Here is a 40,834-nt window from a genome sequence, read left to right as displayed (position 1 = left end):
CGGCGCACCAGCGCCGGCCCTTTCCGATTCGAGAGGCTTCCCATGTTGAGCAAATCCCTGATCGCGGCCGCACTGTTCGCGGCCGCACCGGCGTTCGCCGCGACCTATACCTTCCAGCAGGGCGCCGGCGGCTACGACGGCACGATGGACGTGACGCTGTACAGCAGCGACCCCGATGCAAGCAGCGGCTACGAGCAGGAAGTGAGCATCGACGCGTCGGACAACGGTTCGCCGAACCACGTACTGCTGCGCTTCGACAATCTGTTCGGCAGCGCCGCCAACCAGATCAAGACCGGCGAAACCGTGGTGTCGGCCACGCTGACGCTGCAGATCACCAGCGCCGGCAGCGGCATCCGCTTCTACGACATGCTGAGCGACTGGAACTCGGCATCGGCCACCTGGAACACGATGGGCGACGGCATCCAGACCGACGGACTGGAAGCGGCCATGCTGCCCTTCCTGACCGTCGGCGCGGACAGCGGCGATGCCAACATCGAATCCGGCACGCTGGTGCTGGACTTCACCGATGCGCTGCGCCGCATGCAGGACGGCGGCGTGCCGGGCTACGGCTGGGCGCTGCTGCCCTTCATGCCGAACGGCACCAATGGCGTCGACTTCTACAGCGCCGAGGGCTTCATGGTCAGCGATCGTCCGCTGCTGACGGTCGAGGTCGCGCCGGTGCCGGAACCGGAGACCTACGCGCTGCTGCTGGCCGGGCTGGGCCTGATCGGTCTGCGCGCCCGTCGCCGCGGCTGAAACGAGCGGGGCTGACGTAGAGAGAACGCGGGGCTCACGGGCCCCGCGTTTTTCTATTTCAGCGCACCGACGTCGCGCAGGAAGGCATCGACCTGCCGCGTGTAGTCGCCGGGCAGGCCCAGCTGTTCGTTGATGTCGCCGTGCGAAAGATTGAGCGGCAGCTCGTCGATGCGGCCGCCGGTTTCGCGCACCCGCTGGGCGAACACCTTCACCTGGTCGCAGGCCTGGCGGCGCCGGCTTGAGCACACCGCCAGCCACGGCGCGGTCGGCGCGGCGAGCTGGTGCAGCGGCGAGGTCGCGGGCCAGAAGGCGGGGTCCTTGCCGAAAGCGTCGTCGAACAGGCCGGCATGGCGTTCCTTCATCAGGCGTTCGACGTCGAGCGCACCGCTGTCGAGCAGCACGCTAACCAGCCATCTCAGATCGCCACGTGGCGCGGCGGCCAGCAAGGCCACCAGATGCGCACCGGCCGAATGCCCCATCAGCACGAAGCGCGACGGATCGCCGCCCCAGGAGGGCGCCAGCGATTGCGCCCTGGCCAGTGCGGCCGCTACGTCGTCGCGCTGTGTCAGCACGTCGGCGTCGGGCAGCATGCGGTAATTGACCGACACGACGATGACGCCAGCCGGCAGCCAGTGCGCCAGCTTGTTGCCGATCAGCCGGCCGTGCGCCTTGTCGCCGCGACGCCAGCCACCGCCGTGCACGAGGAAGAGCACCGGCGCGTCGCGGGCGCCGTCGGGAATGTAGACGTCCATGCGCTGGTCGGCATGCTCGCCGTAGGCGATATTGCGTTGCGCGCGGCTGCCGGCGGGCAGGCGGACCTCGGCTCCGCTGTCGGCGCGCCGCTCCGCCAAACGCTCGCGCAGCGGCCCCGCCTGCGCGTCGAAGATGCACAGCAGTGCGGCCGCAGCAAGACCCACGGCGCTCATCCTCTTCATGTCGCTCTCCTGTTGCCGGGCCGGACGCGCCCCGTCCAGGTAGACGCGGGTCGGCGGCCCGCCTTACGCCGCCGCGTCAACGCAAGGCGTAGTCGGCGACGATGCCGGCGAACACCGCGGCGCCCAGCCAGTTGTTGTGCAGGAAGGCGCGGAAGCAGCGCGCGCGGTCGCGGTCGCGGATCAGCGTCCAGTGATAGACGGCGATGCCGGCCGCAATCGCCAGCCCGACGTAGTAGGGCCCGCGCAGCCCTTCGAGCCGGCCGTAGAGCGCCAGCAGCGCCAGCGTGATCGCATAGCAGGCCATCACTGCCGCGACGTCGAAGCGGCCAAAGGTGATGGCCGAGGTGCGGATGCCGATCTTCAGATCGTCCTCGCGATCGACCATTGCGTACTCGGTGTCGTAGGCGACCGCCCAGAACACATTCGCCGCCAGCAGCAGCCAGGCTTCCATCGGCACCGTGTACAGCTGCGCCGCATAGGCCATCGGGATACCAAAGCCGAAAGCAATGCCGAGATAGGCCTGCGGAATGGCGAAGAAGCGCTTGGTGAAGGGGTAGCTGGCGGCCAGGAAGAGCGCGGCGAAGGACAGCAGGATGACCAGCCGGTGCAGCGGCAGGATGAGGATGAAGGCGAACAGCGCCAGCCCGGCCGCCAGCAGCAGCGCCTCGCGCGTGCCGACCTCGCCAGTGGCCAGCGGGCGGTTCTTCGTGCGCTCGACGTGACCATCGAAATTGCGGTCGGCATAGTCGTTGATGACGCAGCCGGCGCTGCGCATCAGCACCGTGCCGAGCATGAATATCCAGACGATGAAGGCGGACGGTTTGCCGCCGCCGGACACCCACAGTGCCCACAGTGTGGGCCAGGCGAGCAGCAGGATGCCGATCGGCTTGTCCAGCCGCATCAGGCGTTCCCAGGCATTCAGGCGGGCAAGCAGGTTCATGGCGCGAGTTCCGAAATGGCCGGCAGGAAAACTTCGGTCACCAGCAGCGGCCGGCCCCTGCGTACGAACAGCGAACGGCGCGCCCACAGCGGGCCGCTCACCGCGATGCCTTCGGCCAGCACACGCCGGTACAGCGGGTGGCGGGCGTCGAGCCGTCGCGCGGCCAACGGCGAGCGGGCGATGCGCGCATCGGCGAACAGCAGCGCGCCGAGCGGCCGCGTGCCGACGCCGGCGAACATGTGCCAGACGCCGCGCACATCACGCATGTTGACCACGCTGTGCGCGAACACCACTGGCACGCCGTCGGCGTGCAGCAGCACCTCGCGCGACAGCGCCGGCGCCCGGCCGCTGCCGAGCAGACAGGCCTCGTCGGCCGCCAGCGCGGCGCGACCGGTGCGCAGCGGCTGCACCGCGAAGTGCCGGCAGCGCGCCCTGATGCGTGAGGTCAGCGAATGAGGATCGGTCAGCCAGCCGCGCAGTGCCGCCGGCATGAATAGCGCCGGCGAACGCCACGCGTCGCCGGCTCGATGAAAGGACATTTATTGCGACGCAGTCTTCGGGCCCGGCCTGCATGATAGCCGCGGCAGGCTGCGCCGGCGCGTCAGGCGATCTGCAGCGGACCGTGGTCGTCGCAGTGATCGCCGTGCGGATGGTGCAGATGACCGTCGACCAGGTAATCGACGTGGTCGCCGTGCGGCACCGCTTCGTGGCCGCAGCCGGGCCCATGCACATGACCTGCGCCATGGCCGGCACAGTGATGCTGCGGTGTGCAGCCGTCCGGGTTGGCAGCGCTGACGGCGATCACGTGCTCGTCGACATGGTCGCCATGCACGTGATGCAGGTGGCCGTCATGCAGGAAATCGACGTGGCCTTCGTGGCGCACCGCGGTGTGACCGCATTGCGGGCCGTGCTGGTGCTCGTGATGGGCGTGCTGGGTGCAACGGGTCATCGGCGCTCTCCGGTCGGTGGGTGCATCCGCACTATAGACAGGAAATGACGCCTCGACCGCCTCGGGCGTCACACCTTGCGGTCGTCCTTGCCGGCCGCCGGTGTATCGTCGATGGTCTGCGCGCGGTCGTCGTCCATCAACATGCGGTGCGCCGGCCCTTCGAGGTCGTCGAACTGGCCGCTGCGCGCCGACCAGATGAACACAGCGCCGATGCCCAGCGCGATCAGTACCGACATCGGCACCAGCAACCACAGGATGTCCATCAGTTCCGCTCCTTTGCCCGCCGCTGCAGACGCAGTGCGTTGAGCACCACCATCAGCGAACTGAGCGACATGCCGATGCCGGCCATCCACGGCGTGATCCAGCCCAGCATCGCCGGCGGGATTGCCAGCAGATTGTAGGCAAAGGCCCAGCGCAGGTTCTGCCGCACGATGGCCAGCGTGGCCTGGGCGGTGTCGAGCCCGCGGATGAGCGCGTCGAAACGTTCGGACAGCAGCACCAGATCGCCCTGGGCGCGCGCCAGCTCGGTGCCGCCGCCCATCGCGACCGACACCTGGGCCTGCGCCAGCACCGGCGCGTCATTGACGCCGTCGCCCAGCATGGCGACGACGGCACCGCGCTGCTGCAACGCTTCTATATAGGCGCGCTTGCCCTCCGGCGTCATCCGCGCGTGTGCGTCGGCGATGCCCAGTTCCTGCGCCAGCGCCTCGACCGGTGCGTGTGCGTCGCCCGACAGCAGGCTGACCGCGATGCCGCGCTCGCGCAGGTGCGCCAGCAATTCGGGTGCCCCGGATCGCACGGCATCGCTGAGATCGAAGCGCGCCAGCAGACCGCGTTCGTCGCCCAGCCACACCGGCGTCGCGATGCCCGACGGCGAGTCCGGAAGCGGCGCCCCGGACAGCGCGCAAACGTAGTCCGCGCTGCCCAGCCGCAGACGGCGGCCGGCAATGACGCCCTGCACGCCCTGTCCGGTCACCGCCGACAGCTCGTCGACGGCCGGTCGCACCTGCTCACCGGCCGCGGCGCGCAGCGCACGCGCGATCGGGTGAGTGGACGGCCCTTCCAGCGCCGCGGCCAGCGCGGTGGCCTGCATGGCGTCGATGTCGCCCATCAGTTCGACCGTCTGCAAGGCCATGACGCCGGTGGTGAGCGTGCCGGTCTTGTCGAACACGACGTGGGTGACGCGCGCCAGCGTTTCGATCGCGTGCGCGCGGGTCACCAGCAGTCCGCTGCGCGACAGCACGCCGGTGCCGACGGTCAGCGCCGCCGGTGTGGCCAGCGACAGCGCGCACGGGCAACTGACGACCAGCACCGCGACGAAGACGGAAAGCGCCTGCGACGGGTCCAGCCACAGCCAGACGCCGGCGGTCAGCACGGCCAGCACGATGAGCGCCTTGACGAAATGAACGGCGATGCGATCGGCGAACTGCACCACCTCGGGCCGGCTGGCCGAAGCACGGCCGATCAGCCGGCGGATCGCCGCCAGCCGCGTCGCCTCGCCGACCTGCTCCACCGCCAGCACCACCGGCGAGCCGATGTTTACGCTGCCGCCGACCACGCGGTCGCCGGGGCCGCGGCCCTGCGGTTTCGACTCGCCGGTGAGCAGGCTTTCATCGACCTCGCTGCGGCCATCGACCAGACGGCCGTCGGCCGGAAACACCTCGCCGGCGGCGACCACGACGTGGTCGCCCGCCAGCAGTCGCGCCACCGGCACCGCCTCGGTCGCCGTTCCCGGCCACGCGGTGAAACGGTGCGCCAGCGCCGGCATCACGCGCGCCAGTTCCTCGACGCCGCGCACCGCACGCTGGCGCGCCAGCATTTCGAGATAGCGCCCGCCCAGCAACAGGAACACGAACATCGTGACCGAATCGAAATACACCTCACCCGAATGCGTCACCGTTGCCCACAGGCTGGCGATGAAGGCGGCGCCGATGCCGAGCGCGACCGGCAGGTCCATACCGACGCGCTTCGCCGCCAGATCGCGCAGCGCGCGCGAGAAGAAGGGGGCGGCCGAGTAGCACACGACGGGGGCCGTCAGCACCAGACTGGCCCAGCGCATCAGCGCGGCGATGCTGCCCGGCAGTTCGGCGTCGCCGGCGGTGTATTCCGGCCACGCGTACATCATCACCTGCATCATGCCCAGCCCGGCCACCGCCAGGCGCCACAGCGCGTCGCGTCGCTCGCTGCGGGCGACCGACTCGGCGTGTGCGCGGTCGTTCGGCCACGCTTCGTAGCCGATCTCGGTCACCGCCCGCAGGATGGCCGACAGCTGCACCCGGGCCGGGTCCCAGACGACGCGCGCACGGCGCGTCGCGTAATTGATTTCGAGCACCAGCACACCTGGCAGGCGGCCGACGTGCTGCTCGTTCAGCCACACGCAGGCGGCACAGCGTATGCCCTCGATGATGAGCAGCGCCTCGCGCGCGTCGGCGCAGTCCGCGTGGGCGACGGTGCGGACGAAATCGGCCTGCACTTCCGGCAGGTCGTATACCGCCAGGTCACGCGCACCGCCGTCGGGTGCCGCTTCGGGCAAGGCGTCGCGGTGGGCGTAGAAAGCGTCCAGACCGCCGCCGGAGATGGCTTCGGCGACCGCCGCACAGCCGGCGCAGCACATCGGCCTGTCCTCACCGGCGACGCGGACGCGGTAGCGCACCGGGCCGTCGACCGGCAGCCCGCAGTGATAACAGGCCGTCGTCGCAGCGGCCGCATCCGGGCTCAGGTTCAGCGGTGATTCCGGCGCGTTCATCACGGGGACAGGGTTCGAATCATGGGCTCACATTCTAGGCGGCTGCGCACCGGCCGCCCATGACGTGAGTCAAGCGCGCGCCGGCACGCCATTTCAGGGTTTTCACGCCGGGCAACCGGACGAAAGCTTGACCTGGGACATTGCGAAGACGCTTACCTTGGACTACGTCTAAATTTTCAGGCGGCAACGCCGGCTGCCTGCTTACGGTCACTTTTTTCCTGCCTTCGCCCCGACGAGGAAGACCACGGATGAAAAGAGAAGCGTTCGAACAACCGGCCGCCGCGCCCGCGCCGGCCCCCTCGCCGCGCCTGCGGCTGCTGACCAGCCTGCTCGCCGACGCCGGCATCACGCTCGACGGCGAAGCGCCCTGCGACCTGCAGATGCACCACCCTCGCCTGCCCGAGCGCGTGTTCGCATACGGCAGCCTCGGTCTGGGCGAAGCCTATATGGATGGCGACTGGGACGCCGGCCGGCTCGACGAATTCTTCGCCCGCCTGCTGCGCGCCCGGCTGGACACGCGGGTCAAGCCGGCATCGCTGCTGATGCACGCCTTCAGCGCCCGCCTGCTGAACCGGCAGACGCCGCGTCGCGCCTGGCAGGTCGGCGAACGCCACTACGACCTCGGCAACGATTTCTACGCGGCGATGCTGGACCCGCGCATGACCTACACCTGCGGCTACTGGCAGGACGCCGCCGACCTCGCGTCGGCGCAGGAGGCCAAGCTCGAACTGATCTGCCGGAAGCTGGACCTGCGCCCCGGCATGCACCTGCTGGACATCGGTTGCGGCTGGGGCAGCCTGCTCGGCTACGCCGCCGAGCACCACGGCGTGCGCGGCACCGGCGTCACCGTATCGCGCGAACAGGCCGAGTGGGCACAGCAACGCTACGCCGGACTGCCGGTCGAGTTCCGGCTGCAGGACTATCGCGAACTCAACGGCAGCGAAACCTTCGACCGGGTAGCCAGCGTCGGCATGTTCGAGCACGTCGGCCGGCGCAACTTCCGCACCTTCATGCAGGTGGTGCGGCGCGCACTGGCGCCTGACGGGCTGGCGCTGCTGCATACGATAGGCAAGAACACGCGGCGCGGCGTCACGGACCCCTGGATAGACCGCTACATCTTCCCCAACGGCGAGCTGCCGTCGATCGGCCAGATCGGCGACGCGGTCGATGATGTATTCGTGGTGGAGGACCTGCACAACTTCGGCGCCGACTACGACCGCACGCTGATGGCCTGGCACGCGAACTTCGAAGCCGCCTGGCCGCAGTTCGCCGAGCGCCTCGGCGAACGCTTCCGCCGCATGTGGCGCTACTACCTGCTGTCCTGCGCCGGCGCTTTCCGCGCGCGCGACATCCAGCTGTGGCAGTGGGTGCTGTCGCCGAGAGGCGTGGCAGGCGGCTACCGCAGCGTGCGCTGAATGCCGCCGGCCGCTTACAGCGACGCCAGCCGCGACTTGGCCATCGGCGGATTCTTTGCCAGATAGCGGCGGATGCCACGCAGGATGGCGTCGGCCAGCTTGTCCTGGTAGGCGTCGTCGGTCAGCCGCTTCTCTTCTTCCGGGTTGGAAATGAAGGCGGTCTCGACCAGGATGGACGGGATGTCCGGCGCCTTCAGCACGGCGAAACCGGCCTGCTCGACATGCGGCTTGTGCAGCGTGTTCACACCGCCCAGTTCGCCCAGCACGGCGCGGCCCAGCTTCATCGAATCGTTCATCGTCGCCGTCTGCGACAGGTCGAGCAGCGTGCGCGCGAGATAGGGGTCCTTGACGTCGAGATTGACGCCGCCGATCAGGTCGGCCGAGTTCTCGCGCTGCGCCAGCCAGCGCGCGGCCGAACTGGTGGCGCCACGGTCGGACAGCACGAACACCGAACTGCCGCGCGCGTCCGGCCGCACGAAGGCGTCGGCGTGGATGGACACGAACAGGTCGGCGCGCACGCGGCGCGCCTTGGCGACGCGCGTGCCCAGCGGCACGAAGAAATCGGCGTCGCGCGTCAGCACCGCGCGCATCGTCGGGTCGGCGTCTATCTTCTTCTGCAGGCGCTGTGCCACTTCCAGCGTCACGTTCTTCTCGTAGCTGCCGCCACGGCCAACCGCACCGGGGTCTTCGCCGCCATGGCCGGGGTCGAGCACGATGGTGACGAGGCGACTCACGTCGACCTCCGTCTTCTTGCTGCCCGCATCGCGCGACGCGGTCTGATTCGCTGGTTCGGGTGCCGGCTCGGCCGCCTGCGACTGTGCAGGCGCGTCGGGCTGGTCGGGTGCGACGTCGCCCTGGTACTGGATGTCGCCCTGACGCGCGAGCTGCATCAGCGGGTCGATGGGCTGCGACGGATAGATGTCCATCACCAGCCGGTGACCGTACTGACCGACCGGCGCCAGCGTGAATACCTGCGGCTTCACCTCGGTCTTCAGCTCCATCACCAGCCGCACCACGCCCGGCTTGTTGCGGCCGGCGCGGATGAGCTTGATGTAGGGATCGGTATCGGAAATCTTGCCCGGCAGGCTGCCGAGCACGTTGTTCAGCTCCACGCCCTCGATGTCGATCACCAGGCGTTCCGGGTTCTGCACGGTGAAGTGCGCGAACTTCAGCGCGTCGCGGGATTCCAGCGTGATGCGGGTATATTCCAGCGACGGCCAGACGCGGACGGCCAGCAGCGAGGTGGCGGCAGCGCGCCCGACCGGGCTCACCGACAGCAGCAGCGCAGCGCCGGAAAACCCGAGAAAATCGCGCCGGCTCAGGTCGCGGGCGGAAGTCCTTCCGCGGCGACGGACAAACGGCTTAAACATGCCCGACCTCCTTCGCTGCCGGCGGACAGCCGCGCACGGCGCGCTTCGCCGACCACGGCGAGCGCGATGCGCAGATCGGGCTGCGGCAGATGCGCGCCCGCCTTGTCCGGCCATTCGACCAGACAGACGCCCGCGCTTTCGCCGGTTTGCCCGAAGTATTCGTCCAGACCTGCTTCGATGAATTCATCCGGATGCGTGAAGCGATAAAAATCAAAGTGATACAACGGGAAGTTTAAGCTAGAAATAGCATACGATTCAAGCAAAGTGAAGGTCGGACTTTTTACCTTTCCCGTATGGCCCAGTGCCCTGAGCAGCCCGCGCACCAGCGTGGTCTTGCCGGCGCCCAGGTCGCCGTCCAGAAACACGCACAGGCCGGGCGCCAGCGCGCGCGCCAGTCGCGCGCCCAGCGCCTCGGTGGCGGCGGTGTCGGCGAGGTCCATCGTCAGGGTCGAATCATTCATGGCGGTCTGCGTGAAATCGGATTGGCCGCCATTATCCGCCCGGGTGGCGGCGCAATGAGTGGCGCGCTGCCCTGCAGCCCAGACGAGCTGGTGGCACGCATCCGCGATTGGGGGCGCGAACTGGGCTTTGCGTCGATCGGCATTTCCGGTGTCGATCTGGGCGAGGCGGAAACCCGGCTGCTTGACTGGCTGGCCGCCGGCCGCCACGGCGAACTGGACTACATGGAACGTCACGGCGCAATGCGTGCCCGCCCGGCCGAACTGGTGCCCGGCACGCTGTCGGTCATCAGCGCGCGCATGCCTTACTGGCCGGACGACGCCGAGGACGCGCAGGGCGTGCTGGACGATGGCGACCTCGGCTACGTGTCGCGTTACGCGCTCGGCCGCGATTACCACAAGGTGCTGCGCAACCGGCTGCAGAAGCTGGCGGAACGCATCGCGGGGGTGGTCGGCCCGTTCGGCCACCGTGCATTCACCGATTCCGCGCCGGTGCTCGAAGTGGAGATCGCCCGGCGCGCCGCGCTGGGCTGGCGCGGCAAGCACACGCTGCTGATCCACCGCGACGCCGGCTCGATGTTCTTTCTCGGCGAACTGTTTACCACGCTGCCGCTGCCGCCGGACGCGCCCCAGGCCGACCACTGCGGCACCTGCACCCGCTGCATCGACGTCTGCCCGACCGGCGCCATCGTCGCGCCCTACCAGCTGGACGCGCGGCTGTGCGTGTCCTACCTGACGATAGAACTGGATGGCCCGATCCCCGAACCACTGCGTCCCTTGATCGGCAACCGCATCTACGGCTGCGACGACTGCCAGCTGGTGTGCCCGTGGAACCGCCACGCGGTCAAGGCGGTCGAGCCCGACTTCGCGGTGCGCAACGGCCTGGACCGGGCTTCGCTGAGCGAGCTGTTCGCCTGGTCGGAGGACGAATTCAACCGCCGCCTCGAAGGCAGCGCGATCCGGCGCATCGGCCACGAACGCTGGCTGCGCAATATCGCAGTCGCGCTCGGCAACGCGCCGTCCTCCGCCGCCCACATCGCCGCGCTGCAGGCGCGCGCCGACCACGCCTCACCGGTCGTGCGCGAACACGTCGCCTGGGCGCTGGCCCGACAACATTCTCCGGACACACCGACATGACCGACCGCCTGAACGATCTCGAAGCCCGCATCGCGCTGATGGACGACATGCTGGACGCGCTGAACCGCACCGTGTTCGAGCAGCAGCGCGCGATCGAGTCACTGCAGCTGCAGCTCAAGCACGTCTATGCGCAGGTGCAGGGCATGCAGCCGGCCGAGCGCGCCGACGCGCAGCAGGACATTCCGCCGCACTACTGAGTCCGCCTGCTACGTCGCCCTGGACAGCGCGACCAGCGTCCACCGCTGCACCGCCCACGCGAGCAGATCCTCACGGCCCGAGGCCACAACGTCGGTTGGCGGCGGGTGGCGCAGAAAGGCGAGCGCCTCCGCCAGGTCGGTCAGCGCGTCGGCCGGTTCCAGCGCCGGCGCGCGTGTCTGCTTGGACAGCTTTTCGCCCTGCGCATCGAGCACCACCGGCACGTGTGCGTAGCGCGGCTGCGTCAGGCCGAGCGCGCGCTGCACCAGGATCTGCCGCGGCGTCGAGGTGAGCAGATCGGCGCCGCGCACGATGTCGGTCACGCCCTGGTCGGCGTCGTCCACCACCACCGCCAGCTGATAGGCGCAGTAGCCGTCGGCGCGCCACAGCACGAAATCGCCGGAATCCGCCGCGACGTCGATGGCGACGCGACCGCACAGCGCGTCGTCGAAGGCGACCTCGCCGACCGGCACGCGCAGCCGCCAGGCGCGCGGCAGCACATCGGCGCGGTCACGGCAGGTGCCGGGGTATCGCCGTGCGCCATCGGAAGCCAGCGGCTGCGACTCCAGATCACGGCGGGTGCAGGCGCAGCCATAGGCATCGCCCTGCGCCACCAGACGCTCCAGCGCGGCGCGGTACAGCGCGGTACGCCGGCTCTGCCACACGACCTCGCCGTCCCAGTGCAGGCCCAGCGCGTCGAGCTGGCGCAGGACGGTGTCGGCAGCCTCGGGCGAACAGCGCGGCTCGTCCACGTCCTCGATGCGCAACAGCCAGCGGCCGCCGACGGCGCGCGCGTCCAGCCAGCTGGCCAGCGCCGCCACCAGCGAACCCTTGTGCAGCGGACCGGTCGGACTGGGTGCAAAACGGCCGACATACAGCCGGTGCTCGGCTACCATGCCGGCTCGCCCCCGAGCGATTCACACCCAAGGACCCCCATGGCCACCATCGAACTTACCGAAGACAGCTTCAACAGCACGGTCGAGAACAACCCTTTCGTCATCATCGATTTCTGGGCCCCCTGGTGCGGCCCCTGCCGCAATTTTGCCCCGGTCTATGAAGCGGCGTCGGAAAAGTATCCGGACATCGTGTTCGCCAAGGTGAATACCGAAGAGGAACAGGGCATCGCCGCCGCCTTCGGCATCCGCTCGATTCCGACCCTGATGGTGTTCCGCGACCAGATCGTGCTGTACGGACAGCCGGGTGCGCTGCCCGCCGGTCAGTTCGAACAGCTGATCGAACAGGCCAAGGCGCTGGACATGGACAAGGTGCGCGCCGAAGTGGCCGCCCAGCAGAGCGACGGCGCGACTTCCTGATCGCGGCGGGTTGCCGGCGGAGCCGCCGGCTCAGCGATAGCCTTCTTCAGCCAGCACGCGCCGCACCACCGGCCGCTCGCGCATGCGCCGGTAGAACGCGAGACAGCGTGGCGGCAGCGGCAGGCCGATGCGGTCGGCCCAGAAGGTGACGTAGAACAGCGCCGCGTCGGCGACCGTCAGGTCGTCGCCGAACAGCCGGCCGTCGTCGTCAATGCGCGCATCGATCAGTGTGAAGGCCTCGTCCACCAGGGCCCGGCCCTGCGCCTTGACCGCCTCCAGCCACTGCGCCTCCGTCCCCTCGTGATCGCCCGCCGGCAGGTAGCGCTCGGGCGTGAAGATGCGGGTGTAGCCGGCGCCATGCACGGTGCCCACGGCACAGGTCATCAGATCGACGGCGCGCGCGGCGTCGAACGGCGACGCCGGCAGCAGCCGTGCGCGCGGGAACTGCCAGGCCAGCCACAGTGCGATGGACTGGAATTCGGTCAGCGCCGGGTCTTCGTCGATCTGCAGCGCCGGAATCGTGCCCTTCGGATTGATCGCCAGATACTCCGGGCGACGGTGATCGCCGGCAGGCAGGTTCACGACATACGCCTCGAACGGCAGCTCCAGATGTTCGAGCAGGATATGGATGCCGGTCGAGCATGAACCCGGCGTCATGTGGAAGCGCAATCGCATGGTCTGCCTCTGTCGGTGTGTGGCCGGCGTGCACCGCGCACGCCGCATTTCTCAAGTACCGCAAAGCAAGATGCATGCAGCGCATGCACGGATCTTGCTGAGCGACCCTCATCCGCCGGCCAGCGCGGATGCATAAGCCCGCTCGCCCGTCTGAATGTGGACTTTGGCGTACGCGGCTGTCCTCATTGTCGCGTTCGCGCCGGCCGTACCTGCCGCCCGCGAAGGACATCCGATGAGCACCGACACCGCACTCGCACCGCACAACCGACTGGCCGGTGAATCGTCCCCCTATCTGCAGCAGCACGCTGGCGATCCGGTGCACTGGTTTCCGTGGTGCGAGGCCGCCTTCGCCGAGGCGCGCCGGCTCGACTGCCCCATCCTGCTGTCGGTCGGCTACGCCTCCTGTCACTGGTGCCACGTGATGGCGCGAGAATCCTTTGCCGATCCGGCCACGGCTGCCGCAGTTAACGAGGGCTTCGTCGCCATCAAGGTGGACCGTGAGGAGCGACCGGACATCGACGGTCTCTACCAGCAGGCGCTGCAGCTGCTGCGTCGCGGCAACGGCGGCTGGCCGCTCACCGTCTTCCTGTCGCCGCAGGGCGTGCCCTTCTACGGCGGCACCTATTTCCCGCGCGAGGCGTCCGGTGGGCAGAGTGCGCTGCGCGACGTCCTGGCGTCGGTCAGCACCGTGTGGACCGAAAGGCGCGCCGATCTGGCGCGCCAGGACGAAGCGCTGATTGCGGCGCTGAGCGCCGCCCTGCCGCAGCCGACCGGCGCGCCGCTGGACCCGTCGGTGCAGGAGGAGGCGATACAGCAGCTGGCGGTGGCCTTCGACGCCCGGCACGGCGGCTTCGGCGGCGCGCCGAAGTTTCCGCATCCGACCGACCTCGACTTCCTGCTGCAGCTGGACAGCGACATCGGCACGCCGTCGCCGCGCGCGATGGCGCTGGAATCATTGCGTCACATCGCCGAGGGCGGTCTGTTCGATCAGCTCGGCGGCGGCTTCTTCCGCTACAGCGTCGACCCGGCCTGGCACATCCCGCACTTCGAGAAGATGCTGTGCGACAGCGCCATGCTGCTGCCGCTCTTCGCTGACGCCTGGAAGGCGACCGGCGACGGGCTGTTCCGGCGCGCAGCCGAAATGACGGTCGACTGGGCCATGCGAGAAATGCGCAGCGACGACGGACTGTTCTGCAGCGCGCAGGCGGCGGACGACGCTGCGGGTCGGGAAGGCGGCGTCTATGTGTGGGAGAACGCGGCACTACGTGAAGTGCTCTCGCCGGTCGAATGGGATCTGTGCGCCGCGCACTGGGGTCTGATCGACCCGCCCGGCTTCGAAGGAAAGTCTTGGCATCTGCGCGTCGCGCGCAGCGCCGAAAAGCTGGCCGACACCTTCGATCAACCGCTGGCGGCGGTGCAGGCGGTGATCGACGGCGCCCGGGGCCGCCTGCTGAACAGACGCGACGACCGTGAGCGCGCTGCGCGCGACAGCAAGACACCGACCGCCTGGAACGCGCTCATGGTGAAAGCTCTCGCGCATGCCGGCGCCGTATTCGGCCGCAGCGACTGGCTGGAGGCCGCGCGCACGAGCTTCGACGCGCTGCGCGCGGCACGCTGGCGCGACGACGTGGGCGGCGCCGACCGCCTGCAGTCGCTGCCCGGCATCGACGGCTTTCTCGACGACCACGCCTTCCTGCTGGATGCCGCACTGACGCTGCACGAAGCGATGCCGCACGACGGCGACCTCGCCTTCGCCACACAGCTGGCCGAGGTGATGCTGCTGCGTTTCGAAGACGACGACAGGGGCGGTTTCTTCTTCACCGCCCACGATGCGCTGCCGCTGTTCCACCGCAGCAAACCCGCGCTCGACGCCGCCACGCCCGGTGGCAACGGCGTCGCCGCGCTGGCCTTGATCAGGCTGGCACGGCGTACCGGCAACACGCGCTACGTGAACGCGGCCGAACGCTGCGTGCGCCTGTTCGCCGCCACCGTGCGGGCCGACCCGGCCAGCCATACCCGCCTGCTCATGGCCGCGCGCTGGCTGGACGAGGGACGTTGAGCGACGGCGCGGGCGCGTCGCTCACGCACCCTGCTGCCGGCGGTAACGGATGCGCATGATGGGCACCCAGTTGCCGGCGGCGTCCTCCATGTGCGAAGACAGCGTGCGTTCGTCCGGACCTACGACCTCTATCGTGTCACGGTAGCGCGCGGTGCCGCTGCCCGAGAAGGCCGGCCCTTCGCTGTACAGGGACAGCACGCGGCCGGCTGCGTCCAGTTCGCCCTCGTACTGCCACAGCGTCGTCATCATCGACCCTGCCCAGTTGCCGACGAAGCGGCCTCCGTTTCCGCGTGCGGGGTCGAAGCCCAGGGTCATCAGGGTGTAGGCCGCGCTGCCGTCCGGCATGTCACCGCGCCCCTCGAACAGCACCCACAGTTCGCCGAGCGCGCGCACCGTTTCGCTACCGCTCCAGCACGCGTCGTCCGCGGCCCCGTCGGCCACCGGTTCGCTCACTCCGCGCCATTCGCCCTCGAACTGCCTCAGCCATCGATGCTGATCCTGCGGCTCTGTATTCATCATGTTCCGACCCTCCTGTCTGTCGTGACGCTCATGCCCGTGATGCGGGTACACGAGGTAGACGGACCAGACCCGGAAGATTCGACAGTGGACGAAAAAAAGCCCCGGCGACCACGGGTCGCCAGGGCTTTTGCCAGAACGGCACTGCGCTCAGACGTTGAACAGGAAGTTCAGCACGTCGCCGTCCTTGACCACGTATTCCTTGCCTTCGGCGCGCATCTTGCCGGCTTCCTTCGCGCCCTGTTCGCCCTTGAAGGCGATGAAGTCGTCGAAGGCGATGGTCTGGGCGCGGATGAAACCGCGCTCGAAGTCGGTGTGGATGACGCCTGCCGCCTGCGGTGCGGTATCGCCCTTGTGGATGGTCCAAGCGCGCACTTCCTTCACGCCGGCGGTGAAGTAGGTCTGCAGGCCCAGCAGGTCGTAGCCGGCGCGGATGAGGCGGTTCAGGCCCGGCTCTTCGAGGCCGAGGTCGGCCAGGAAAGCCTTCTTGTCCTCGTCGTCGAGGTCGGCCAGTTCGGCTTCGATCTTCGCGCACACGGCCACCACCGGCGCGCCTTCCTTTCCCGCGAATTCACGCAGGCGGTCGAGATAGGGATTGTTCTCGAAACCGTCCTCGAGCACGTTGCCGACATACATGGCCGGCTTGATCGTCAGCAGGCACATCGGTTTGACGATGGCCTTGTCGTCGTCCGACAGGTTCAGCGTGCGCGCCGGCTTGCCTTCGTTCAGGTGCGGCAGCAGCTTTTCCAGCACGGCGACCAGCTTGGCGGCTTCCTTGTCGCCGGCGCGCGCCTTCTTGGTGTCGCGCGCGATGGTGCGCTCGACGGCGGCGAGGTCGGCCAGCGCCAGTTCGGTCACGATGGTTTCGATGTCGGCGATCGGGTCGACGCGGCCATTCACGTGCACCACGTTCTCGTCGTCGAAGCAGCGCACGACGTTCACGATGGCGTCGGTTTCACGGATGTTGGCGAGGAACTGGTTGCCCAGGCCTTCGCCCTTGCTGGCGCCAGCGACCAGACCGGCGATGTCGACGAATTCGACGATGGCCGGCTGTATCTTCTGCGGCTTCACGATTTCGGAAAGCTGCGCCAGACGCGGGTCCGGCACCTCGACGATGCCGACGTTGGGCTCGATCGTGCAGAACGGGTAGTTCTCGGCGGCGATACCGGCCTTGGTGAGCGCATTGAAAAGCGTGGACTTGCCGACGTTGGGCAGGCCGACGATGCCGCATTTGAGGCTCATGTCTGGATTCCTTGATTAGGCACTCTTGGGCGCCTTGCCGGCGCCGGGCTTCGCATTGAGCAGGGTGGACACACGCGTCCAGTCGCCGGCGGCAATCATCGGCCAGGCGTCGAGCGCGCGCTCGATGGCGGCGTCGATGTCGCGCTGTTCCTCGATGCGCGGACGGTTCAGTACATAGTCGGCCACTTCCGACCCCGGCGCCAGCTGACGCGGATGTCCGATGCCGATGCGCAGCCGCCAGTAGTCGTGCGTGGCCAGATGGGCGCTGATGTCTTTCAGTCCGTTGTGACCGCCGAGGCCACCGCCGAATTTCAGGCGCAGTTCGCCCGGCTGGATGTCGAGCTCATCGTGCACCACCAGTATTTCAGCCGGTGCGATGCGGAAGAAGCGGGCGAGCGCGCCGACCGACTGGCCGGAGCGGTTCATGAAGGTCTGCGGCAGCAGTATCGTGATGCCATCGGCACGCGACGAACCGGTGAAGCCGTTGAATCGCGCTTCACGGTTGAGCGTAACGCCCAGCTTGCGTGCCAGCCCCTCACAAAACCAAAACCCGGCGTTGTGCCGGGTTTCGGAATAGTCCGGACCGGGGTTGCCCAGTCCGACGACGAGCCGGGGCACGGCTTTGGAACCGTTCCCGGACATCGCCTGTGCTTACTTCTCTTCGCCGCCTTCGGCCGCGGCTTCGTCAGCCTTGGCGCCGCGCGGCAGCGTCAGCGTGACGATCACCGGGTCGGTGCCGTGGGTCAGCGCCTCGACGCCGGCCGGCAGCTTGATCTGCGACACGTGGATCGACTGGCCGACCGACAGGCCGGACAGGTCGACTTCGATGAATTCCGGCAGCTGGCTCGGCAGGCACTGCACGTCCAGTTCGTTCATCACGTGCGACACGATGCCACCCTGCAGCTTGACGCCCGGGGCCGCGTCGGCATTGACGAAGTGGAACGGCACCTTGGTGTGCAGCTTGTGCGTGGCATCGACGCGCTGGAAGTCGACGTGCAGCACCTGCAGCTTGTAGGCGTGCATCTGGGTGTCGCGCAGCAGCACGGTTTCCTTCGTGCCTTCGACGTTCAGCGTCAGCACGGATGCATGGAAAGCTTCCTTGCGCAGGGCGTGGAAGATTTCGTTGTGGTCGAGCGTGATCGGCGTGGCGGGCTTGTCGCCGCCGTAGATGATGGCCGGGACCTGGTCGGCGCGACGCAGGCGGCGGCTCGCTCCGGTGCCCTGCGCATCGCGCTTCTTGACGTTCATTTCGATGGACATGATGACTCCTGGTGGATGAAGGGTCGCCCGCGACCAGGCGACCCGGGGTGTCCCGCTTCAATTACTCCATGAAGAGGGACGAAACGGATTCCTCGTTGCTGATTCGCAGCAGGGTTTCGGCCAGCAGTTCGGCGATGGACACGACACGGATGCGGCCGCAGGCCTGGGCGGCCGGCGACAGCGGGATGGTGTCGGTCACGACCAGCTGGTCGAGGTCGGAATTCTGGATGCGATTGACGGCCTCGCCGGACAGCACGGCGTGGGTACAGTAGGCGAGCACGCGGGCGGCGCCGTGTTCCTTCAGCGCCTGCGCCGCCTTGCACAGCGTGCCGGCGGTGTCGACCATGTCGTCCATGATGACGCAGGTGCGGCCGGTGACGTCGCCGATGATGTTCATCACTTCCGACACGTTCGCCTTCGGGCGACGCTTGTCGATGATGGCCAGGTCGCATTCGAGGCGCTTGGCGAATGCGCGCGCGCGCACCACACCGCCGACGTCGGGCGAAACGGCCATCAGGTTCGGATATTCCTGCTTCCAGATGTCACCGAGCAGGATGGGCGTGGCGTAGATGTTGTCGACCGGGATGTCGAAGAAGCCCTGGATCTGGTCGGCGTGGAGGTCCACCGTCAGCAGGCGCTGCACGCCCACGGCCTGCAGCATGTTGGCCACCACCTTGGCGGTGATCGGCACGCGCGCGCTGCGCGGGCGGCGATCCTGGCGGGCGTAGCCGAAATAGGGCATCGCCGCGGTGATGCGGCCGGCCGAGGCGCGCTTCAGCGCATCGACCAGGATGACCAGTTCCATCAGGCTGTCGTTGGTCGGCGCACAGGTCGATTGCAGCACGAACACGTCCTTGCCGCGGACGTTCTCGAGGATTTCGACGTTGACTTCGCCGTCGGAGAAACGGCCCACCTGCGCGCGGCCGAGCGACATGTTGAGCCGCTTGGCAACATCCGCCGCCAGTTTGGGGTTGGCGTTGCCGGTAAAGATCATCAGGCTGTCGTAAGCCATGCTGCCTCGCGAAACTCGGTGATTGCTGAATTGAAACCGGGAGAACCGGTCCTGCTCTTTCCAGGCGGATGACCGGTTTCAACCCGTCGGCATGCCTGCTGCCCTGAAAACACATCGGGCAGGCCCGCACTCCCTGCGGGCCCGCCCGATCAAATTTGGCTGAGGAGGAAGGATTCGAACCTTCGAATGCCGGAATCAAAATCCGGTGCCTTGACCAACTTGGCGACTCCCCAAACTCTGCATCGACCGCGTCGCGCTCTTGCGCCACACGGTGTCAAACCTGTGCAGACATCCGGTACAGCGGGTGCTCGTCCAGCCCCTGTGCAACGAATCCCTGCCAGCCCGCCGGCCACGATGCCGACGACGCCTTCATCAAATCCTGTGCTGCCTGCAGATCGGCGCATTGTACAAACACGCACGCGCCCGAACCGCTCATTCTTACCGCGCCGCGCCCGGCCAGTGCCGCCAGCATGTCGATGGCCTGTCTGACTTCCGGGTACAGCCTCGCTGCGACCGGCTCAAGATCGTTGCGCCCGAAAAGCGCCGCCGAATCGGCCGCTGCAGCAAAGTCCGCTATTGTGCAAGCTTCGGTATTTCGTGTCAATTCCGGGTCGGCAAAAATCCGTGGCGTCGGTACCGACACGCCCGGCGCCACCACCAGATAGGCCGCCGGCGGCAGTTCGAGCGGCTGCAGCACCTCGCCGACGCCTTCGGCAAACGCGGCGCGACCGAACACGAACACCGGCACATCGGCGCCCAGCCGCAACCCCAGCGCCTGCAGCCGCGCGCGCGGCAGATCCAGTTCCCACAGTCGGTTCAACGCGAGCAGCACGGTCGCAGCGTCAGAACTGCCGCCGCCGACGCCACCGCCCATCGGCAGACGCTTGTCCAGTTCGATGTCGACGCCACGCCGGCAGCCCGTCTCCGCCTGCAGCAGGCGGGCGGCACGCACACACAGGTCGTCGGCCTCGGGCACGCCGGGCAGCGGGTTGACGCGCCTCACCTCGCCATCGTCCCGCGGAGAAAAGCGCAGGCGGTCGCCGAAATCGACGAAGCGGAAGGCGGTCTGCAGCAGATGGTAGCCATCCGCGCGGCGGCCGGCCACGTGCAGGAACAGATTGATCTTGGCCGGCGCGTCGAGCCAGACCTGCCAGTCGATACGCGCAGTCACGGCAACGGGTACCAGGCGTCGATACGCAGACGGAAGCTGTGTTCGCCGTCGCTGGCGTCGATCTGCCGCGGCAGCGCATCCGGGCCGTCGCCGTCGTACTCGGTGAATTCGACCCGCCACGACTGTTCGGTCAGCACGGCGACACGCCCGGCTGCGTCACGCGCGCGCACGTCGGCGCTCCCCGGCCGACCGGTCACCCAGTAGGCGGCCCGCGACAGCGGCAGTTCGGCGCCGAACACCGCACGCGACAATTCGTCGAGCGTCGCCGCTTCGGTGACGCGCTGGCGCTCGTCGATCAGGCGCACGCCCTGCGCGTCGCGCACCAGCTGCGCCAGCACCTTGCCGAGCGGTCCGTTGATCTGCAGTTCGTCACGATCCTTCGCGTGCTGCCAGTCCAGCGCCGCCGAGGCGGTCTGTTCGGGCCCTTTGACAACGAAGCGCCCGCTCAGCGAAAAAGCGGGATTGGCCGCGTCACGCGCACGCTCGCGCAGCGCGAGCACCTGCGGATCGTCGACAGCCGGCGGCGGCAGGGCAGCACAACCGGCCAGCGCCAGCGCGCCGGCACACAGCAGCACCCGCATCACGGAATGTAGCGCTTGATGGTCGATTCCAGCGCGGCGTTGTCCGGGTGCTGTGCAGCAACCGTGCGCCACAGCTTCTCGGCGTCCTCGCGACGACCGAGCAGCCACTGCACTTCGCCGAGGTGAGCGGCGATTTCCGGATCGGGGCGGATCGCGAAAGCGCGCTCCAGATAGGTCAAGGCGCCGTTCAGATCGCCGCGCCGGAACAGCACCCAACCCATGCTGTCGAGAATGAAGGGGTCATCCGGCGCCAGTTCAAGCCCCTTGGCGATCAGCGCCTGCGCCTCGTCGAGGCGGATGTTGCGATCGGCGAGCGAATAGCCGAGCGCGTTATACGCATGGGCATGATCCGGTTTCACCTCGATCACCCGGCGCAGCCGCTGTTCGGCGACCTCGATGCGGTTCTGCCGCTCGGCGATCATCGCCGTCTCATACAGCAGTTCCGCATTGTCGGGCTGCGCCACCAGCGCCTCCTCGAGTACGGCGTAACCTTCTTCGACCCGGTTCGCATCGCGCAGCAGCTGGAATTCCATCAGCGCCGAACGCGCCTTGTCGCCGCCCGGCCGTGCGGCCAGATCGCGCAGGTGAGCGCGCGCTTCGTCGAGTCGCCCGGTGCGGCTGAGCAGCAGAACGTAACGCCCCTGCGCGCCGAGGTAGTGATCGCCCTGCCCGACCTGGCGATACCAGTCGAGCGCTTCGTCCGGCTGCTTCAGCTCCTCGGCCAGCTGCCCGAGATAGAGCTTGATCAGGTTCATGTCCTGATAGCGCAGCGTCAGCAGCCGCTTGAAATAGGTCTGCGCGCCGGCGTAGTCCTGCATCTGCATCGCCAGCACACCGACCGCGAACACGACGTCCGGATTGTTCGGCGCACCGCCGAGGATGTTCTCGAACTGCTTACGCGCCTCGGGGAAATTGCGTTCGGCCACCAACGAACGTGCATATTGCAGCCGCACGTCGCGCGCCTGCGGATACTTCTTCAGGTAGTCACCCATCAGCCGGGTTGCCGCGTGCGGATCACTTTCGGCTGTGGCCTGCGCCTTCAGCAGCAGGCCGGGCTCCCATTCCGGGCGCATGTCGTGGGCCTTGGTCGCATCGGCCAGCGCACGCTTCGGCTCGCGCGCCTGCATCGCCGCCTGCGAGCGCGCGAACCACGCTTCCGGGTACTGCAGATAGGGCTCGGTCAGGCGATCGACCATGGCCAGCACCTCGGCCTTGTCCGACAGGCGCCCCAGCACACGGTTTAGCCGCAGCAGGCTTTCGCCGATCTGGTTGCCCTCCTGCGCGAGCAGGCTGGCGAGTTGCGGTTCGAGTTCCTGCGGCCGGTTCGCATTGACCAGCAGACCGGTCAGCATCTGCCGCGCCTGTACCGATTCGGGATCGAGTTCCAGCCAGAGCTGGGTGGCCTGCAGCGCGATGTCGTTCTGCCGGCTGAAGGCAGATATTTCGGCCGCGCGTTTGGCGATGCGGGGGTCGCGGGTCGACTGCGCCAGATCCATATAGGCGGATGCCGACAGACCCAGTTCGCCGCGCTGTGCCGCCACCTCGCCGAGCAGCAGCTGATAGGTGATCTGGCGCGTCAGTTCGATTTCGGGCAGCTGCGGTGCGCGTGGCGGCGCGGCCTCTGCCGGAGACTCGGTCGGCGCAGCCGCCACCGGCGGCCTCTTGGCGGTCTGCGCGCAGGCGCCGAGCACGAGAGGAAGAAGGACAGCGAGCAGGAGGGGTCGGGTCGTCATGGGCATGATCGCCAGTGGCCAGGGTGATTTCGCAACGGACTGAAGCGCTTACGGCCTTTGAGTGTGACGGCTAGAATTCGTTGCAGCGCCCCCGGCGCACCGCCCTATGCGGCGCCAATGCCGGAAACGGCTCCGATCTTATTCCAAAACACGTCCCCGCCGCCGTGCCGCGGCTCACCTTTCCGATGCCCGAACTGCCCGAAGTCGAAGTGACACGCCGTGGCATTGCCGCGCCCTTGACCGGGCGCGTGGCGACCGCGGTCACCCTCCGCAATGCGCGACTGCGCTGGCCGGTACCCGCCGACCTGCCCGCCACGCTGCCCGGCCAGACGCTGCGCGACATCGACCGGCGTGCCAAATACCTGCTGCTGCGCTTCGACCGCGGCACGCTCATCCTGCACCTCGGCATGTCCGGCAGTCTGCGCGTGCTCGACCGCGACGTGCCGGCGGGCACGCACGACCATGTCGACATCGTCTTCGGCGACCGCGTGCTGCGGCTGCGCGACCCACGCCGCTTCGGCGCCGTGCTGTGGCACGAGGGTGCCGACGCGACCCACCCGCTGCTCGCCGGCCTCGGTCCCGAACCGCTGGGCGAGGACTTCAGCGCCGCCGGGCTGCACGCCGCACTGACGCGGCGGCAGTGCGCAATCAAGCTGGCCATCATGGACAGCGCGGTGGTGGTCGGCGTCGGCAACATCTACGCCTCGGAAAGCCTGTTCCGCGCACGCCTGCGTCCGGGCATGGCAGCCCGCCGCCTGACCCGGCCACAGTGCGCGCGCCTGCACGACGAGATCCGCGCCACGCTGCGCGACGCGCTCGACGCCGGCGGCAGCACGCTGCGCGACTTCATGCATGCCGACGGCGAACCCGGCTATTTCCAGCAGTCCTATTTCGTCTACGGACGGGATGGCCAGCCCTGCCGCGTATGCGGCACGGCGGTGCGCAACCGCCGAATGGGCGGACGTTCGACCTTCTTCTGCCCGACCTGCCAGCGATAGCGCGCAGCGCCTGTGCTAGATTGACATTTGCGTGGAGGAGACGGCGATGGGCATGCAGGAGGAATTGTCGGCATATGGCGCCTGGCGTACGCGGGTCGAACAGACCATCGTGCGTCTGCGCGGCTGGCTGTTCGAAAGCAACCTGAACGACAGCCACAACGATCTGTGCATCGAACAGCTGCTGCAGAAGCTGCGCGACGACCGCCTGGTCGTGGCCTTCGTCGCCGAGTTCTCGCGCGGCAAGTCCGAACTGATCAATGCCATCTTCTTCGGCGACCAGGGCGCGCGCGTGCTGCCGTCCAGCTCGGGCCGCACCACGATGTGCCCGACCGAACTGATGTACGACGGGTCTCGCCCGGCCTGCATAGACTTGCTGCCGATCGACACCCGGCGTGGCACCACCACGGTGTCCGACCTGAAATCACAACCCGGCGCCTGGAAGCGCATCGAACTCGACACCACCTCGACGGCCGCGATGCAGCAGGCGCTCGGACGCGTCAGCGAACAGCGCAAGGTGGCCATCGGCGAAGCTGAAGCACTGGGCTTCCGCATCGACCTGAGCGGCGAAAACGGCCTGCAGCCCGATTCGCAGGGCATGGTCGAGGTGCCGGCGTGGCGCCACGCCATCATCAATCTGCCGCACCCGCTGCTGCGCCAGGGGCTGGTCATCCTCGACACGCCGGGTCTGAACGCGATCGGCGCCGAACCCGAGCTGACGCTGTCGCTGCTGCCGTCGGCGCACGCCGTGCTGTTCGTGCTCGGCATGGACACCGGCGTCACGCAGAGCGATCTCGGCGTCTGGAAGACGCACGTGACCGCGGCCGGTGGCTCGCGACAGGGCCGTATCGCCGTGCTGAACAAGATGGACAGCCTGTGGGATGGTCTGCGCACTGAAACCCAGATCGAATCGGAAATCAGCCGGCAGATCGCCTCCTGTGCGGCCACGCTGGACATCCCGGAGTCGCGCGTGTTTCCGGTGTCGGCGCAGAAGGGGCTGCTTGCCCGCATCCAGCATGACGGCGCGCTGCTTGCGCGCAGCCGTCTGCCGCAGCTCGAACGCGCACTGGTCGAGGATCTGCTGCCGGCCAAGCGCGACATCGTCGGCGCCGCCGTCGACAAGGACGCACGCGAGCTGATCGCCCGCACGCGCGAAGTGCTGGCCGGCCGCCGGCGCAGCATCGACGACCAGCTGGCCGAATTTTCCGACCTGCGCGGCAAGAACCGGGGCGTCATCCAGTACATGCTGAAGCGGGTGCGGGCGGAAAAGGAGGAATTCGAACGCGGCCTCGAACGCTTCTATGCCACGCGCAACGTGTTCTCGTCGCAGACCAACGTGCTGTTCGCCCACCTCGGCATGGACGCGCTGCGCGCGCGCACCAACCACACGCGCGAACAGATGGAGGCAGCCAACTTCTCGCTGCAGCTGCGCGACGCGATGAACGCCTTCTTCGACGACGTGCGCGACAGCCTGACGCGCTCGGCCGCCAGCGTGGATGAAATCTTCCGCATGATGGAAGCGATGTACCAGCGCTTCTCGACCGAGCACGACCTGCGTCTGGGCGTGCCGGTGCCGTTCTCGGTCCATCGTTACGAGAAGGACATCACCCGGCTCGAAAAGGCCTTCCACCAGCAGTTCAACACCTGGCTGAACATGCTCACCACCGAAAAGCGCCAGCTCACGCAGCGCTTCTTCGAAACCGTCGCCGTGCAGGTGCGCAAGCACATGGAAGTGGTGAACCGCGACGTCGAGCACTGGCTGCGCGCCATCATGGCGCCGCTCGAGAACCAGGTGCGCGAACACCAGAAGCAGCTCAAGCGCAGGCTCGAAAGCGTTAAGCGCATCCACGAGGCGACCGACACGCTGGAAGAGCGGATCGAGGAACTGCGCCAGAACGGCGCGGCGATCGATCAGCAGCTGGAGGAACTGGCGCGTCTCGACAGCGCGCTCGATTCGGCGCTCAAGGCGCCGGTACTGCGGGTCATCTCGGCCGCGGCGGCCTGAGCACGCCGGGGCCGGCGAGCGTCAGGCCTTGGCGGTGAGGTGGTTGTACTTCTCCAGCAGCTGTTCGCGGGTTTCCTTGTGGTTCGGATCCAGCGGAATACAGTCGACCGGGCAGACCTGCTGGCACTGCGGCTCGTCGAAATGGCCGACGCACTCGGTGCACTTGGACGGATCGATCACATAGATTTCCGGTCCCTGCGAAATCGCCCCGTTCGGGCATTCCGGCTCGCACACATCGCAGTTGATGCATTCGTCGGTGATTATCAAAGACACTTCATTTGCCTCCACGCATTGCTTCAACCTTGTCGCTTATCCGCGCCAGCACCGACGGCTGCACGAACTTGCTGACGTCACCGCCCAGCGAGGCGATTTCCCGGACCATCGTGGCCGAAATGAACATGTATTGATCGGCCGGCGTCAGGAACACTGTTTCGACGTCCGGACGCAGCGCCCGGTTCATGCCGGCCATCTGAAATTCATACTCGAAGTCGGACACCGCGCGCAGGCCACGCACGATGATCCGCGCCTTGCACTCGCTCAGGAAGTCCATCAGCAGGCAGGAAAACCCGCGCACCTCGACGTTAGGATAGGCCGCGAGTATTTCGCGCGCCATGTCGACCCGTTCTTCGGTAGTGAAGAACGGCCGTTTGGAACGGCTTTCGGCGACGCCGACGATGACGCGGTCGAACATCGCCGCTGCGCGCCGCACAAGGTCTTCGTGGCCGCGCGTAATCGGGTCGAAAGTGCCCGGATAGACCGCAATGGTGCCGTTCATGATCGTTCCAGCAGCTGGTAATGGACTTGCCCCGCCCGCCCCTCGCGCGTCGCCCGGTAATCGCCGAGCGCCGGCACCGGCTGCTCGGCCTCGCAGTAGATCACCGCGTCGTCGGTCAGCAGATGCGGCAGGTGCGGTACCACGCGATCAAGCAGACCCTTGCCGTAAGGCGGGTCGAGAAAGAGTACATCGAAGCGCCGCGGTGGCTGGGCGGCGAATTCTAGCGCATCGCCCCTGACCAGCCTGACCTGCGGCGCCGGCAGCAGTTCGACCGCTTCGCGAAGCTTGCCGAAGGCGCGGGCATCGCGCTCGACCAGCGTGACCGAGGCGGCGCCGCGGGACGCGGCCTCGAAGCCGAGCACGCCGGTGCCGGCAAAGAGATCGAGGCAATGCAGCCCGTTCAGGTCCTGGCCCAGCCAGTTGAACAGGCGCTCGCGCACCGAATCCGGAGTGGGGCGCAGCCCCGGCACCGCCGCGACCGGAAGGAGGCGGCTGCGCCACTGGCCGCCGATGATGCGTATGCGGGACATGGCCGCGATTCTACCTGCGCGCCCGCATGCACTTGTGGCGGCTTGTTTCGTGGTGCCGGGCGCCGCCGGCAGCGACCAACCCTCAGTCGCCGGCGACGATGACCCGCACCATGTGGTCGGCGGACAGGCGGCGCTGGAAAGCCTCCTTCACCTGTGCCGCCGTCACCGCCTCGACCCGCTCCTGGAATTTGCTGAGCCAGTCCAGCGGCAGGCCGTAGAAACCGATGGTCGCGAGGCTGTCGAGCAGCTTGCGGTTGCTGTCCAGGCGCAACGAGAAGCCATCGACCAGATTGCGCTTCGCCGCCTTCAGCTCGTCGGTGGTCGGACCGTTGGCGATGAAGGACGCCAGCGTTTCATCGACCACCTTCAGCGCGTCCGCCGCCTGGGCGCGCTGCGTCTGCAGACCGATCTGGAACGGGCCGGGCTGGCGCTGCGGGCTGAAGTAGCTGTAGACGCTGTAGGCGTAACCGCGCTTCTCGCGCACCTCCTTGGTCAGTCGCGACACGAAGCCACCACCGCCGAGGATGTAGTTGCCGACCTGCAGCGGGAAGAAGTCCGGGTCGCCGCGGCGGGTCACCGGCTGACCGACGAAGATGTGGCTCTGGTTGGCCGGATGCGCGATGCGTTCGGTCGCCGCCTTGGGCATCGTCACGTCGGCGATCGGCGGCAGCGGCTCGCCGGCCGGCAGGTCGCCGGTCAGCTGCAGCGCGATCGCTTCCGCCTGTTCGCGCGTCACGTCGCCGACGATGGACACCACCGCCCGCGAGGCGACGTAATGGCGGCGGTAGTGCGCCAGCACATCGTCGCGGGTGATCGCGGCAATCGACTCGACGGTGGCGCTGCGGCCGTAGGGGTGGTCGCCGTAGAGCGCTTTCGCGAAGCGCTTGGCGCCGATCTGGTCCGGCTTGGTGTCGGCTTCGCGCAGGCTGGCGATGGCGCGCGCCTTCTCGCGTTCGAGCACGGTGGCCGGGAATTCGGGTGCGGTCAGCACGGTGCGCATCAGCGCCAGCGCGCCCTCGCGCTCGCGCGCACTGGCCAGCGTGCGCAGCGACAGGCCGGCGCGGTCGTTGTCGGCCGAGCCGGACAGGCGCGCCCCCAGATCACTGAGCTTTTCGGCCAGCGCGTCCTCGTCCAGCCCGCCGGCGCCCGAATCGAGCAGGCCGTGGGTCATGCCCGCCAGACCGCTGCGGCCCTCGGGATCGCGCGCCGAGCCGGCATCGAAATCGACCTGCACGTCGAGTATCGGCAGCACATGGCTTTCGACGAAATAGACGCGCACGCCGTTGGCGGCGGTCCAGTGCTGGATATCGACATTGGCGAGCGCCGGTGTTGCGAACGCCAGCACGGATACTGCGCGCAGCAGCGCGCTGCGAAGGAATCGGATCATCGGCATCACCTGCAGGAAATCGTTGTGCGTGCGCATCAATGACGCAGACCGGCCGGCTTGGCGCGCGGCTTCGCGTCCGGATCGAGCGGCTGCGGATCGAGTACGGCGACGGTCAGCGTGTCGTCGCCAAAATACTTGCGCGCAACCGCCTGCACCTCGTCGGCGGTGACCGAACGCAACTTTTCCAGCATGCGGTCGGCGTCCTGCCAGCGGTAGCCGGACGCTTCCAGCCGCCCGATCTCCATCGCCTGCACGTAGGTGGAATCGAGCTTGTAGATCTGCGAAGCGACGGTCAGCGTCTTGATGCGCTCGAGTTCGGCTGCCGACACGCCTTCGTCGGCGATGCGCTTTACTTCTGCCCGCAGCGCGGTCTCCAGTTCCGCCACCGTGTGCCCCTTGGCTGGCGTCCCGCCGAGCATGAAGGTGACCTCGCCGCGCGCGGTCGAGTCGTAATAGGCACCCACCTCGACGGCGATCTGACTGCTGCGCACCAGTGCGCGTGGCAGGCGCGACGCCGCGTGGCCGTCGAGAATGCCGGCCAGCACCTCCAGCGCATAGGGCTCGCGGTCGTTCTCTACGTCGCTCAGCTTCGGCACCTTCCAGGCCAGCGCCAACTGCGGCAGTTCGGCCGGCGCCTTGACGACGATGCGGCGCTCACCGGTCTGCGGCGGCTCGGAGGTGACCTTGCGTACCGGCTGTGCCACCGGCTTCATGTGTCCGTAGTGCTTCTTCACCAGTTCGAACACCTTCTTGTGATCGACGTCGCCGACCACCACCACGTAGGCATTGTTCGGCGCGTACCATCGGCGGTACCAGTCGCGCGCGTCGTCCGGACGCATGTTCTCCAGATCGTTCATCCAGCCGATGACCGGGCGGCGATAGGGGTGGGCGATGAAGGCGCTTGCCATCAGCTGCTCGTGCATCTGCGACTGCGGCTGGTCGTCGGTGCGCAACCGACGCTCTTCCATCACCACCTTCAGCTCGCGCGCGAACTCATCGTCGTCGATGACCAGATTGCGCATGCGGTCGGCTTCGAGCTCGATCATCTTCGGCAGGGCCGCCGCCGGCACGCGCTGGAAGTACGCGGTGTAGTCGTGGCTGGTGAAGGCGTTGTCGTTGCCGCCGGCACGGGCGACGATGTCGTTGAACTCGCCCGGCTTCAGTTTCTTCGTGCCCTTGAACATCATGTGTTCGAGCAGGTGGGCGATGCCTGTGGTGCCGTCCTTCTCGTCCATCGCACCGACGCGGTACCACACCATGTGCATCGCCACCGGCGCCCGGCGGTCTTCCTTGACGATGACACGCAGGCCGTTGCTCAAGGTGGTTTCGAAGGGGTTGGCGCGGGCCGGTGACGCCACTGCAAGCGTCAGGGCCAGTGCGCCACACAGTACGATGCCATTGGAAAAACGGCGCAAATCCATCTGATACACTCTCCGCCAAAGTACGCGATCCGGGCCAAACCCTTGATCGCGCCTGTATTTTCAAGCCGTGCGGCTGTCTGCACGGTGCTTCACTGACCGTCCCCCACATGTTTGGTTTCTTCAAGAAGGACAAGCCGGCCGCACCCGAAGCGGTCGCGCAGCCGGAAACTGTGCCGACTGCGGTCGCGCAGGATAGCGCGCCCGAGGCGGCCGCGCCGAAACTGTCCTGGGCGCAGCGCCTGCGTGCCGGGCTGTCGAAGACCCGTGCTCAGCTCGGCGGCCAGCTCAGCGCGCTGTTTTCGCGCACCAAGGTCGACGACGAACTGCTGGAAGAGCTGGAAACCCTGCTCATCACCTCCGACGTCGGTCTGGACGCCACCACCCACCTGCTGGACGTGCTGCGCGAGCGGGTGCGCCGCGAGCGGATCGAGGATCCGGCCCGACTGCGCGACGTGCTGAAGGAAGAACTGACGAAGCTGATCGCGCCGCTGGAAAAGCCGCTCGACCTCGACGCGCACAAGCCCTTCATCATCATGATCGCCGGCGTGAATGGCGCCGGAAAGACCACTTCGATCGGCAAGCTGGCCAAGCATTTCCAGGCCCAGGGCAAGAGCGTGCTGCTGGCCGCCGGCGACACCTTCCGCGCCGCCGCGCGCGAACAGCTGGAAACCTGGGGCGCCCGCAACAACGTGGCGGTGATCGCTCAGGATTCCGGCGATCCGGCGGCGGTGGTGTTCGACGCGGTCAATGCCGCCCGCGCCCGCAATATCGATGTCGTGCTGGCCGACACCGCCGGCCGGCTGCCCACCCAGCTGCACCTGATGGACGAGATCGCCAAGGTGAAGCGGGTGATCGCCAAGGCCGACCCGACCGGCCCGCACGAAGTGCTGCTGGTGCTGGACGGCAATATCGGCCAGAACGCACTGGCCCAGGTGAAGGCCTTCGACGCCGCCATCGGTGTGACCGGTCTGGTCATGACCAAGCTGGACGGCACCGCGCGCGGCGGCGTCATCGCCGCCATCGCCAAGCAGCACGCGCCGTCGCGCCCGATCGCGCTGCGCTACATCGGCGTCGGCGAAGGCGTGGACGACCTGCAGCCCTTCCGCGCCGCCGAATTCGTCGACGCACTGTTCGACTCCCCGCAAGGCGCCTGATCAACGCATGATCCGCTTCGAACAGGTCACCAAGCGTTACCCCGGCGGCCACACCGCGCTCGACCGCGTCGATATCGACATCGCACGCGGTGAAATGGTGGTGGTCACCGGTCACTCCGGCGCCGGCAAAAGCACGCTGCTCAAGCTGCTGGCGGTGCTCGAACGCCCGACCGAAGGCCAGGTGCTGGTCGGCGGAGAGAATGTGTCGGCGCTCAAGCGCGCCGCCCTGCCCTACTGGCGGCGCTCGATCGGGTTGATCATGCAGGACCAGCGCCTGCTGTTCGACCGCAGCGCTTTCGACAACGTGATGCTGCCGCTGGCCATCAGCAGCCACCCGCCGCGCGAGGCGACGAAGCGCGTCAGCGCCGCACTTGAGCGTGTGGGCCTGGCTGGCCGCGACAAGGCAATGCCGGTCGAACTGTCCGGCGGCGAGCAGCAGCGCCTCACCATCGCCCGCGCCATCGTGAACCGGCCGCAGATCCTGCTCGCCGACGAACCGACCGCCCATCTCGACGACGCCTACGCGCGCGACATCGCCGACCTGTTCCGCTCCTTCAACGAGGCGGGGGTGACCGTGCTGCTGACCACGCACGACGGCGGACTGTTCGAACGCTACGCACCGCGCCGGCTGTCGCTGGCGCACGGGAAGCTGCAATGAACTGGCTGCGTCTGCAGATGCGCGCAGGGCTGCGCGCCGCCCGACAGATGGTCCGCCAGCCCTTCAACACGCTGCTGGCCGCACTGGTGGTCGGCATCGCTGCCGCACTGCCGGCCACCGGCTACATGCTGCTCGGGAATCTGCAGCGGCTGGCCGGCACGGTCAGCGCAGCGCCGGAAATATCGGTATTCATGCAGCCGGGTGCGAGTGCCGACGTGGTGAAGGACAGCGAGAAGAAGATCCGCGCCCTTGCCAAGGAGGGTCGCGTCGAACTGATTTCGCGCGACGCGGCGCTGAAGCGCTTCCGCGACAACGATGCGCTGGCGGAAATCCTCGACGCGCTGCCGGACAATCCCTTCGCCGACGCCTTCGTCGTGCGGCTGAAGGACGCCGACGCCGAGCGCCTCGAAGCGCTGCGCGCCGATCTGGCGAAGCTGCCCGAAGTCGAACACGTACAGCTCGATTCCGACTGGGCCAAGCGGCTGGACGCGCTGATCGCGCTCGGCCGGCAGGCGCTGTCCATGCTGGCCGGCGTGCTCGGCCTGGGTCTGGTCGCGGTGACCTTCAACACGATACGGCTGCAGTTGCTCACCCAGCGCGACGAGATCGAAGTGAGCCGCCTGCTCGGCGCCACCGACGCCTGGATACGCCGCCCCTTCCACTGGTTCGGCGCACTGCAGGGCCTGCTGGGCGGCGCGCTGGCCGGCCTGCTGACGCTGGTCGCCACGCGCATGCTGGCGCAGCCGATGAGCGAACTGGCCGGCCTCTACAGTCTGGAATTCGTGCTGCGTCCGCTGGCCGTCCTCGACTGGGCGGTGCTGCTGGCCCTCTGCGCACTGCTCGGCTGGCTGGGCGCCAGTGCTTCGGTGCGCCGCCACCTGTCGCGCATCGCCTGAGCCGATGCGCCTGCTGCTCGGTGCGCTGCTGACCCTGCTGTCGCCGCTCGCGCTGGCGGTGCTGCCGGCGCCGGTACTGGAGGCGCTGCGCGCGGCCGACATCCCGCCGTCGGCGATATCGGTGGTGGTGCAGTCGGTCGAAGGCGGCCCGGCACGGATCAGCCACCGCGCGAAGCAGCCGATGAATCCGGCGTCGGTGATGAAGCTGGTCACCACCTACGCCGCGCTCGACACGCTGGGCCCGGCCTACAGTTGGCGCACCGAACTGCTCGCCACGGTGGCGCCGCGCGATGGCGTGCTCGACGGCGATCTCTACATCCGCGGCAGCGGCGACCCGGCGCTGTCGATGGAACAGTTCTGGCTGCTGCTGCGCGAATTGCGCAGCCGCGGCATCCGTGACATCCGCGGCGACGTGATCGCCGATCGCAGCCGCTACGCACTGCTCGCGCACGACCCGGGCGCCTTCGATAACGAACCGCTGGCGCCCTACAACGTCGGCCCGGACGCGCTGCTGCTGGCGCACAACGCACTGCGTGTCCGGCTGCAGCCCACCGACGGTGGCGCGCCCGCGCTGTGGTCGGAGCCGCCGCTGGACGGCGTGCAGATTGACAACCGGGTACAGCTGGTGGCGGGCGACTGCGGCGACTGGAAGGACACGCTGTTCGCCGCCGTCCAGCCAGCCGGCAACGGGGCACTGAGCTTGCAGATCAGCGGCCGCTACGCGCGCGACTGCGGCGAGCGCATCTGGAACGTCGCACCGCTGCCGCACGCCGACTTCTTTGCCCGCGCGCTGCGCGCGATGTGGGCGGAACTGGGCGGGCATATCAACGGCCGGGTGCGCGAAGGCGTTGCGCCGATCCACGCAGCGGTGCTCGGCGGCATCGATTCGCCACCGCTGGCCGAGGTGATCCGCGACATCAACAAGTACAGTAACAACGTAATGGCGCGCCAGCTCTTCCTCGCGCTGTCTCCGTCCGGTGCGCCGGCGGACACGCTCGGCGCGGCCGCCGGCGTGCGTGCCTGGGCGGCGCGGCGCAACCTGCCGCTACCCAGCCTGGTGATGGACAACGGCTCCGGTCTGTCACGGGTGGAGCGCCTGTCGGCCTATGACCTCGCCGCGCTGCTGCGCCGCGCCTGGGCCAGCCCGGTCATGCCCGAATTCGTATCGTCGATGCCGGTGCTGGCGGTCGACGGCACGCTGCGCCGTCGCCTGAAAACCTCTCCGCTGGCCGGCCAGGCGCACCTGAAGACCGGTTCGCTGGCCGACACGCGATCCATTGCCGGCTATGTGCTGGACCGCAACGGTCAGCGCGTGCTGATGGTCGCCTGGCTCAACCACCCGAACGCCAAACGCGCCCAGCCGGTGCTGGAGGCGCTGCTCGAATGGGTGTGGAACGGCAATCCGCAGCCGTTGCCGGCAACGGACTGAAGCGACCTTCCACGAGCGACGGTGTGCGCGGAAGCGGACAGTCCCCGCGTCCGCGCACGACGGACGCCGATCAGAGGCCTTCCAGTTCCTTCTTCAGTTCGCCCGACTGGAACATCTCTTTCATGATGTCGCAGCCGCCGATGAATTCGCCGCGGATGTAGAGCTGCGGAATGGTCGGCCAGTTGGCGTAGTCCTTGATGCCCTGGCGGATCTCAGCGTCTTCCAGCACGTTCACGGTGTGCAGGTTCTGCACGCCGAGGTGCTTCAGAATCTGGATGGCGGTGGCGGAAAAGCCGCACTGCGGGAACTGCGGCGTGCCCTTCATGTACAGCACGACCGGATTGCCGGTGACGGTTTCCTTGATGCGTTCCTGGGCGCTCATGTCTCTTTCCTTTGCGGATGTTTGAAAGTCAGCTGCCTGACCGCGCCTGCGCACGGACAGTGTGTAGGGACGCAAACGGGGCGAATACGCCCCATCCACGTCGAATCATTCCGGGGCCAGCCGTCCTCCGCTGACCCGTTCGATGCCGGCAATATCGCGCCACGATGCGACGTCGGCAAGCCCGGCGCAACGCATCAGCGCGCGCACTGCCGGCGCCTGATCGTAACCGTGTTCGCACAGCAGCCAGCCGCCCCCGACCAGTCGCTGCGGCGCCTGCCGGCACAGCGTGCGCAAGGCATCCAGCCCGTCCTCACCGCTGGCCAGCGCGGCCGGCGGCTCGAAACGCAGGTCGCCCTGCGCCAGATGCGGATCGTCCGCCCGAATATACGGCGGATTGGACACGATGCAATCGAAGCCTTCGTCGACGATGGCTTCCAGCCAGTTTGAGGCGACGAAGCGGACTTCAAGTCCGAGCCGCTGCGCGTTGCCACGGGCGATCGCCAGCGCCGCGTCGGAGCGGTCAAGCGCCGTCAGCTGCGCATGCGGACACTGCTTCTTGATCGCCAGCGCGATGGCACCGGAACCGGTGCCGGCGTCGAGCACGCGCGGCGACGGCAGATCGCCGATACGCGCCAGCGCCAGTTCGACCAGCCCCTCGGTTTCTGGCCGCGGAATCAGCACGCCGGGCGCGACCGCCAGATCCAGCCCGAAAAATTCACGCCGGCCGACCAGATAGGCCACCGGTTCGCCGGCCGCGCGCCGTTCAAGCAGGGCATCGAGAGCGGCGAGCGCGGCCTCGTCCAGCGCGTCGCGCCCGCGCGCGATCAGTCCGGCGCGGTCGCGGCCCAGCGCGTGCGCGGCCAGCACCTGCGCATCGCGGCTGTCGATGCGGGCGCGCGCGGCACGCAGCCAGTCGTCGAGCGTCATGCGCGGGCGCCGGTCAGGCGCCTTCCTCCGCCAGCTGCGCGAGCTGTTCGGCCTGGTGCTCGTGCGCCAGCGCATCCATCAGTTCGCCCAGGTCGCCGTCCATGATGGCATCCAGCTTGTACAGCGTCAGGTTGATGCGGTGATCGGTCATCCGGCCCTGCGGGAAGTTGTAGGTGCGGATGCGCTCCGAGCGGTCGCCGCTGCCGACCAGACTTTTGCGGGTCGAGGCGATCTGGCTGTCGCGCGCGCGCACCTGCGCGTCGCGGATGCGCGCCGCCAGCACCGACATCGCCTGCGCCTTGTTGCGGTGCTGACTGCGGTCGTCCTGACACTCGACCACGATGCCTGTCGGAATGTGCGTGATGCGCACCGCCGAATCGGTCTTGTTGATGTGCTGACCGCCCGCGCCGGAGGCGCGGAAGGTGTCGATGCGCAGATCGGCAGGATTGATGTCGATCTCGGCCACCTCGTCGACCTCGGCCATCACCGCGACGGTGCACGCCGAGGTGTGGATGCGGCCCTGGGTTTCGGTCACCGGCACGCGCTGCACGCGGTGGCCGCCGGATTCGAACTTGAGCCGCTGATAGACGCCGTCACCGCTCACGCGGGCGATGATTTCGCGGTAGCCGCCGAGGTCGGATTCGCTCGCCGACACCACCTCGACCTTCCAGCGATTGCGCTCGGCGTAGCGCGAGTACATGCGGAACAGGTCGGCGGCGAACAGCGCCGATTCGTCGCCGCCGGTACCGGCGCGGATTTCCAGGAACACGTTGCGGCCGTCGTCCGGGTCCTTCGGCAGCAGCGCGCGCTGCAACTCGCCTTCGAGTCGCTCCATGTCGGCGGCCGACTGCTCGATTTCGAGCTGGGCCAGTTCCTTCATGTCGGCGTCGGTCAGCAGGCCGCGCGCCGCCTCACCGTCGTCGCGCGCCCGGCACCAGGCCTGGTAGAGCGCGATGACCGGCGTCAGCTCGGCGTGTTCGCGCGTGAGCCGGCGATAGTGATCGATGTCGGCCGTCACGCCGGGGTCGGCCAGCGCCGCGTCGAGATCGGCCAGACGGGTCGACAGCTGTTCGAGTTTTTCGGCGATGCGCGGCTTCATGCGGAGGGAATCGGGGAGAGGAACGATCGCCGGACGGGCCGGCACGGCGGACGGACAGGCGCGCCGCTAGGCGTCGCGGTCGTGCTGCGGGAACAGGCGCTGCACCAGGCCTTCGATCTGCTCGCGCGCCTCCGGCGGCGCTTCGTTGAGCAGCCGTGTCGGACCGTGCAGCAGCTTGTTGGTCAGATTGCGCGACAGCGTGTCGAGCACGCGGTCCGGCGCTTCGCCACGGGCGATAGCGCGCAGCGCGCGTTCGAGTTCGGCGGCGCGCATGTCCTCGGCGTGACCGCGCAACGCGCGAATGGCTGGCACCGCCTCGCGCGCCTGCACCCACTGCAGGAAGTTGGCGACCCGCGCGTCGATGATGGCCTGCGCCTCGACCACCGCCGCCTGCCGTGATTCGAGGCCGGAATCGACGATCTGTGCCAGATCATCGACGGTATAGAGGAATACGTCGCCCAGCTTGTCGACTTCCGCTTCGATGTCGCGCGGCACGGCGAGATCGACCATCACCATCGGTCGATGCCGGCGCTGCTTCAGCGCCCGCTCGACCATGCCCAGACCGATGATGGGCAGCGGACTGGCCGTACAGGACAGCACGATGTCGAAATCGGCCAGACGCTCGCCCAGTTCGTCGAGGCGGATCGCACCGACCTTGAGGTCGCTGCGCGCGAAGCGCTCGGCCAGCACCTGCGCCCGGTCGAGCGTGCGGTTGGCGATCACCATGTCGCGCGGCGTACAGCCGGCGAAGTGCGCCGCACAGAGCTCCATCATTTCGCCGGCGCCGACACAGAGCACGCGCTGGCCGGAAATGCTGCCGAAGATGCGCTCCGACAGGTGTACCGCCGCCGCTGCCATCGACACGATGTTGGCGCCGATCGCGGTGGTCGAACGCACTTCCTTGGCAACGGCGAAGCTGCGCTGGAACAGCGTGTGCAGCAACGCGCCCAGCGTGCCTGCACCCTCGGCGAGACGCACCGCCTGCTTCATCTGGCCGAGGATCTGCGGCTCGCCCAGCACCATCGAATCGAGACCGCTGGCCACGCGGAACACGTGGCGCACCGCCTGCTGGTGCTCCAGCCGGTATATATAGGGGGCGATCTCGGACGGGCCGATGCGGTGGTACTCGGCCATCCAGTCCAGTGCGCTGTCCGGGTCGTTGGTCGCACAGTACAGCTCAGTGCGATTACAGGTGGACAGGATGGCCGCTTCCTGCACCGGTCGCACGCGCGTCAACTGGCCGAGCGCGTCGGGCAGGGCTTCCGGCAGGAAGGTCATGCGTTCGCGCACGGCAAGCGGGGCCGTGTGGTGGTTGAGGCCGAGCGCAAACAGGGACATGGACGGGCGTTGGGGCAGCAGGTTCGGCAGGATTGATCGGCAGAATAAGCCGAAAGTGCCGCGAATTATAGCAGCCGCGGTTTTCGCCCCCGTGCCGCCTCAGCGCACGGTGGCGAGCAGGGCCGACAGATGGCTGGCCGGTATCGCGTAGCTGATGCCGCTGGGCTGCGACAGCACGCTTTCCTTGCCCGCCTTGACCAGCACCATATTGATCACGCCGATTACCTCACCACTGTCCGGATCGAACAGCGGACTGCCACTGTTGCCCGGGTAGGCGGTGGCATCGAGCTGGAACACGGTGAAGGTGCCCCGCGCCAGGCGGTTGCGGTTGGCCGCGTTGAGCTGGCTCACGTTATCGACCGGAATCACCATCGGGGTAATGGCCGACACGATGCCGCGGTGGGTCACCGGGGTGAAACCCAGCACGCTGCCGATCGGGAAACCGGTGAAGGCCACCGACTGGCCTTCACGCACGTTGGACGAGTCGCCGAGCTTCAGCGCCGGCAACGCGGCGCCCTGGATCTTCAGGATCGCCAGATCATTCTCCGTGCTCGAGGCGACGATACGCGCCTCGCGCAGCTGCTGACGGCCGTCGACGCTGGCGATCACCGCCAGCGTTTCGAAACGGTCGGCATCGAGCGGCACGCTGGCCACGTGCGCATTGGTCGCGACCAGCGTGCCGTCACCGATGACGAAGCCGCTGCCCTTCAGTTCGAAGCTGGGCGCGCGCGATCGCATATTGGTGCCGACGATGACGATGGACGGCTTGATGCGGACGATGGTGTCGCTCAGCGCGGCACGCGCCAGCAGCGGCGACGACAGCAACGCTGCGCAGACGAGGCGGCGCCGGCGATCGTACCGTGCGCGCTCAGCCACGACGGGACACGAGCGTGCGCAGCACCGGCGACGGCGTGGTCACGTTCTGGTCGTAGCGATGCTCGGTCTTGCGGAACAGGGTCTGGATGCGCTTCACGTATTCGCGCGTCTCACGGTAGGGCGGCACGCCCTTGTAGCGGTCAACCGCCCCCTCGCCGGCGTTGTAGCCGGCCGTCGCCAGCACCACGTCGCCCTCGAAATAGGCGAGCAGCCAACGCAGGTAGGCCATGCCGCCGCGGATGTTCTGCACCGGATCGAAGGTGTCGCGGACGTTGAAACGCTGCGCGGTTTCCGGAATCAGCTGCATCAGGCCCTGCGCGTTCTTCGGCGAGCGCGCCTTGGGATTGAAATTCGACTCGGTGCCGATCACGGCCAGCACCAGTTGCGGGTCGATGTCGAAGTGTGGCGCCAGTTCGCGCACGATTTCGATCACGCGCTTGCGGTCGGCGGTGGTGCCGAAGGCCGCTTCCAGATCGGGATCGATGTCGGCGGTCATCACCGGTTCGGGCTCGGGCGGATCCTGCATGCACAGCGGCAGTTCACGCGTCGGCGCACCGGTGAAGCGCAGCATGCGCTGCGCGTGTTCGTGGCCCTGACGGGCCGCCAGATCGAAGAAGGTCGCGGCCAGCGCATCGTCGCGCTCGACACCGCGGCCGTTGGCGTACATCCAGGCCAGATTGAACTGCGCCTCGGCGTCACCGAGCTTGGCCGCCTGGCAGTAGAGCGCCGCCGCGCGGGCGGTGTCGCGCCGCACGCCTTCGCCGTGCTCGAACGATCGCGCCTCGGCGAGCAGGCTGCGCGCAGCCGCTTCGGGCTCGAGCGCCAGCACCGGCGCGCTGGCGCAGCAGGCAATCAACAGGGCGAGTCGTACAGGCTTCATCGTCAGGCAAGCGTCGCCGGCGCAAAACGCGCCACATACCAGTTCATCGCCTCGGCCAGACCGCGCGACACGTCGTGTGTCGGCGCGTAGCCGAGCAGCGTTTGCGCGCGGGTGATGTCGGCCAGCGAGTGGCGCACGTCACCTGCACGGAAGTCGCGATAGTGCGCCTGGGCGCCGGCGATGTCCGGGAATCGTTTCACGAGTTCGTCACGCATCGCTGCAAACAATTGATTCAGCGAGGTCTGGCGGTGGGCGGCGACGTTGTAGACGGTGTTCACCGCGTCGGCACGCTCGGTCAGACCAGCCAGCAGATTGGCCTGCACCGCGTTGTCGACATAACAGAAATCGCGGCTGGTTTCGCCATCGCCGTTGATCTGCACCGTATCGCCGAGCAGCAGCGCGCGCGCCCAGCGCGGAATCACCGCGGCGTAGGCGCCTTCCGGGTCCTGGCGCGCGCCGAACACGTTGAAGTAACGCAGGCCGACACAGGACAGGCCGTAACAGCGACCGAACACGTCGGCGTACAGCTCGTTGATGTACTTGGTCACTGCATAGGGCGACAGTGGCTTGCCGATCACGTCCTCGACCTTGGGCAGGTTGGGCGAATCGCCGTAGGTCGAACTCGACGCGGCATAGACGAAGCGACCGACGCCGGCGTCGCGCGCGGCGACCAGCATGTTCAGGAAGCCATTTACGTTCGAATCGTGCGAGGTGATCGGGTCGGCCAGCGAACGCGGCACCGAGCCGAGCGCCGCCTGGTGCAGCACCACGTCGACGCCGCTGCACACCCGGGCGCAGGTCGCCAGATCGCGGATGTCGCCCTCGACGAATTCAAGGCGCGCCGCAGCCTGCGACGGCAGGCCGCCCAGCACTTCGTCGAGATTGCGCTGATGGCCGGTCGAGAAGTTGTCCAGCGCGACCACGTTCTGGCCGGCATGCAGCAGCACTTCGACCAGATGCGAACCGATGAAGCCGGCGGCACCGGTCACCAGCCAGCGGCGCGGGCGCGCGGCCAGCGCAGCAGACAGGGACTCGGGCAGGGTTGCAGGCAGTGTCACGTGGGTCTCACAGACGCCAGACGCCGACGCCCTGCGCTTCCAGCGCGGCCGCGTCGAACTGGTACTTGATGTCGGCCAGCACGCCGCCGGCCTTCAGCTTGCCGACGTAGTCGGACAGCGGACGGGCGGCGAATTCCTTGTGCGACACGGCAGCCACGATGGCCTCGACCTTGGGAATGGCGTCCCAGTCGGTCAGCGACACGCCGTATTCATGCTCGGCTTCCTTCGACTCGGCCACCGGGTCATGCACGATGACCTCGACGCCGTAGCTCTGCAGTTCGCGGATGACGTCGATCACGCGCGAATTGCGCAGGTCGGGACAGTTCTCCTTGAAGGTGAGGCCAAGCACCAGCGCCTTCGCGCCCTTGACCGAGGCGCCGCTCTGGATGAGCTTCTTCACCGTCTGCTCGGCGACATACTTGCCCATGCCGTCGTTGATGCGGCGACCGGCCAGGATGACCTGCGGGTGATAGCCCAGCATGTCGGCCTTGTGGGTGAGGTAGTACGGATCGACGCCGATGCAGTGGCCGCCGACCAGGCCCGGACGGAAGGGCAGGAAGT

At 67.8% G+C, this 40,834-nt stretch carries 43 protein-coding genes and 1 tRNA gene; 12 read left to right on the top strand and 32 right to left on the bottom strand.

Features of this window, described 5'->3' with window-relative positions; all coding sequences use genetic code 11:
* The first annotated feature begins 42 nt into the window (after positions 1–42).
* Entirely contained in the window at positions 43–756 is a 714-nt protein-coding gene (locus IV112_RS16695; protein ID WP_304005325.1) for a DNRLRE domain-containing protein, read from the top strand.
* Positions 757–809: 53 nt separating this feature from the next.
* On the opposite strand, the gene IV112_RS16690 is transcribed toward IV112_RS16695, so the two are convergent.
* From IV112_RS16690 to IV112_RS16665, 6 genes are all read right to left on the bottom strand, one after another.
* A complete protein-coding gene (locus IV112_RS16690; protein ID WP_304005324.1) occupies positions 810–1,691 on the bottom strand; it encodes an alpha/beta hydrolase in 882 nt (293 codons plus the stop codon).
* A 76-nt stretch (positions 1,692–1,767) separates the two neighbouring features.
* Positions 1,768–2,631 (bottom strand): 4-hydroxybenzoate octaprenyltransferase, encoded by an 864-nt coding sequence (gene ubiA, locus IV112_RS16685; protein WP_304005321.1) that lies wholly within the window; start codon positions 2,629–2,631, stop codon positions 1,768–1,770.
* Positions 2,628–3,170, bottom strand: a complete 543-nt coding sequence (locus IV112_RS16680) for a chorismate--pyruvate lyase family protein (RefSeq protein WP_304005319.1) — start codon at positions 3,168–3,170, stop codon at positions 2,628–2,630. Before IV112_RS16680 ends, ubiA begins: the two co-directional genes overlap by 4 nt.
* A 62-nt stretch (positions 3,171–3,232) precedes the next feature.
* Positions 3,233–3,580, bottom strand: a complete 348-nt coding sequence (locus tag IV112_RS16675) for a hypothetical protein (protein WP_304005317.1) — start codon at positions 3,578–3,580, stop codon at positions 3,233–3,235.
* Between the two features lie 68 nt (positions 3,581–3,648).
* The gene (ccoS, locus tag IV112_RS16670; protein WP_304005314.1) at positions 3,649–3,843 is read right to left on the bottom strand and encodes a cbb3-type cytochrome oxidase assembly protein CcoS; all 195 of its coding nucleotides are present in this window, start codon (positions 3,841–3,843) and stop codon (positions 3,649–3,651) included.
* Positions 3,843–6,326, bottom strand: coding sequence for a heavy metal translocating P-type ATPase (locus tag IV112_RS16665; RefSeq protein ID WP_304005312.1), 2,484 nt, complete (start codon positions 6,324–6,326; stop codon positions 3,843–3,845). Before IV112_RS16665 ends, ccoS begins: the two co-directional genes overlap by 1 nt.
* 248 nt (positions 6,327–6,574) lie before the next feature.
* Between IV112_RS16665 and cfa the strand changes: the two genes are divergently transcribed.
* Complete coding sequence (gene cfa / locus IV112_RS16660) at positions 6,575–7,741, top strand: cyclopropane fatty acyl phospholipid synthase (RefSeq protein ID WP_304005310.1); 1,167 nt, start codon at positions 6,575–6,577, stop codon at positions 7,739–7,741.
* Between the two features lie 14 nt (positions 7,742–7,755).
* Here cfa and IV112_RS16655 read toward each other — a convergent pair whose 3' ends face one another.
* Both IV112_RS16655 and tsaE read right to left on the bottom strand, forming a co-directional pair.
* A complete protein-coding gene (locus IV112_RS16655) occupies positions 7,756–9,111 on the bottom strand; it encodes an N-acetylmuramoyl-L-alanine amidase (protein WP_024300815.1) in 1,356 nt (451 codons plus the stop codon).
* Positions 9,060–9,572, bottom strand: coding sequence for a tRNA (adenosine(37)-N6)-threonylcarbamoyltransferase complex ATPase subunit type 1 TsaE (tsaE, locus tag IV112_RS16650; protein WP_304005307.1), 513 nt, complete (start codon positions 9,570–9,572; stop codon positions 9,060–9,062). Before tsaE ends, IV112_RS16655 begins: the two co-directional genes overlap by 52 nt.
* 54 nt (positions 9,573–9,626) lie before the next feature.
* Between tsaE and queG the strand changes: the two genes are divergently transcribed.
* Together queG and IV112_RS16640 are read left to right on the top strand one after the other, a co-directional pair.
* Positions 9,627–10,706: a tRNA epoxyqueuosine(34) reductase QueG gene (gene queG, locus IV112_RS16645; RefSeq protein WP_304005329.1), complete on the top strand. Its 1,080-nt coding sequence runs from the start codon at positions 9,627–9,629 to the stop codon at positions 10,704–10,706.
* Positions 10,703–10,903: a SlyX family protein gene (locus tag IV112_RS16640; protein ID WP_019916815.1), complete on the top strand. Its 201-nt coding sequence runs from the start codon at positions 10,703–10,705 to the stop codon at positions 10,901–10,903. Before queG ends, IV112_RS16640 begins: the two co-directional genes overlap by 4 nt.
* Positions 10,904–10,912: 9 nt before the next feature.
* Here IV112_RS16640 and gluQRS read toward each other — a convergent pair whose 3' ends face one another.
* A complete protein-coding gene (gluQRS, locus tag IV112_RS16635; protein WP_304005302.1) occupies positions 10,913–11,797 on the bottom strand; it encodes a tRNA glutamyl-Q(34) synthetase GluQRS in 885 nt (294 codons plus the stop codon).
* Between the two features lie 39 nt (positions 11,798–11,836).
* Here gluQRS and trxA point away from each other — a divergent pair, with 39 nt between their 5' ends.
* Complete coding sequence (gene trxA, locus IV112_RS16630) at positions 11,837–12,214, top strand: thioredoxin (protein WP_020165826.1); 378 nt, start codon at positions 11,837–11,839, stop codon at positions 12,212–12,214.
* A 30-nt stretch (positions 12,215–12,244) separates the two neighbouring features.
* On the opposite strand, the gene IV112_RS16625 is transcribed toward trxA, so the two are convergent.
* Complete coding sequence (locus IV112_RS16625; RefSeq protein ID WP_304005294.1) at positions 12,245–12,889, bottom strand: glutathione S-transferase family protein; 645 nt, start codon at positions 12,887–12,889, stop codon at positions 12,245–12,247.
* 232 nt (positions 12,890–13,121) lie between these two features.
* Between IV112_RS16625 and IV112_RS16620 the strand changes: the two genes are divergently transcribed.
* Positions 13,122–14,948: a thioredoxin domain-containing protein gene (locus IV112_RS16620; protein ID WP_304005291.1), complete on the top strand. Its 1,827-nt coding sequence runs from the start codon at positions 13,122–13,124 to the stop codon at positions 14,946–14,948.
* Positions 14,949–14,969: 21 nt separating this feature from the next.
* Here the strand turns inward: IV112_RS16620 and IV112_RS16615 are convergent, their stop codons facing one another.
* The 9 genes from IV112_RS16615 to IV112_RS16575 all read right to left on the bottom strand — a co-directional run bounded on the left by IV112_RS16615 (position 14,970) and on the right by IV112_RS16575 (position 22,463).
* Positions 14,970–15,467, bottom strand: coding sequence for a DUF1579 domain-containing protein (locus IV112_RS16615; protein WP_304005288.1), 498 nt, complete (start codon positions 15,465–15,467; stop codon positions 14,970–14,972).
* A 147-nt stretch (positions 15,468–15,614) separates the two neighbouring features.
* Complete coding sequence (gene ychF / locus IV112_RS16610) at positions 15,615–16,706, bottom strand: redox-regulated ATPase YchF (protein ID WP_304005285.1); 1,092 nt, start codon at positions 16,704–16,706, stop codon at positions 15,615–15,617.
* Positions 16,707–16,721: 15 nt separating this feature from the next.
* Positions 16,722–17,348 (bottom strand): aminoacyl-tRNA hydrolase, encoded by a 627-nt coding sequence (gene pth / locus IV112_RS16605; RefSeq protein ID WP_304005282.1) that lies wholly within the window; start codon positions 17,346–17,348, stop codon positions 16,722–16,724.
* A 9-nt stretch (positions 17,349–17,357) separates the two neighbouring features.
* Positions 17,358–17,966 (bottom strand): 50S ribosomal protein L25/general stress protein Ctc, encoded by a 609-nt coding sequence (locus tag IV112_RS16600; protein WP_304005279.1) that lies wholly within the window; start codon positions 17,964–17,966, stop codon positions 17,358–17,360.
* A 61-nt stretch (positions 17,967–18,027) separates the two neighbouring features.
* Positions 18,028–18,978, bottom strand: coding sequence for a ribose-phosphate pyrophosphokinase (locus IV112_RS16595; protein ID WP_019916805.1), 951 nt, complete (start codon positions 18,976–18,978; stop codon positions 18,028–18,030).
* A 156-nt stretch (positions 18,979–19,134) separates the two neighbouring features.
* A tRNA-Gln gene (locus IV112_RS16590) sits at positions 19,135–19,211 on the bottom strand.
* Positions 19,212–19,252: 41 nt separating this feature from the next.
* Positions 19,253–20,149: a 4-(cytidine 5'-diphospho)-2-C-methyl-D-erythritol kinase gene (gene ispE, locus IV112_RS16585; protein WP_304005273.1), complete on the bottom strand. Its 897-nt coding sequence runs from the start codon at positions 20,147–20,149 to the stop codon at positions 19,253–19,255.
* Positions 20,146–20,730, bottom strand: a complete 585-nt coding sequence (gene lolB, locus IV112_RS16580; RefSeq protein WP_304005271.1) for a lipoprotein insertase outer membrane protein LolB — start codon at positions 20,728–20,730, stop codon at positions 20,146–20,148. The genes ispE and lolB overlap by 4 nt, the downstream gene beginning before the upstream one ends.
* A complete protein-coding gene (locus tag IV112_RS16575) occupies positions 20,730–22,463 on the bottom strand; it encodes a tetratricopeptide repeat protein (RefSeq protein WP_304005268.1) in 1,734 nt (577 codons plus the stop codon). The genes lolB and IV112_RS16575 overlap by 1 nt, the downstream gene beginning before the upstream one ends.
* 185 nt (positions 22,464–22,648) lie before the next feature.
* On the opposite strand from IV112_RS16575, the gene mutM reads away from it, so the two are divergent.
* Both mutM and IV112_RS16565 read left to right on the top strand, forming a co-directional pair.
* Positions 22,649–23,461: a bifunctional DNA-formamidopyrimidine glycosylase/DNA-(apurinic or apyrimidinic site) lyase gene (gene mutM / locus IV112_RS16570; protein ID WP_304005266.1), complete on the top strand. Its 813-nt coding sequence runs from the start codon at positions 22,649–22,651 to the stop codon at positions 23,459–23,461.
* Positions 23,462–23,507: 46 nt separating this feature from the next.
* The gene (locus IV112_RS16565) at positions 23,508–25,463 is read left to right on the top strand and encodes a dynamin family protein (protein ID WP_425763205.1); all 1,956 of its coding nucleotides are present in this window, start codon (positions 23,508–23,510) and stop codon (positions 25,461–25,463) included.
* A gap of 21 nt (positions 25,464–25,484) precedes the next feature.
* Here the strand turns inward: IV112_RS16565 and IV112_RS16560 are convergent, their stop codons facing one another.
* The 5 genes from IV112_RS16560 to IV112_RS16540 form a co-directional block, all read right to left on the bottom strand.
* The gene (locus IV112_RS16560) at positions 25,485–25,736 is read right to left on the bottom strand and encodes a YfhL family 4Fe-4S dicluster ferredoxin (RefSeq protein ID WP_024300811.1); all 252 of its coding nucleotides are present in this window, start codon (positions 25,734–25,736) and stop codon (positions 25,485–25,487) included.
* 1 nt (position 25,737) lies between these two features.
* Positions 25,738–26,238, bottom strand: a complete 501-nt coding sequence (gene coaD, locus IV112_RS16555; RefSeq protein WP_304005260.1) for a pantetheine-phosphate adenylyltransferase — start codon at positions 26,236–26,238, stop codon at positions 25,738–25,740.
* Entirely contained in the window at positions 26,235–26,768 is a 534-nt protein-coding gene (rsmD, locus tag IV112_RS16550) for a 16S rRNA (guanine(966)-N(2))-methyltransferase RsmD (RefSeq protein WP_304005257.1), read from the bottom strand. The genes coaD and rsmD overlap by 4 nt, the downstream gene beginning before the upstream one ends.
* Positions 26,769–26,850: 82 nt before the next feature.
* Positions 26,851–28,191 carry a M16 family metallopeptidase gene (locus tag IV112_RS16545; RefSeq protein ID WP_304005254.1) on the bottom strand — a complete coding sequence of 447 codons (1,341 nt, stop codon included), beginning with the start codon at positions 28,189–28,191 and terminating at the stop codon, positions 26,851–26,853.
* Positions 28,191–29,576 (bottom strand): M16 family metallopeptidase, encoded by a 1,386-nt coding sequence (locus tag IV112_RS16540; RefSeq protein ID WP_304005251.1) that lies wholly within the window; start codon positions 29,574–29,576, stop codon positions 28,191–28,193. Before IV112_RS16540 ends, IV112_RS16545 begins: the two co-directional genes overlap by 1 nt.
* A 107-nt stretch (positions 29,577–29,683) precedes the next feature.
* Here IV112_RS16540 and ftsY point away from each other — a divergent pair, with 107 nt between their 5' ends.
* From ftsY to dacB, 4 genes are read left to right on the top strand one after another with little or no spacing between them, the layout of a single operon-like run.
* Positions 29,684–30,730, top strand: a complete 1,047-nt coding sequence (gene ftsY / locus IV112_RS16535; protein WP_304005248.1) for a signal recognition particle-docking protein FtsY — start codon at positions 29,684–29,686, stop codon at positions 30,728–30,730.
* 7 nt (positions 30,731–30,737) lie between these two features.
* Positions 30,738–31,388, top strand: coding sequence for a cell division ATP-binding protein FtsE (locus IV112_RS16530; RefSeq protein ID WP_304005245.1), 651 nt, complete (start codon positions 30,738–30,740; stop codon positions 31,386–31,388).
* The gene (gene ftsX, locus IV112_RS16525) at positions 31,385–32,284 is read left to right on the top strand and encodes a permease-like cell division protein FtsX (protein ID WP_304005243.1); all 900 of its coding nucleotides are present in this window, start codon (positions 31,385–31,387) and stop codon (positions 32,282–32,284) included. The genes IV112_RS16530 and ftsX overlap by 4 nt, the downstream gene beginning before the upstream one ends.
* A gap of 4 nt (positions 32,285–32,288) precedes the next feature.
* Positions 32,289–33,713 carry a D-alanyl-D-alanine carboxypeptidase/D-alanyl-D-alanine endopeptidase gene (gene dacB, locus IV112_RS16520; RefSeq protein ID WP_304005239.1) on the top strand — a complete coding sequence of 475 codons (1,425 nt, stop codon included), beginning with the start codon at positions 32,289–32,291 and terminating at the stop codon, positions 33,711–33,713.
* 70 nt (positions 33,714–33,783) lie between these two features.
* Here dacB and grxD read toward each other — a convergent pair whose 3' ends face one another.
* The 8 genes from grxD to IV112_RS16480 all read right to left on the bottom strand — a co-directional run.
* On the bottom strand, positions 33,784–34,095 hold the full coding sequence (gene grxD, locus IV112_RS16515) for a Grx4 family monothiol glutaredoxin (RefSeq protein WP_019916790.1): 312 nt from the start codon (positions 34,093–34,095) through the stop codon (positions 33,784–33,786).
* A gap of 105 nt (positions 34,096–34,200) precedes the next feature.
* Positions 34,201–35,022, bottom strand: a complete 822-nt coding sequence (gene prmC, locus IV112_RS16510) for a peptide chain release factor N(5)-glutamine methyltransferase (RefSeq protein WP_304005234.1) — start codon at positions 35,020–35,022, stop codon at positions 34,201–34,203.
* Between the two features lie 13 nt (positions 35,023–35,035).
* Entirely contained in the window at positions 35,036–36,121 is a 1,086-nt protein-coding gene (gene prfA / locus IV112_RS16505; RefSeq protein WP_304005231.1) for a peptide chain release factor 1, read from the bottom strand.
* Between the two features lie 66 nt (positions 36,122–36,187).
* On the bottom strand, positions 36,188–37,459 hold the full coding sequence (hemA, locus tag IV112_RS16500; protein WP_304005229.1) for a glutamyl-tRNA reductase: 1,272 nt from the start codon (positions 37,457–37,459) through the stop codon (positions 36,188–36,190).
* A gap of 99 nt (positions 37,460–37,558) precedes the next feature.
* Positions 37,559–38,335: a S1C family serine protease gene (locus tag IV112_RS16495; RefSeq protein WP_304005226.1), complete on the bottom strand. Its 777-nt coding sequence runs from the start codon at positions 38,333–38,335 to the stop codon at positions 37,559–37,561.
* Positions 38,328–39,215, bottom strand: a complete 888-nt coding sequence (locus tag IV112_RS16490) for a transglycosylase SLT domain-containing protein (protein ID WP_304005225.1) — start codon at positions 39,213–39,215, stop codon at positions 38,328–38,330. Before IV112_RS16490 ends, IV112_RS16495 begins: the two co-directional genes overlap by 8 nt.
* A 2-nt stretch (positions 39,216–39,217) precedes the next feature.
* Positions 39,218–40,273, bottom strand: a complete 1,056-nt coding sequence (locus IV112_RS16485) for an SDR family oxidoreductase (RefSeq protein WP_304005222.1) — start codon at positions 40,271–40,273, stop codon at positions 39,218–39,220.
* A 7-nt stretch (positions 40,274–40,280) separates the two neighbouring features.
* Positions 40,281–40,834, bottom strand: a 554-nt coding sequence (locus IV112_RS16480) for a UDP binding domain-containing protein (protein ID WP_304005220.1), incomplete at its 5' end; no start/stop codon positions are given.

Origin of the sequence: Methyloversatilis discipulorum (assembly GCF_018780585.1) — a bacterium.
Taxonomy (GTDB): domain Bacteria; phylum Pseudomonadota; class Gammaproteobacteria; order Burkholderiales; family Rhodocyclaceae; genus Methyloversatilis; species Methyloversatilis discipulorum_B.
The sequence above is the reverse complement of the archived record's forward strand: the minus strand, read 5'-3'. Positions and strand labels throughout refer to the sequence as shown.

Bases quoted from the DNA above. Each gene is read 5' to 3' on its own strand.
- IV112_RS16625 (WP_304005294.1), bottom strand. From the start codon at position 12,889: ATGCGATTGCGCTTCCACATGACGCCGGGTTCATGCTCGACCGGCATC.
- queG (WP_304005329.1), top strand. From the start codon at position 9,627: ATGAGTGGCGCGCTGCCCTGCAGCCCAGACGAGCTGGTGGCACGCATC.
- IV112_RS16595 (WP_019916805.1), bottom strand. From the start codon at position 18,978: ATGGCTTACGACAGCCTGATGATCTTTACCGGCAACGCCAACCCCAAA.
- IV112_RS16655 (WP_024300815.1), bottom strand. From the start codon at position 9,111: ATGTTTAAGCCGTTTGTCCGTCGCCGCGGAAGGACTTCCGCCCGCGAC.
- IV112_RS16690 (WP_304005324.1), bottom strand. From the start codon at position 1,691: ATGAAGAGGATGAGCGCCGTGGGTCTTGCTGCGGCCGCACTGCTGTGC.
- IV112_RS16675 (WP_304005317.1), bottom strand. From the start codon at position 3,580: ATGACCCGTTGCACCCAGCACGCCCATCACGAGCACCAGCACGGCCCG.
- gluQRS (WP_304005302.1), bottom strand. From the start codon at position 11,797: ATGGTAGCCGAGCACCGGCTGTATGTCGGCCGTTTTGCACCCAGTCCG.
- IV112_RS16530 (WP_304005245.1), top strand. From the start codon at position 30,738: ATGATCCGCTTCGAACAGGTCACCAAGCGTTACCCCGGCGGCCACACC.
- IV112_RS16615 (WP_304005288.1), bottom strand. From the start codon at position 15,467: ATGATGAATACAGAGCCGCAGGATCAGCATCGATGGCTGAGGCAGTTC.
- dacB (WP_304005239.1), top strand. From the start codon at position 32,289: ATGCGCCTGCTGCTCGGTGCGCTGCTGACCCTGCTGTCGCCGCTCGCG.
- ubiA (WP_304005321.1), bottom strand. From the start codon at position 2,631: ATGAACCTGCTTGCCCGCCTGAATGCCTGGGAACGCCTGATGCGGCTG.
- IV112_RS16640 (WP_019916815.1), top strand. From the start codon at position 10,703: ATGACCGACCGCCTGAACGATCTCGAAGCCCGCATCGCGCTGATGGAC.
- IV112_RS16545 (WP_304005254.1), bottom strand. From the start codon at position 28,191: ATGCGCACGCACAACGATTTCCTGCAGGTGATGCCGATGATCCGATTC.
- prmC (WP_304005234.1), bottom strand. From the start codon at position 35,022: ATGACGCTCGACGACTGGCTGCGTGCCGCGCGCGCCCGCATCGACAGC.
- ychF (WP_304005285.1), bottom strand. From the start codon at position 16,706: ATGAGCCTCAAATGCGGCATCGTCGGCCTGCCCAACGTCGGCAAGTCC.
- IV112_RS16540 (WP_304005251.1), bottom strand. From the start codon at position 29,576: ATGGATTTGCGCCGTTTTTCCAATGGCATCGTACTGTGTGGCGCACTG.
- rsmD (WP_304005257.1), bottom strand. From the start codon at position 26,768: ATGTCCCGCATACGCATCATCGGCGGCCAGTGGCGCAGCCGCCTCCTT.
- ccoS (WP_304005314.1), bottom strand. From the start codon at position 3,843: ATGGACATCCTGTGGTTGCTGGTGCCGATGTCGGTACTGATCGCGCTG.
- IV112_RS16620 (WP_304005291.1), top strand. From the start codon at position 13,122: ATGAGCACCGACACCGCACTCGCACCGCACAACCGACTGGCCGGTGAA.
- IV112_RS16665 (WP_304005312.1), bottom strand. From the start codon at position 6,326: ATGAACGCGCCGGAATCACCGCTGAACCTGAGCCCGGATGCGGCCGCT.
- IV112_RS16680 (WP_304005319.1), bottom strand. From the start codon at position 3,170: ATGTCCTTTCATCGAGCCGGCGACGCGTGGCGTTCGCCGGCGCTATTC.
- pth (WP_304005282.1), bottom strand. From the start codon at position 17,348: ATGTCCGGGAACGGTTCCAAAGCCGTGCCCCGGCTCGTCGTCGGACTG.
- ftsY (WP_304005248.1), top strand. From the start codon at position 29,684: ATGTTTGGTTTCTTCAAGAAGGACAAGCCGGCCGCACCCGAAGCGGTC.
- prfA (WP_304005231.1), bottom strand. From the start codon at position 36,121: ATGAAGCCGCGCATCGCCGAAAAACTCGAACAGCTGTCGACCCGTCTG.
- mutM (WP_304005266.1), top strand. From the start codon at position 22,649: ATGCCCGAACTGCCCGAAGTCGAAGTGACACGCCGTGGCATTGCCGCG.
- coaD (WP_304005260.1), bottom strand. From the start codon at position 26,238: ATGAACGGCACCATTGCGGTCTATCCGGGCACTTTCGACCCGATTACG.
- lolB (WP_304005271.1), bottom strand. From the start codon at position 20,730: ATGCGGGTGCTGCTGTGTGCCGGCGCGCTGGCGCTGGCCGGTTGTGCT.
- IV112_RS16600 (WP_304005279.1), bottom strand. From the start codon at position 17,966: ATGTCCATCGAAATGAACGTCAAGAAGCGCGATGCGCAGGGCACCGGA.
- ftsX (WP_304005243.1), top strand. From the start codon at position 31,385: ATGAACTGGCTGCGTCTGCAGATGCGCGCAGGGCTGCGCGCCGCCCGA.
- IV112_RS16565 (WP_425763205.1), top strand. From the start codon at position 23,508: ATGGGCATGCAGGAGGAATTGTCGGCATATGGCGCCTGGCGTACGCGG.
- IV112_RS16490 (WP_304005225.1), bottom strand. From the start codon at position 39,215: ATGAAGCCTGTACGACTCGCCCTGTTGATTGCCTGCTGCGCCAGCGCG.
- IV112_RS16695 (WP_304005325.1), top strand. From the start codon at position 43: ATGTTGAGCAAATCCCTGATCGCGGCCGCACTGTTCGCGGCCGCACCG.
- cfa (WP_304005310.1), top strand. From the start codon at position 6,575: ATGAAAAGAGAAGCGTTCGAACAACCGGCCGCCGCGCCCGCGCCGGCC.
- hemA (WP_304005229.1), bottom strand. From the start codon at position 37,459: ATGTCCCTGTTTGCGCTCGGCCTCAACCACCACACGGCCCCGCTTGCC.
- IV112_RS16575 (WP_304005268.1), bottom strand. From the start codon at position 22,463: ATGACGACCCGACCCCTCCTGCTCGCTGTCCTTCTTCCTCTCGTGCTC.
- grxD (WP_019916790.1), bottom strand. From the start codon at position 34,095: ATGAGCGCCCAGGAACGCATCAAGGAAACCGTCACCGGCAATCCGGTC.
- trxA (WP_020165826.1), top strand. From the start codon at position 11,837: ATGGCCACCATCGAACTTACCGAAGACAGCTTCAACAGCACGGTCGAG.
- tsaE (WP_304005307.1), bottom strand. From the start codon at position 9,572: ATGAATGATTCGACCCTGACGATGGACCTCGCCGACACCGCCGCCACC.